Source organism: Ignavibacteriota bacterium (assembly GCA_016707525.1).
Taxonomy (GTDB): Bacteria; Bacteroidota; Ignavibacteria; order UBA10030; family UBA6906; genus JAGDMK01.
In genome coordinates, this window is the sequence record JADJHP010000007.1 from 115,343 (window position 1) to 173,013 (window position 57,671).

The 57,671-nt window shown below is 62.1% G+C and carries 52 protein-coding genes and 2 pseudogenes (2 of these 54 running past the window's edge); 25 read left to right on the forward strand and 29 right to left on the reverse strand.

Translation table 11 applies throughout. The features are described 5' to 3' along the window. The 16 genes and pseudogenes from IPI01_12475 to IPI01_12550 all read left to right on the forward strand — a co-directional run. On the forward strand, window positions 1-844 hold the 3' portion of the coding sequence (locus IPI01_12475; protein MBK7258591.1) for a pirin family protein. It extends 53 nt beyond the left edge of the window; only the last 844 of its 897 coding nucleotides appear in the window; its start codon lies off the left edge, out of view; its stop codon occupies window positions 842-844. 91 nt (window positions 845-935) lie between these two features. Then, complete coding sequence (locus IPI01_12480; protein MBK7258592.1) at window positions 936-1,385, forward strand: hypothetical protein; 450 nt, start codon at window positions 936-938, stop codon at window positions 1,383-1,385. A gap of 3 nt (window positions 1,386-1,388) precedes the next feature. Continuing rightward, window positions 1,389-1,751, forward strand: coding sequence for a hydrogenase maturation nickel metallochaperone HypA (locus IPI01_12485; GenBank protein ID MBK7258593.1), 363 nt, complete (start codon window positions 1,389-1,391; stop codon window positions 1,749-1,751). Continuing rightward, window positions 1,748-2,410 carry a hydrogenase nickel incorporation protein HypB gene (gene hypB, locus IPI01_12490; protein ID MBK7258594.1) on the forward strand — a complete coding sequence of 221 codons (663 nt, stop codon included), beginning with the start codon at window positions 1,748-1,750 and terminating at the stop codon, window positions 2,408-2,410. Before IPI01_12485 ends, hypB begins: the two co-directional genes overlap by 4 nt. A gap of 272 nt (window positions 2,411-2,682) precedes the next feature. Next, window positions 2,683-3,204 carry a bidirectional hydrogenase complex protein HoxE gene (gene hoxE, locus IPI01_12495; protein MBK7258595.1) on the forward strand — a complete coding sequence of 174 codons (522 nt, stop codon included), beginning with the start codon at window positions 2,683-2,685 and terminating at the stop codon, window positions 3,202-3,204. Next, window positions 3,201-4,851: pseudogene (locus IPI01_12500) on the forward strand (SLBB domain-containing protein). The gene hoxE and the pseudogene IPI01_12500 overlap by 4 nt, the downstream one beginning before the upstream one ends. 13 nt (window positions 4,852-4,864) lie before the next feature. Then, entirely contained in the window at window positions 4,865-5,599 is a 735-nt protein-coding gene (hoxU, locus tag IPI01_12505) for a bidirectional hydrogenase complex protein HoxU (GenBank protein MBK7258596.1), read from the forward strand. 16 nt (window positions 5,600-5,615) lie between these two features. Continuing rightward, complete coding sequence (locus tag IPI01_12510) at window positions 5,616-6,152, forward strand: oxidoreductase (GenBank protein ID MBK7258597.1); 537 nt, start codon at window positions 5,616-5,618, stop codon at window positions 6,150-6,152. Between the two features lie 13 nt (window positions 6,153-6,165). After that, entirely contained in the window at window positions 6,166-7,596 is a 1,431-nt protein-coding gene (locus tag IPI01_12515; GenBank protein MBK7258598.1) for a Ni/Fe hydrogenase subunit alpha, read from the forward strand. After that, a complete protein-coding gene (locus IPI01_12520) occupies window positions 7,593-8,030 on the forward strand; it encodes a hydrogenase maturation protease (protein MBK7258599.1) in 438 nt (145 codons plus the stop codon). The genes IPI01_12515 and IPI01_12520 overlap by 4 nt, the downstream gene beginning before the upstream one ends. Further along, window positions 8,027-10,336: a carbamoyltransferase HypF gene (gene hypF / locus IPI01_12525; GenBank protein ID MBK7258600.1), complete on the forward strand. Its 2,310-nt coding sequence runs from the start codon at window positions 8,027-8,029 to the stop codon at window positions 10,334-10,336. The genes IPI01_12520 and hypF overlap by 4 nt, the downstream gene beginning before the upstream one ends. Window positions 10,337-10,392: 56 nt before the next feature. Next, entirely contained in the window at window positions 10,393-10,635 is a 243-nt protein-coding gene (locus IPI01_12530; GenBank protein MBK7258601.1) for a HypC/HybG/HupF family hydrogenase formation chaperone, read from the forward strand. Further along, window positions 10,622-11,719 (forward strand): hydrogenase formation protein HypD, encoded by a 1,098-nt coding sequence (gene hypD / locus IPI01_12535; protein ID MBK7258602.1) that lies wholly within the window; start codon window positions 10,622-10,624, stop codon window positions 11,717-11,719. Before IPI01_12530 ends, hypD begins: the two co-directional genes overlap by 14 nt. Beyond that, window positions 11,709-12,770, forward strand: coding sequence for a hydrogenase expression/formation protein HypE (hypE, locus tag IPI01_12540; GenBank protein MBK7258603.1), 1,062 nt, complete (start codon window positions 11,709-11,711; stop codon window positions 12,768-12,770). The genes hypD and hypE overlap by 11 nt, the downstream gene beginning before the upstream one ends. 121 nt (window positions 12,771-12,891) lie before the next feature. Continuing rightward, window positions 12,892-13,959 carry a butyrate kinase gene (buk, locus tag IPI01_12545; GenBank protein MBK7258604.1) on the forward strand — a complete coding sequence of 356 codons (1,068 nt, stop codon included), beginning with the start codon at window positions 12,892-12,894 and terminating at the stop codon, window positions 13,957-13,959. 9 nt (window positions 13,960-13,968) lie between these two features. Beyond that, window positions 13,969-14,859 carry a phosphate butyryltransferase gene (locus IPI01_12550; protein MBK7258605.1) on the forward strand — a complete coding sequence of 297 codons (891 nt, stop codon included), beginning with the start codon at window positions 13,969-13,971 and terminating at the stop codon, window positions 14,857-14,859. Between the two features lie 68 nt (window positions 14,860-14,927). Here IPI01_12550 and IPI01_12555 read toward each other — a convergent pair whose 3' ends face one another. Further along, window positions 14,928-15,575 carry a sterol desaturase family protein gene (locus IPI01_12555; protein ID MBK7258606.1) on the reverse strand — a complete coding sequence of 216 codons (648 nt, stop codon included), beginning with the start codon at window positions 15,573-15,575 and terminating at the stop codon, window positions 14,928-14,930. A gap of 84 nt (window positions 15,576-15,659) precedes the next feature. Here IPI01_12555 and IPI01_12560 point away from each other — a divergent pair, with 84 nt between their 5' ends. Both IPI01_12560 and IPI01_12565 read left to right on the forward strand, forming a co-directional pair. After that, a complete protein-coding gene (locus tag IPI01_12560) occupies window positions 15,660-16,157 on the forward strand; it encodes a GNAT family N-acetyltransferase (protein ID MBK7258607.1) in 498 nt (165 codons plus the stop codon). After that, entirely contained in the window at window positions 16,157-16,999 is an 843-nt protein-coding gene (locus IPI01_12565; protein ID MBK7258608.1) for a DUF1207 domain-containing protein, read from the forward strand. The genes IPI01_12560 and IPI01_12565 overlap by 1 nt, the downstream gene beginning before the upstream one ends. Window positions 17,000-17,002: 3 nt before the next feature. On the opposite strand, the gene IPI01_12570 is transcribed toward IPI01_12565, so the two are convergent. Beyond that, window positions 17,003-19,042, reverse strand: coding sequence for a lamin tail domain-containing protein (locus tag IPI01_12570; protein MBK7258609.1), 2,040 nt, complete (start codon window positions 19,040-19,042; stop codon window positions 17,003-17,005). A gap of 302 nt (window positions 19,043-19,344) precedes the next feature. On the opposite strand from IPI01_12570, the gene IPI01_12575 reads away from it, so the two are divergent. Both IPI01_12575 and IPI01_12580 read left to right on the forward strand, forming a co-directional pair. Further along, complete coding sequence (locus tag IPI01_12575) at window positions 19,345-19,719, forward strand: response regulator (protein ID MBK7258610.1); 375 nt, start codon at window positions 19,345-19,347, stop codon at window positions 19,717-19,719. Window positions 19,720-19,728: 9 nt separating this feature from the next. After that, window positions 19,729-20,970, forward strand: a complete 1,242-nt coding sequence (locus IPI01_12580) for a methyltransferase domain-containing protein (GenBank protein MBK7258611.1) — start codon at window positions 19,729-19,731, stop codon at window positions 20,968-20,970. 168 nt (window positions 20,971-21,138) lie between these two features. On the opposite strand, the gene IPI01_12585 is transcribed toward IPI01_12580, so the two are convergent. From IPI01_12585 to IPI01_12595, 3 genes are read right to left on the reverse strand one after another with little or no spacing between them, the layout of a single operon-like run. Then, window positions 21,139-21,813, reverse strand: a complete 675-nt coding sequence (locus IPI01_12585) for a M15 family metallopeptidase (GenBank protein MBK7258612.1) — start codon at window positions 21,811-21,813, stop codon at window positions 21,139-21,141. Continuing rightward, a complete protein-coding gene (locus IPI01_12590) occupies window positions 21,810-24,596 on the reverse strand; it encodes an AAA family ATPase (GenBank protein ID MBK7258613.1) in 2,787 nt (928 codons plus the stop codon). Before IPI01_12590 ends, IPI01_12585 begins: the two co-directional genes overlap by 4 nt. 7 nt (window positions 24,597-24,603) lie before the next feature. Further along, on the reverse strand, window positions 24,604-24,948 hold the full coding sequence (locus tag IPI01_12595) for an STAS domain-containing protein (protein MBK7258614.1): 345 nt from the start codon (window positions 24,946-24,948) through the stop codon (window positions 24,604-24,606). Between the two features lie 108 nt (window positions 24,949-25,056). Between IPI01_12595 and ppk1 the strand changes: the two genes are divergently transcribed. From ppk1 to IPI01_12615, 4 genes are all read left to right on the forward strand, one after another. Further along, complete coding sequence (ppk1, locus tag IPI01_12600) at window positions 25,057-27,348, forward strand: polyphosphate kinase 1 (protein ID MBK7258615.1); 2,292 nt, start codon at window positions 25,057-25,059, stop codon at window positions 27,346-27,348. 93 nt (window positions 27,349-27,441) lie between these two features. Then, complete coding sequence (locus tag IPI01_12605) at window positions 27,442-30,681, forward strand: PD40 domain-containing protein (GenBank protein MBK7258616.1); 3,240 nt, start codon at window positions 27,442-27,444, stop codon at window positions 30,679-30,681. Between the two features lie 188 nt (window positions 30,682-30,869). Further along, window positions 30,870-32,177, forward strand: coding sequence for a citrate synthase (locus IPI01_12610; GenBank protein MBK7258617.1), 1,308 nt, complete (start codon window positions 30,870-30,872; stop codon window positions 32,175-32,177). Window positions 32,178-32,264: 87 nt separating this feature from the next. After that, window positions 32,265-33,383 (forward strand): glycosyltransferase family 4 protein, encoded by a 1,119-nt coding sequence (locus tag IPI01_12615; GenBank protein ID MBK7258618.1) that lies wholly within the window; start codon window positions 32,265-32,267, stop codon window positions 33,381-33,383. Between the two features lie 11 nt (window positions 33,384-33,394). Here IPI01_12615 and IPI01_12620 read toward each other — a convergent pair whose 3' ends face one another. From IPI01_12620 to IPI01_12635, 4 genes are read right to left on the reverse strand one after another with little or no spacing between them, the layout of a single operon-like run. Continuing rightward, window positions 33,395-34,282 carry a hypothetical protein gene (locus IPI01_12620; protein ID MBK7258619.1) on the reverse strand — a complete coding sequence of 296 codons (888 nt, stop codon included), beginning with the start codon at window positions 34,280-34,282 and terminating at the stop codon, window positions 33,395-33,397. Beyond that, window positions 34,276-35,163: a hypothetical protein gene (locus IPI01_12625; protein ID MBK7258620.1), complete on the reverse strand. Its 888-nt coding sequence runs from the start codon at window positions 35,161-35,163 to the stop codon at window positions 34,276-34,278. The genes IPI01_12620 and IPI01_12625 overlap by 7 nt, the downstream gene beginning before the upstream one ends. A 14-nt stretch (window positions 35,164-35,177) precedes the next feature. Then, on the reverse strand, window positions 35,178-35,519 hold the full coding sequence (locus IPI01_12630; protein MBK7258621.1) for a hypothetical protein: 342 nt from the start codon (window positions 35,517-35,519) through the stop codon (window positions 35,178-35,180). Between the two features lie 30 nt (window positions 35,520-35,549). Continuing rightward, entirely contained in the window at window positions 35,550-35,753 is a 204-nt protein-coding gene (locus IPI01_12635) for a heavy-metal-associated domain-containing protein (GenBank protein MBK7258622.1), read from the reverse strand. Window positions 35,754-35,868: 115 nt separating this feature from the next. Between IPI01_12635 and IPI01_12640 the strand changes: the two genes are divergently transcribed. Further along, window positions 35,869-36,456, forward strand: coding sequence for a CoA pyrophosphatase (locus IPI01_12640; GenBank protein MBK7258623.1), 588 nt, complete (start codon window positions 35,869-35,871; stop codon window positions 36,454-36,456). Window positions 36,457-36,469: 13 nt separating this feature from the next. On the opposite strand, the pseudogene IPI01_12645 reads toward IPI01_12640, so the two are convergent. The 20 genes and pseudogenes from IPI01_12645 to IPI01_12740 all read right to left on the reverse strand — a co-directional run. Further along, window positions 36,470-37,089 (reverse strand): annotated as a pseudogene (locus tag IPI01_12645) (sigma-70 family RNA polymerase sigma factor). 309 nt (window positions 37,090-37,398) lie between these two features. Then, the gene (locus tag IPI01_12650; GenBank protein MBK7258624.1) at window positions 37,399-39,222 is read right to left on the reverse strand and encodes a tetratricopeptide repeat protein; all 1,824 of its coding nucleotides are present in this window, start codon (window positions 39,220-39,222) and stop codon (window positions 37,399-37,401) included. A gap of 10 nt (window positions 39,223-39,232) precedes the next feature. Beyond that, on the reverse strand, window positions 39,233-40,150 hold the full coding sequence (locus IPI01_12655; GenBank protein MBK7258625.1) for a substrate-binding domain-containing protein: 918 nt from the start codon (window positions 40,148-40,150) through the stop codon (window positions 39,233-39,235). Then, a complete protein-coding gene (locus IPI01_12660; protein ID MBK7258626.1) occupies window positions 40,147-40,350 on the reverse strand; it encodes a hypothetical protein in 204 nt (67 codons plus the stop codon). Before IPI01_12660 ends, IPI01_12655 begins: the two co-directional genes overlap by 4 nt. Window positions 40,351-40,429: 79 nt before the next feature. Beyond that, window positions 40,430-41,170 carry an energy transducer TonB gene (locus IPI01_12665; GenBank protein ID MBK7258627.1) on the reverse strand — a complete coding sequence of 247 codons (741 nt, stop codon included), beginning with the start codon at window positions 41,168-41,170 and terminating at the stop codon, window positions 40,430-40,432. A gap of 18 nt (window positions 41,171-41,188) precedes the next feature. Beyond that, the gene (locus IPI01_12670) at window positions 41,189-41,689 is read right to left on the reverse strand and encodes a biopolymer transporter ExbD (GenBank protein MBK7258628.1); all 501 of its coding nucleotides are present in this window, start codon (window positions 41,687-41,689) and stop codon (window positions 41,189-41,191) included. Between the two features lie 10 nt (window positions 41,690-41,699). Continuing rightward, window positions 41,700-42,254, reverse strand: coding sequence for a biopolymer transporter ExbD (locus IPI01_12675; GenBank protein ID MBK7258629.1), 555 nt, complete (start codon window positions 42,252-42,254; stop codon window positions 41,700-41,702). 18 nt (window positions 42,255-42,272) lie between these two features. Further along, on the reverse strand, window positions 42,273-43,052 hold the full coding sequence (locus tag IPI01_12680) for a MotA/TolQ/ExbB proton channel family protein (protein MBK7258630.1): 780 nt from the start codon (window positions 43,050-43,052) through the stop codon (window positions 42,273-42,275). 46 nt (window positions 43,053-43,098) lie between these two features. Next, the gene (locus tag IPI01_12685; GenBank protein MBK7258631.1) at window positions 43,099-43,452 is read right to left on the reverse strand and encodes an STAS domain-containing protein; all 354 of its coding nucleotides are present in this window, start codon (window positions 43,450-43,452) and stop codon (window positions 43,099-43,101) included. Between the two features lie 328 nt (window positions 43,453-43,780). Continuing rightward, window positions 43,781-45,283 (reverse strand): calcineurin-like phosphoesterase family protein, encoded by a 1,503-nt coding sequence (locus tag IPI01_12690; GenBank protein MBK7258632.1) that lies wholly within the window; start codon window positions 45,281-45,283, stop codon window positions 43,781-43,783. A gap of 88 nt (window positions 45,284-45,371) precedes the next feature. Further along, a complete protein-coding gene (locus IPI01_12695; protein MBK7258633.1) occupies window positions 45,372-46,910 on the reverse strand; it encodes a hypothetical protein in 1,539 nt (512 codons plus the stop codon). After that, entirely contained in the window at window positions 46,900-48,213 is a 1,314-nt protein-coding gene (locus IPI01_12700) for a sigma-54-dependent Fis family transcriptional regulator (protein ID MBK7258634.1), read from the reverse strand. The genes IPI01_12695 and IPI01_12700 overlap by 11 nt, the downstream gene beginning before the upstream one ends. After that, window positions 48,210-50,120, reverse strand: a complete 1,911-nt coding sequence (locus IPI01_12705) for a HAMP domain-containing protein (protein ID MBK7258635.1) — start codon at window positions 50,118-50,120, stop codon at window positions 48,210-48,212. Before IPI01_12705 ends, IPI01_12700 begins: the two co-directional genes overlap by 4 nt. 13 nt (window positions 50,121-50,133) lie before the next feature. Then, window positions 50,134-50,862 carry a hypothetical protein gene (locus IPI01_12710; GenBank protein MBK7258636.1) on the reverse strand — a complete coding sequence of 243 codons (729 nt, stop codon included), beginning with the start codon at window positions 50,860-50,862 and terminating at the stop codon, window positions 50,134-50,136. Next, complete coding sequence (locus tag IPI01_12715) at window positions 50,859-52,172, reverse strand: HlyC/CorC family transporter (GenBank protein MBK7258637.1); 1,314 nt, start codon at window positions 52,170-52,172, stop codon at window positions 50,859-50,861. Before IPI01_12715 ends, IPI01_12710 begins: the two co-directional genes overlap by 4 nt. Window positions 52,173-52,211: 39 nt before the next feature. Further along, entirely contained in the window at window positions 52,212-54,041 is a 1,830-nt protein-coding gene (locus IPI01_12720; GenBank protein ID MBK7258638.1) for a hypothetical protein, read from the reverse strand. A gap of 27 nt (window positions 54,042-54,068) precedes the next feature. After that, a complete protein-coding gene (locus IPI01_12725; GenBank protein MBK7258639.1) occupies window positions 54,069-55,223 on the reverse strand; it encodes a DUF1624 domain-containing protein in 1,155 nt (384 codons plus the stop codon). A gap of 18 nt (window positions 55,224-55,241) precedes the next feature. Beyond that, entirely contained in the window at window positions 55,242-56,381 is a 1,140-nt protein-coding gene (locus IPI01_12730) for a DUF1624 domain-containing protein (GenBank protein MBK7258640.1), read from the reverse strand. Between the two features lie 46 nt (window positions 56,382-56,427). After that, a complete protein-coding gene (locus tag IPI01_12735) occupies window positions 56,428-56,796 on the reverse strand; it encodes a response regulator (GenBank protein ID MBK7258641.1) in 369 nt (122 codons plus the stop codon). Window positions 56,797-56,851: 55 nt separating this feature from the next. Then, window positions 56,852-57,671 carry the 3' portion of an FAD-dependent oxidoreductase gene (locus IPI01_12740; GenBank protein ID MBK7258642.1) on the reverse strand. Its footprint extends 509 nt past the window's final position, so only the last 820 of its 1,329 coding nucleotides appear in the window; the start codon falls outside the window, past its right edge; it ends in the stop codon at window positions 56,852-56,854.

The following is a 57,671-nucleotide window of genomic DNA, read 5'->3' on the forward strand; positions in this document are numbered from 1 at the left end:
CGCGGGCGTCCATCTCCGCCGCGCATTCGGCTTCGGCCGCACGGAGGATTTCGATCCGTTCCTGCTCCTGGATGACTTCCGGAATGACGACCCCGCGGCGTATCGTGCGGGCTTTCCATGGCATCCGCACCGCGGCATCGAGACCATCACGTATGTGCTCGCCGGCACGGTCGCCCATGGCGACAGCCTGGGCAATCATGGCGCACTCGGTGCGGGTGATGTGCAGTGGATGACCGCGGGCAGCGGCATCCTGCACCAGGAAATGCCCGAGGGCGACACGCAGGGGAGGATGCACGGGTTCCAGCTCTGGGCGAACCTCCCGGCAAAGAACAAAATGACCTCGCCCCGCTACCAGGACGTGCAGGCGAAGGACATCCCGACCGTCACCGACGACGACGGCACGGCGGTCCGCATCATCATCGGCGAGTTCTGGGGGAAGCGCGGACCGGTGGAGGGGATCGCTGCCGACCCGCAGTATCTCGACGTGTACGTGCCACCGGGCGTGAAGAAGACGCTGAAGGTGGATACCCGTCAGCAGGCATTCGCCTATGTGTTCGAGGGCGAAGGAGCCTTCCGCGATGCATCGGACCCGCAACCCGTCCAGACGGAATTCGCCGGCCTGCCGCAGGCACTCCCGTCCATGTCCGGCAACAGATCGTTGATCCTGTTCGGATCGGGGGATGAGGTCGTCGTGCAGGCAGGCGACAGGGGTGTGCGGTTCATTCTCGTTTCGGGCAAGCCCCTGCAGGAGCCCGTCGCGTGGCAGGGACCGATCGTAATGAATACGCAGGAGGAATTGCGTCAGGCATACGCTGAACTGAGAGCGGGAACGTTCATCAAATGACCGCCGACCGGTCACGCAGAAGCACCGCAAAGGACCCGGGAACCCCTCCCGGGTCCTTTGCGTTCAAGCGTGATTTTCCCTATGTTGATGCATGGATCAGACGCACCGGCAGATACTGACACTCCTCCTGTGCCTCCGCACATTGCCGGGGGTCGGGTTCACGCAGACGCGTGACGGATTCCTCGGGCACCACTGGGGGACGCCCGTCGCGACACTCGCACAGTCCGTGGAACTGCGCACGCCGCGGGCCGAAGGTGACGTGATCCTCTACAACACGGCCGTGACGGAGATCGATCATGTCGCCGTCCAGCACTGCGACCTCGAGTTCGTGAGCGGCCGTCTGGCAGGTGTGATCGTCACGGTACAGGGTGAAGAGAACTCGCGCGGTTTCCTGTCGCTGCTTCTGCGGGAGTACGGCGAAGGAGAAAGCGACCATCCCCGGGCACGGAGGTGGACGACGCCGAACACCCGCGTGTCGTTCGATCTCGACACCCACGGGGACGCGTACATCTACTGGTATTCAACGCTCCTCCAGAACTGAACGATGCACGAACTCTCGATCGCACAGGGCATCGTGGACATCGTCGGGCAATACGTCCCGCGTGAACGGCACGAGACGGTCCGCCTTGTCCGGATCCGTGTCGGTGACCTCGCCGGCGTCGTACCCGATTCTCTTGCCTTCTGTTTCACCGCCGTCACCGCAGGCACGCCGATGGCGGGGGCACTGCTCGAGATCGAGCACGTGCCGTACACGATACGCTGCACCGACTGTGCCAACGCATCAACCACCGAACCCGGACTCGCACTGTGTCCCCGGTGCGGGTCGACAGCCACAACGATCGTGGCCGGCACCGAGCTGCAGGTGATGACGATCGATGTGGACGAAGAGACCCCGGAGCATTCATGAGTGTGATCACGATCGAACGGAAGGTCCTCGAAAAGAACGATGAGATCGCGCGGCAGAACCGCGCGCTCTTCGCGGACCACGGCGTCTACGTCATCAACATGGTGAGTTCGCCCGGCGCCGGGAAGACGAGCATCCTGGAACGGACACTGGAGAGGCTGCGCACGACGCTGCGCATCGCCGTGATCGAAGGCGATGTGCAGACCGATCTGGATGCACGGCGTGTGGCAAAGTACAATGTTCCGGCGGTGCAGATCGTGACCCGCGGCGGGTGCCACCTGGAAGCGAACCTCATCCGCGACGCCCTCGGCAACCTCGATCTCAAAGAATGCGATCTGCTCGTCATCGAGAACGTCGGCAACCTCGTCTGCCCGTCCAACTATGACCTGGGCGAGGCGGTCAAGGTCGTGGTCGCTTCGACGACCGAAGGCGACGACAAACCGTTGAAATATCCAGCAATGTTCCGGAACGCATCGGTCCTGATCATCAACAAGATCGATCTCCTCCCCTACCTCCAGAGCGACGTGGCCGTCCTCCGTGAGAATGCATTGAAGATCAACCCTTCCTTGACCGTTTTCGAGACGTCCTGCACGACGGGGGCGGGCATGGATGCATGGTGCAACTGGCTCACCGAGAACTCCCGCCAGAAGACCGCGTCCTGACCCCTCCGCACGGTGGAAATCCGTTCCTAAGAATAGGAAAATCCATCGCGTAGCCGTTCGCAACTGCCCATTCTCCCCCGTTTGAACGGGTCAGCCGTGGCATACCTGTTGCATTGTCTATGATAGAGGCGAACGACCGGGGCAGGAGGGTTTTGGGGTCCACTGAGCGAGCACGGCATCTTTTTCGCTTCGTCCGACCTGCCTACCTTCTGCCTTGACGCACCTCCCCAAGAGCACGATCCCGAAAATCAACTTACGACAGCAACCGACACATGCCTCCAACCCAAACGACACCCAAGCCTCATCCGAGTGGTGACAACCGGTTCAAGCTGCTGGACCGGGCGATCACCAAGCACCAATCGCGCGGTGACGCGCTGATCGAGGTGCTCCATGCTGCACAGGGTATCTTCGGCTATCTCGAGAACGATCTGCTGGTCTACATCGCACGGTCGCTGAAGCTCCCGCTGAGCCGCGTCTACGGCGTGGCGACATTCTATCATTTCTTCACCCTCAAACCGAAGGGGAAACACACCTTCGTCCTGTGCACAGGAACCGCGTGCTACGTCAAGGGCGCGAACAAGCTGCAGCACGCCGCAGAGGAATGCTGCAAGGTCAAATTCGGACAGACGACACCGGACGACAAGATCTCGCTCGTGCAGGCACGCTGCGTCGGCTCATGCGGCATCGCGCCGGTGGCCGTACTCGACGACAAGGTTGCCGGCAAGCTCACCCCGGAAGGGGCGGTCGAACGGCTCATGGCCTGGAAGAACGAAAAGGACGAGGTGACCGCATGACCGTCGAAGATCTGCAGGAACTCGCCGAACAGGAACAGCAGCGTCAGGAGAAGTTCACGAACCGCCTGATGTACTGCGCCGCCGCCGGATGCGTGTCGTGCGGCAGCATCAATGTGCGTGATATGCTGAAGAAGGCGCTTGCCGAGAAGAACCTGGCCGACACCGTGGAAGTGGTCGGCACGGGATGCATGGGCCTCTGTGGTGAGGGCCCCCTCGTGAAGGTGCTGCCGGAAGGCACGCTCTACCAGCGGGTGGATGAGACCGTTGCACGCCAGATCGTGGAAGAGCACCTCGTGAAGAAGACCGCGGTCAAGGACAACGAGATCGACACCTCGCATCCGTTCTTCGCCGCCCAGCTGAAGATCGTCCTCGAGAATTGCGGCCGCATCGATGCCGAAAAGATCGAGGAATACATCGCGGTCGAAGGATATACGGCGCTCGCGAAGGTCGTGACCGAGATGCAGCCCGGCGAAGTGGTGGAAGAGGTCCGCAAGAGCGGCCTCCGCGGCCGTGGCGGCGCCGGCTACTCCACCGGTCTGAAGTGGGGCATCGTGCGCAAGGTGCAGAGCGACACGAAGTATGTGGTCTGCAACGCGGATGAAGGCGATCCGGGTGCATTCATGGACCGCAGCGTGCTGGAAGGCGATCCGCACCGCATCCTCGAAGGCATGGCCATCGCCGGCTACGCCGTGGGTGCACAGCAGGGATACATCTATGTGCGCGCGGAGTATCCGCTCGCCATCGAACGCCTCCGGCTCGCGATCAAACAAGCCGAACGCTTCGGCCTGCTCGGGAACAGGATCTTCGATTCGCAGTTCAATTTCCGTATCGACCTGCGCATCGGCGCCGGCGCATTCGTGTGCGGCGAAGAGACCGCCCTCATCCGCTCCATCGAAGGGCGCCGCGGCCGTCCGCGCCCCCGTCCCCCGTATCCCTCCGAGAAGGGACTGTGGGGCATGCCTACGCTGTTGAATAACGTCGAGACGTACGCGAACATCGCGCCCATCATCCGCAAGGGCAGCACGTGGTTCGCCGGGATCGGCACACCCAAGAGCACGGGGACGAAGGTCTTCGCACTCGCAGGCAAGATCAGGAACACCGGCCTCATCGAAGTACCGATGGGGATCTCCCTCCGGAAGGTCATCTTCGACATCGGCGGCGGCACCCCGGAAGGCACGGAGTTCAAGGCAGCACAGACCGGCGGGCCGTCGGGCGGCTGTATCCCCGGCGCAACATCTCGACACCCCGGTCGACTATGAATCATTGTCGTCCGTGGGCTCTATCATGGGCAGCGGTGGTATGATCGTCATGGATTCCACCTCCAACATGGTGGATGTGGCGAAGTACTTCATGGATTTCTGCAAGGATGAATCGTGCGGTAAGTGCATCCCGTGCCGCGTCGGGACGGTGCACATTCACGGCCTGCTCGACAAGATCTCGCAGGGCAAGGCCACAACGAATGACCTGCCGTTGCTGGAAGAACTGTGCATGATGGTCAAGGAGACCAGTCTCTGCGGCCTCGGACAGAGCGCACCGAATCCGGTGCTCTCGACACTGCGCTTCTTCCGGAACGAGTACGAAGAGCTGCTGCAACAGCCGGCAACCTTCGTACCGTCGGGTACCGACACCACATCCACAACGCACTAGCAGGACCACACCTATGGCTATCGTCACCTTAACTATCGACGGCGAGCAGCTCAGTGCCCAGGACAATGAGTCCCTGCTGGAGATCGCCCGCCAGCACAAGATCGACATCCCGACCCTCTGCCACCTGGACGGCCTGTCCGATGTGGGCGCCTGCCGTCTCTGCCTCCTCGAGATCGAAGGCTCCAACAAGCTCGCCCCGGCCTGCACCACACGGCCCATGGAGGGCATGGTCGTCCATACCAACACCGAGAAACTCAAGAAATACCGCCGCATGATCGTGGCGCTCCTCGCGTCCGAAGGCAACCATCAATGCTCGGTGTGCATGGTCAACAATCACTGCGAACTCCAGACCCTTGCCTACGAGACCGGGCTGCTGTATGTCCGCGTGCCGTACCTCTATCCGGACAAGGTCACCGATGCATCACACGAGAGCTTCATCATCGACCGCGACCGGTGCGTGCTGTGCACGCGCTGCGTCCGCGTCTGTCATGAAGTGGAAGGCGCGCACGTGTGGGACATCGCGGGACGCGGCATCGACTGTACGATCGTCGCCGACCTCAACGTCCCCTGGGGGAGCGCGGAAAGCTGTACCTCCTGTGGTAAATGTGTGCTCGTCTGTCCGACCGGCGCGCTCGTCAAGAAGGGCGAAAGCGTCGCGGAGATGGAGAAGCATACCGACTTCCTGAAGTACATCGTCACTGCCCGCCGCAAGGGCGAGTGGATCAACATCGAGAACGAAGAAGAATAACGGACCACACCACCACATGAAACCTAAAGTCGCAACGATATGGCTCGGAGGCTGCTCCGGTTGCCACATGTCGTTCCTGGACCTCGATGAACGCCTCATCGACCTGGCGGACAAGATCGAACTTGTCTACTCACCCATCGCCGATGTGAAGGAATTCCCGCGCGATGTGGATGTGACCCTCGTCGAAGGCGCCGTCGCGAGCTATGAACACGAAGAACTCGCCCGCCTCATCCGGCGGAACTCACGCTTTGTGGTATCGTTCGGCGATTGCGCGGTGACCGGCAATGTGACGGCCATGCGCAACTCGCTGGACCTGGATGACGTGCTGAACCGTGCGTACGTCGAACTCGCCGACACCACCCCCCGCGTCCCCCGGGACTACCCGACGATCGCGGAGCTGATGAAACAGGCGCGTCCGCTGCACGAATACATCACCGTGGATGCGTTCATTCACGGGTGCCCGCCCACCGCCGACCAGATCTGGTCCGCGGTCACCGAACTGCTCGCGGGCAAGAAACCGGAACTCACACACGTCTTCCTGCGGTACGGATAAGAGGAACATGACCATGCCTACAAGCACTATCACCATCAACCCCGTGACGCGTATCGAAGGACACGCGAAGATCACGATCCAGCTGGATGAACACGGCGTCGCGCAGGATGCGCGCTTCCATGTGAACGAGTTCCGCGGCTTCGAGAAGTTCTGCGAAGGGCGCGTGCTGTGGGAGATGGGCGGCATCACGTCGCGCATCTGCGGTATCTGCCCCACCAGCCACCTCGTCACCTCGGCCAAGGCCGGCGATGCCATCCTGTCCGTGACCATCCCGGAAACGGCACAGGCACTGCGCCGCATCATCACCCTCGCCCAGTGGCTGCAGTCGCATGCCCTGAGCTTCTTCCACCTGTCGTCGCCCGACTTCCTCCTCGGGTTCGATTCCGACCCGGCCAAGCGGAACATCTTCGGCCTGATCGCATCGGACAAGGAGTTCGCGCGCCGTGGCATCCGGCTGCGGAAATTCGGACAGGAGATCATCGAGGTCCTCGGCAGCCGCCGTATCCACACCCCCTGGGCTGTGGCAGGCGGCGTCCGTGAACCCCTGGAACCGGAAAAGAGGGACTACCTCCTCAACTGGATCCCGGAAGCGAGAGAGACCGCCCTCCTGGCGCTCGCAACGCTGAAGCAGATCCACGTGAAGTTCGAGAAGGATATCCCGAACTACGGCAACTTCCGTTCGCTGTTCGTCGGACTCGTCGCGCCGGACGGCGCACTGGAATACTACGACGGCACCCTGCGCGTCATGGATGGCGACGGCAATATCATCGCCGACAAGGTGAACCCGTCGGATTTCCACGACTACTTCGGCGAGGCTTCGGAAGAGTGGTCCTATCTGAAGTTCCCGTACTACAAGCCGCTCGGCTACGCCAAGGGGATGTACCGCGTGGGCCCGCTCGCCCGCGTGAACATCTGCGATTATATCGACACCCCCCTTGCCGAAGCAGAGCGGAAGGAGTTCAAGGCGCTGGGGGGCGGCGTCGGTGTGGTCAATAACTCCTTCTATTTCCACTACGCGCGCCTGATCGAGATCCTCTTCTGCGTGGAGAAGGTCGAACAACTGCTGCACGACCCGGTCACGATGGGGCACAACATCCGCGCCAAAGCCATGATCAATCAGCTCCATGGCATCGGCGCCAGCGAAGCTCCCCGCGGCACACTGTTCCATGACTATACGGTCACCGAAGACGCCCTGCTCAGCCGGGTGGACCTCGTGATCGCCACCGCCCAGAACAACCTCGCGATGAACCGGACGGTCCGGCAACTCGCGCTGCAATACCTGGACGGCGCAAAGGTCACAGAAGGACTCCTGAACAGGATCGAGGCCGGGATCCGCTGCTTCGATCCATGCCTGTCGTGCTCCACGCATGCCATCGGCATGATGCCGCTGCATGTGCAGGTGGTCGATCCGGAGAACAACGTGCTGTGTGACGTCCGCCGATGAAAACAACGCTGGTGATCGGCATCGGGAACACCATTCGCGGGGACGACGGCGCGGGCATCCGCGTCGCCGAACGCATCGCTGCACGTCACACAGAGGTTGATATCCTGTGCGTGCAGCAACTCTCCCCCGAGCATGCCGACACCATCGCGCGGTACGATCGTCTGATCGTTGTGGATGCGAGTGTCACCGCGGACGCCGTCCGGGTGACACCGCTCCACGCGGCAGAGGACATGCACATGCCACGCACCCACAACGTCACCCCGGAAGGGGTCATGGCCCTGTCATCGACACTCTATGACCGCGTGCCGGCCGAAGCACTGCTCGTCGAGATCCCGGCATCGCAGTGCGATTTCACAGAAGAACTCTCCCCCTCTACCGCGGCATTCGCCGCCACCGCCCTCGGCATCATTTCCCGGCACGTCACGGAGAACTGACCGTGACACAGCGCCTGCATGCTGTCATCCGCGGGGCTGTGCAGGGTGTGGGATTCCGCCCCTTCGTCTTCCGCCTTGCCACGGAACTCGGCCTCACCGGCTGGGTCCTGAATTCCTCGCAGGGGGTCTTCCTCGAAGCGGAAGGACCGCAGGAACGGCTCGAGGACCTCATGCTCCGCCTCGCACGCGAGGCGCCCCCGCGCGCATGGATCCAGAGCGCAGAATTCTCCTGGCGCGATCCCGCGGGGTATACGGCGTTCGAGATCCGCGCAAGCGACGGGGCAGGGCCAAAGACCACACTGGTGCTGCCCGACTGCGCAAGTTGCCCCGACTGTGTGCGCGAGATCTTCGACCCGCAGAACCGCCGCTACCGTTACGCCTTCACCAATTGCACCAACTGCGGCCCGCGCTACTCGATCATCGAGACGCTGCCGTACGACCGCCCGAACACCACCATGCGCGGGTTCACGATGTGTCCCGCCTGCCGGGCCGAGTACGACAACCCGCACGACCGGCGTTTTCATGCCCAGCCGAATGCCTGCCCCGTGTGCGGGCCACGGCTCACGCTCTGCGATGTGCACGGGACGGTGATCGCGTCGGAGGACGCTGCCCTCCGCCACGCCGTGGCCGCCCTCCGGGAAGGACGGATCATCGCGGTGAAGGGCATCGGCGGCTTCCATCTGATGGCCGATGCCGGAAACCCCGATACCGTCAGACTCCTCCGCCAACGCAAAGCCCGCGAAGAGAAGCCCTTCGCGGTGATGTGCCCGTCGATCGAGAGCGTCCGTGCACTCTGCGGCGTTGCTCCATTGGAAGAACGCCTTCTCACCTCTCCGGAGGCACCGATCGTCCTGCTGACACGGCGGCAAGAGGCCCATCCGCTCATCTGCGCCGGCGTGGCACCCGGAAACCCGACACTCGGGGTGATGCTGCCCTATGCCCCGCTGCACCACCTCCTGCTTCATGATGCGGGGATCCCCCTGATCGCAACGAGCGGCAACCGGAGCGATGAACCGATCTGCACGGATGAACATGTCGTGCGCGATCGGCTTGGCCATATCGCCGACCTGTTCCTGGTCCACAACCGCCCCATCGCCCGGCACGTGGATGATTCGATCGTCCGCCTGATGGCCGGCCGTGAACTCGTCCTCCGCCGCGCCCGGGGCTATGCCCCGCTCCCGGTGATGCTGGATGCGCCCGTGCCTGACCTCCTTGCGGTGGGTGCACATCTGAAGAGCACCGTTGCCCTTTCACGGGGGAATGCGGTCTTTGTCAGTCAGCATCTCGGCGACCTCGAAACCCCGGAAGCGTTCGACGCCTTCCGGCATGAAGCCGGCCGGTTGCAGGAACTGTTCGGCGGGAAACCCGCCGCGGTTGTTTCTGACCTCCATCCCGACTATCTTTCCAGCACGTATGCACGGTCGCGCACGGAGCCCGTCATCACGGTGCAGCACCACGAGGCACACGTCGCCGCATGTATGGCGGAGAACGGTATCACCGGCCCAGCACTCGGTGTGGCCTGGGATGGCACCGGGCTCGGCTCCGACCGGACGATCTGGGGCGGCGAATGGTTCGCAACCGGAGAGAGTGGCTTCAGGCGCGTGGCGCATCTCCGGACCTTTCCGCTCCCCGGCGGCGATCACGCCACCCGCGAACCGCGCCGCAGCGCATTCGGGCTGCTGCACACGATCTTCGGTGCAGAGACAGCGGCATTGACCGACCTTGCACCGGTGCAGTGCTGGAAGCCGGCCGAACGCACGGCGCTGATGCAGATGATCGACCGGGGGGTGAATGCGCCGCACACCTCGAGTGCCGGACGGTTGTTCGATGCGGTGAGCGCACTCATCGGCCTTCGCCTCGTGAATGCTTTCGAAGGCCAGGCGGCCATGGAACTGGAATGGCAGGCGAACGGGACGGGTGGTTCTCCCTATCCGTTCCTCTGCCGCCCCGCGCCGCAGGAGGGGCAACCGATCGTGGTCGACTGGGAACCGATGATCATTGCGTTGCTCGCCGACATCCGGCGCGGTGCTTCGGCGCCGGAGATGTCGGCACGCTTCCATGACACACTCGCAGGCATCATCGTGCAGGTGGCGGAGATGTGCGGGCTCGAGCGCGTCGTCCTCAGCGGCGGATGTTTTCAGAATAGAAGAGTGACGGAAGCCGCCATCGACGGATTGCGCGCTGCCGGCTTCCAGCCCTCCTGGCACCAGCGCATTCCACCCAACGACGGTGGCATTGCGGTAGGACAGATCGTGAGAGCTGCACAGGACAGGAAGCTGGAAGAGGGACAAAGGAACACACGGTAGCGCTTCGCAACGAATTGCCACACCATGCTTCACATGTATCGAGGAGATGAATCCCCATGTGTCTCGCCGTTCCAGGTAAAGTGCTGTCGATCAACCGCGGTGCGGAGCCCGTCATGGGCACCGTGAGCTTCGCGGGCGTGCAGAAGGAGATCTGCCTGGAATGGGTCCCGGAGGTCCAGGTGGGGAATTACGTGCTGGTGCATGTGGGATTCGCACTCAATACGATCGATGACCAGGATGCCGAGGAGACACTCCGCCTCCTCCGCGAGATGGGCGAGCTCGACGATGAAGTTCGTTGACGAATACCGCGACCGGGCCACGGTCGAGACGCTCACCGCCGCGATCCGTTCGACGGTCCACCATCCCTGGACCATCATGGAGATCTGCGGCGGGCAGACCCATGCGATCGTCAAGCACGGGATCGACCGCCTGCTGCCGCAGGAGATCACGCTCGTTCACGGCCCCGGCTGCCCGGTCTGCGTGACCTCGGTCGAACTCATCGACCGCGCCGTGGCCATCGCCTCGCGGCCGGAGGTGATCTTCACGTCCTTCGGCGATATGCTCCGTGTCCCCGGCTCATCGCGCGACCTGTTGAGCGTCAAAGCCGCGGGCGGCGACGTGCGCATCATCTACTCCCCGCTCGATGCCGTGGATCTCGCCGCGAAGAACCCCGGGCGCAAAGTGGTCTTCTTCGCCGTGGGCTTCGAGACCACCGCGCCTGCGAACGCCATGGCTGCCGTGCAGGCACGGAGGATGGGGCTCACGAACTTCTTCCTGCTCACAGCGCATGTCCTCGTCCCCCCCGCGATCGCTGCGATCCTTGGCTCCCCGGCGAACCGCGTGCAGGCATTCCTCGCGGCAGGACATGTCTGCACGGTGATGGGGTATGAGGAATACCTTCCGCTCGCCGCCAGCTTCCACACACCGATCGTCGTCACGGGCTTCGAGCCCGTGGATATCCTGCATGGGATCCTGCTGGCGGTGCGCCAACTGGAGGAGGGGCGCGCGGAGGTCGAGAACCAGTATTCGCGCGTGGTGCGGCGGGAAGGGAATGCCGGTGCCCGCAGGGTGATCGCCGATGTCTTCGAACCCTCCGACAGGACCTGGCGGGGGATCGGGACGATCCCGATGAGCGGCTATCGCCTGCGGCCCGCGTTCGCTTCCATGGATGCGGAGCACCACTTCGATGTCGGCCACCTCGAGGCCCATGAATCGCCTCTGTGCATCGCCGGCAGCGTGCTGCAGGGGATCCGCAAGCCCCACGAATGCCCGGCCTTCGGGCGCGAGTGCACACCGGAACGCCCGCTGGGCGCACCCATGGTCTCGTCCGAAGGTGCGTGTGCCGCGTACTATCGCTACGGAGCGCTGAACCATGGCCGATGACACGCCGTCCTTCGACGGGTACTCCTGTCCCCTGCCCATCGACCGCTACCCACATGTCCTCATGGCTCACGGCGGCGGCGGAAAGCTGACCCATGAGCTGATCGAACGGGTGTTCGTGCCGGCATTCCGCAACGACGACCTTGCCCCGATGCACGACGGCGCCATCCTGTCACCTGGTGCCGGGCGACTCGCCTTCACCACCGATTCCTATGTCGTGCACCCGCTGTTCTTCCCCGGTGGCTCTATCGGCGACCTTGCCGTGTGCGGCACCGTGAACGACCTGGCGATGTGCGGGGCGACGCCACGCTATCTTTCCGCTGCCTTCGTGATCGAAGAGGGCCTTGCCATGGCGGACCTGCAGCGGATCGCGGCGGACATGCGCCGGGCAGCCGACCGTGCCGGGGTAACGATCGTCACGGGCGATACCAAAGTGGTGGACCGCGGCAAGGGTGACGGCGTGTTCATCACCACGTCAGGGATCGGGGTGATCCCCACGGGCGTGGATATCCGGCCGACCAACATGAGGCCGGGGGATGTCCTGATCGTGAACGGCCCCATCGCCCGGCACGGCATCGCGATCATGTCGGTGCGCGAGGGGCTGTCGTTCGGCACGCAGATCGTCAGCGACACGGCGCCTTTGAACTCCCTCGTCACGGTGATGCTCGCGGCGTGCCCCTCCCTGCATGTGCTGCGCGATCCCACACGCGGCGGGGTGGCGAGTACCATGAATGAACTTGCCGCCCAATCCGGGACCGGCATCGAACTCGATGAGACCGCGATCCCGATCGACGATGAAGTGCGCGGCGCATGCGAGATCCTCGGGTTCGACCCGCTGTATGTCGCCAACGAGGGGAAACTGATCGCTGCCGTGCCACCCGGCGCAGCAGATGCGGTCCTCGCTGCCATGCGCGCACATCCACTCGGCGCCCGCGCCGCAGCCATCGGCAGGGTCGTCAGCGAACACCCGTCCATCGTCACCCTGCGCAGCAGCATCGGCAGCATGCGCATCGTCGATATGCTTTCAGGCGAACAACTTCCACGGATCTGCTAATGCGTATCGCACCTTCCCCTCCTCTGCCCCGCCACAGGGATCCCGGCGTGATGCTCACGCCAGGACCAACGGCGCCTTCACGTCGTCTGGCACTATCGGTCGGAACAGCACGAGGTGGATCATGACCGCCCGCGGCCCATTCACCATCCTCGTCGTGAATCCCGGATCCACTTCGACCAAGATGGCCCTGTACGAGGACGACCGGTTGCTGCACTCCCACGTCCTCCGCCACGATCCCGGTATGCTCCGGAAATTCGGAGGCATCTGGGGGCAGTACGAATTCCGGCTCCATCAGATCCGGGAATGGACCCACGCATCGGTCCAGCAACTCTCCGCCGTGGTCGGCATCGGCGGACTCTTCCGGCCGATCCCCGGCGGCACGTACCGCGTGAACAACCGTATGCTCGACGACGCGCACGGCAACCTGCAGGGGGAACACGCATCCAATCTCGGCTGTGCCATGGCCGATGCGCTTGCCCGTGAGTACGGGTGCGAGGCATTCGTCGTCGACCCCGTCTCCGTGGACGAACTCGAACCACTCGCACGCTACAGCGGGCACCCGCTCATCCAGCGATCCAGCCTCTCCCACGCGTTGAACGTCCATGCCGCTGCCCGCCTGGCAACCGATGAACTGCAGATCCCTCTGGAACGGTCCTCGCTCGTCGTGGCACATCTGGGCGGCGGCATCTCGATCGCCCCCGTCCGGGGCGGACGCATCATCGACATCAACGACGCATCCAGCGACGGGCCGTTCTCGCCGGAACGCACCGGCGGATTGCCGCTGCAACAGTTCATCACGCTCTGCTTCTCCGGCACCTACACCGAACAGGATGTCCGTACGCTGGTCCGCGGCGGGGGTGGACTGATGGCATACCTCGGCACCACGTCGGCCCTGGAGGTCGAGGAACGCATCGCCAGCGGCGATGCACGCGCGGAAGAGGTCTATCGTGCGATGGCCTATCAGATCTCCAAGGAGGTCGGCTCCATGGCCGTCGTGCTGGGGGGGAGCATCGATGCCATCGTCCTGACCGGCGGGCTGGCTACATCGGCGAAGCTTGTCGGTTGGATCACCGAACGTGTCAACTTCCTTGGCAGGGTCCTCGTGTATCCCGGTGAGGACGAGATGCGCACGCTTGCCGCCGAAACGCTGGCGGTCCTGCAGAACCGGTCCACACCACGAGACTACTGAGCGAGCACCATGATCACCTCATTTGAAGGACTCCGCACCGCCGCCCGCTCCCGTCCGGGATGCCGGGTCGTGTTCGTCGCCCCGCACAGCAGCGAGATCCTCCTCGCCGCGAAGCAGGCCACCACCGACCTTGGCGTGGAGTGCATCCTCGTGGGCGACCCGCAGAAGATCCAGGCGGATCCCTCGTCGGCCGGCATGCGGATCGTGGAGGCCCCGACACCGACGGCAGCACTGGCATCGGCACTGGCGCTGATCAATGACGGCAAGGGCGATGTGCTCATGAAGGGAAGCGTGGATACGTCCACGCTGATGAAGGCGGTCCTGGATGAAGCAACGGGTTTGCGTACCGGCCGGGTGCTGTCTGATGTGGTGGCGCTGGAGTACAACGGGAGCGGCACACAGCGGCTGGTGATGATCACCGACGGCGGCGTGGTGACCACACCCGACCTCAAGACCAAGAAGGAACTGATCATCAATGCCGTCGAGGTCGCCCATGCGCTCGGCAATCCGATGCCGAACGTGGCGGTCCTCTCGGCGACGGAGTTCGTGAATCCTTCCCTGCAATCGACGATGGACGCCGCCGTGCTGTCCAAGATGTGCGAACGCGGACAGATCACGGGATGCATCGTGGACGGCCCCCTGGCGCTGGACAACGCCCTCTCACCCGAGGCGGCCGCAGAGAAGAAGCTGACATCCCCCGTGGCAGGACACGCAGACATCCTGGTGGCACATACCATCGAGGTGGCGAACAGCCTGGCGAAGGGGGCGACCTACTTTGCAGGTCTCATGCTCGCACATGTGATCGTAGGCGCCCGGGTGCCGGTGATCATCTCATCGCGGGCGGATAAGAGCGAGGCGAGGGTGTTGTCGGTGGCGATGGGAATGCTTATGAAGAGATAAGGGAGAGGGAAGAAGCGATAGAGTCTCCACCGTGTGTTCCTTCTTCCCTCTTCCCTCTTCCTTCACTTCTAACGTCTGGCTTCCTGCGTCGTCCGCTCTTCCGTCGGGTCCAGCGTACCGAACACGACATCCCACAACGGAGAACTGACGCCGAACCCTTTGTCGGGATCATGGTAGTGGTGCAGGATGTGGTGGTGTTTCACCTTCTGCCACCAGCCGAACTTCATCGGGGCATGATGTGTGGCATAATGGACCTCGTCGTAAAAGACATACCCGAGCATGAAACCACCGAAGAACGGCCATGCGTACACCGGTCCGAGCACCAGCCAGTAGACGCCAAAAAAGGCCGAGGCAAGTGGGATGCTCAAGGAGGGCGGCATCACGAGCCGCTTGCTGTCGTTGGGGTAGTCATGGTGCACACCGTGCATCATGAAATGCAGATACTTCCCCCAGCTGCTCTTCGGCTCATAATGGAATATCCAGCGGTGCAACGTGTACTCGGTGATCGTCCAGAATGCCAGTCCGCCGATGAAGAGTTCCACCGCCGTGGCGGTCTGCAACGACGGGATCTGCGACGTAGCATGGATCGCATAGGCAACGACGGGTAAGAAGATGATGATGGGCACGCTCCAATGGACGTGCGTGAACATTTCCAATGCGTTGCTCTTGAAAAGGCGAGCGGACTCATCTTTATTAGACACGTAGAGCTTAGCCATGGGACCTCCCCGGATCTGTAGAATACTCGTGCGGCTGAAAAAAATACTGAGAAATATCGAATCTGTCAAACAGGACAACTACCGATGAGTACTGCCCCCGTGATCCGCGCGGCCACCCCGGCCGACGCCCCTGCCATTCTGTCGCTGGTCCTCGGCCTCGCGGCATATGAGAAACTCGACCCCCCCGATGTCACCGCACAGGAACGACTGATCAGGGATATGTTTTCAACACCGCCGCGCATTCAAGCGTTCCTTGCGGAGATCGATGGCACCCCCGCGGGATATGCCTTCATTTTCGAGACCTATTCGAGTTTCCTGGCACTTCCAACGCTGTACCTGGAAGACCTGTTCGTGCTTCCGGAATTCCGCAGCCGCAAGGCCGGCTATGCGCTGTTCACGCACGTCGTCGAGGAAGCCCACCGGCGGGGCTGCGGACGCATGGAATGGTCCGTCCTCACGTGGAACCGCCTGGCCATCGATTTCTACGTCCGCCTCGGCGCCAAACACCTTTCGGATTGGGCTGTGTACCGCCTGACCCGCCCGGACATGGAGACCATCCTCACCGCGAAGAGTCCGAAGTGATGGCCGCACCCTCCCGCCCCGGCACGCTGGCCTTCGTCCTGCTCTTCCTCATGATCGGACCCGGCGTGGCAGCGCTCATCGCCGGCACACCCGGAACGCCGCTGAAGTTCCGGGTGCTGCCCGAAGAACGGATCTTCCCGCGCATCCACGCGAGCGGACAGGCACATCAACTGGGCATCGCCAAGGACCTCGGCTCGCGCCAGTGGTTCGGCGACATCGGAGGCGAACGCCCGCTGTTCGAACTCTCCGGAGGGCCCGTCGACGTGCAGGCAGGTATCGGCGCAACGGTCCACGCGGGCATCCTCCGGAAACCACCGCTGCTCCAGGTCGTGACGGTGGATTTCGTCGTCGATTTCCCCATCGACTTCCGTATCACGCAGGAGCTCAGCATCCGGACGGGCTACGGACACTTCAGTGCGCACATCGCTGACGATGGGATCGAGGTACTTTCGCTGCACCCGATCAACTACGCCAAGGACTACGTGACCCTGCTGGGGTCCTACAGGTTTCCGGAACATCATGCGATGGTGTACGCAGGTGGGCGCTACGACTTCCACACATTGCCGGCCAGGGACAAGCATCTGGTGGCGCAGGTCGGCGGCGAGATCCAACCGCTCCAACTCTTCGAAGGGTGCCGGCTGTATGCTGCAGTGGACTTCCGTCTCAAGGAAGAATCAGCATGGCGCGCCATTCAGAGCTACCAGGCCGGATGCGAGCTTTCGGGCCCCGCGGCAACGGCGATACGCGTTGCGTACACCTTCAGGACCGGGAGCGATGACCGCGGACAATTCTTCGACCGGACACTGACGGCGAGCTTGTTCGGTGTGTATATCGATCTCTGACCTTTACAGCCGTCGGGCGAGAACGACCGCACAGGCCGCATTGAACATCCGCCCGCCCGCCTCATCGATGCTTTCAAGATGCACGATGTAGATGCCGATGCGCAACGGTTCCCTTCCATCGCCCATCCCATCCCACACGACCTCGCCGGTCATCGCGGCCGGCGCCGCATTCACAAGTTCGCGCACACGCCGCCCGCGGATATCATAGATCCGCACCCTGATCAACGAGGAACGCACGGGCAAACGATACCGCAGCACGGTCACGTCATCACGGCCATCCGCGTCGGGCGAGAATGGATCGGGTGCGCATACGAGCGACGCATCGGACGCCGGCGCGGTCACACGGATGCTGTTCGCCCTTCCCGGCGTGCCACCCGACGGATCCACGCATGTCCCCCAGTTCCGCGGATCCCCGCTCGCCAGGCTGGGATCATACCGCTCGAGCGACCGGCCGGCCGGGTCATCGACCGCCGCTGAGTGCCATGCGGATGCATACGACACGCTATCGATCAGCACACTGTCGGCGCTGTACAGGAGCACCGTATCCCCATCGTTGTTCAACCCCAATCCGGATGTGCTCACGGTGGTACACAACTCCTCCGTGAGGCGTGCGGATATTCCTACGCTTGAATCGCCCGCAACGACATGCATGGCACCACCGGCCACCACACAACTCCGGTCGGCCACGGGCCACCGGCGCATCGTCGATGCACCGGTGCGACGGTCGGCAATGAAGCATTCATCCACCGAGACCGGTGTTGATGACGCATTGACGATCTCGATGAACTCCGCCGTGCCTCCCACCGGCCCCGCCTGGATCTCGTTGATGCGCAGCACGCCAACCGACAGCGGCATGCGAACGTCACCAACAACAGTGTTGTTCTCCTGCCGCTGATCGTCATGCCAGAGGATCTCCGCCCGGACGCGCATACGCCCTTGCCGCGGATCAGGCCACGGGCATTCCACGATCGCTGAATCCCGTGGAGCAAGACCCCGGGTCATCATACCCGACGCGAGAACCTTCGCAGAGGGCCCATCGGCCTCGGAGAACACTTCAACGCTGCATGGTGGCGCCGCGGCACCGCCGGCGTTTCGTACCACCGCATGGAACGCCGACACGCCGGTGAGCGGATCGTGGTGCGCGCCGATCCGTACCATCCGGAGATCATGCGGACGAAGGACGATCGTGTTCTCCATGCCCGGCGTGGCCCCGGCGGACGCCAGGCATCGCCCCCAGTTGTCGGGGACATCGGACTCGCCATGAGGGTCGATACGTTCGATGGAAACGCCAGGTCCGCCTCCCCACGCACCATCATAGCGGACGCTGTCCATCGTTGTCCCACGCTCATCCTGCACCAGAACGAGATCACCCGTATTATTGAGCGAGGGGAACCCCGCCGGCTGCACGATCATTGCTCCCGCACCCGCCACAGCACGTACCGATGCGGAGTCGGCGGCAAGCACGATCAACGAACCCGCCGGAAGCACAACAGCCGCGGTGCCGACGGCGTGCACCGTTCCCGTTGGCGAGTCGCGCACACCCCAGCCTGCAATATCGACGGCATCTCTCCCTGTGTTCATGAGTTCGATCCATTCCCCTTCACCCAATGCCGGTTGGAAGTGTATCTCGTTGATCACGACCGATCCGGGGGTGACGGGTGGACGTGGACGGGTCAGCCTGACATCATCCAGGCGTATCGTCGCTGTCGTTCCTGTGGCTGCCGGCAGGATGTGCCACCTCAGGAGGAATGAGTCCGAAGCTGCAATGGCAGCGGGCAGGGAAAAATCGAGCAATTCATAGGTCGATGAAGGAAATGCGGAAGGCGCCTCGCCCACGATGACCCCGAAGGTGCGGCCCCCATCGGTTGAGGCTTCGACCACACATCGCGCGGCGAAGGTCGACGATCGCCGGAGCGAGAAACTCAGGACCGCCGGAAAGAAGGCCGGGCGGTCGAACGAACGGGAGACGAGCCACTGCTCCACCGTCGAGTTCGATCCGGAGACCGCGTGAGGCGGACTTGCGGGCGAGGAGGCGGTTGTCACGAGGTCCGGCACCCCGGCCACACGAGCAGAGGACGACGTCCAGCCCCGTGGGAGGGCCGGCGGGGTGATGGTATCGAAATTCTCCTCAAAAAGAACCGCCGCTGCATGCCTCCCCGCATCCCCTCCCCCGTGGCCGCCAGGGGATGAAGAAGTGCCAGGAGGAGAAGCAGGGGAAATTCCGGATTTTTGCGGTTTCTCATGGACGTGCGCCAGGTCACCCATACTACCCTGAAGTTTGCTATATTACGACAGAATGTCTATATAGGTACTATTCAGCGAGTGCGTCACTCAGGACGGGGACCATGGAACAGGCAAGAATACTCGTCGCCGATGATGAAGAAGGTATCCGCGAGCTGCTTCGCGAACAGTTGGATGCGGCAGGATACGCGACGGATGAAGCAACGGATGGAGCCGAAGCGATCGACAAGCTCGACCATGCCACGTACGACCTTGCGATCCTTGACATCAACATGCCGAAGAAATCCGGGCTGGATGTCTTGAAGCACATCCGCGACCGGCAGTTGAAGATGGGCGTGATCATGCTGACCGGACGCCTGGGATTTTCCGTGGGCTCGGAGAGCATGCTGCTCGGCGCCGACGAATACATCACCAAACCTTTCGACCTTGAGTACCTGGAATTGGCGATCAAGAAGGTACTGGAGAGCGGAGGGAAGTAGCATCCCTCAATGTCATCGTTCTCCTCTCTCTTTCATGCCGCCGTCCGCGCGCAGGGCAAGCACCATCCCGCACCCGTTCACGATGCGTGCCGCACCTCGCAGGGCACGATATGCCCGCTCTGCACCGCATCTGAGATCCCGTACGATGTCGAGGTCCGCCTCAAAGAACAGGCACTGAAAGAGTGGTGGCTCTCCGCGATGCCGGGGGTCCCCCTCGCACCGCTCATCCTTTCGCCTCAACCCCGGCAGTACCGCACCGTTTCCAAACGCAAGACATTCCGTCGTGGCAGACGATTGATGCTCGGGCTCATCGACCCGGATGCGGACAGCGGCGATCACGCCGTGGAGGTGCTCCGCTGTGCGATCGAACCGGCATCCCACGCGGCATTGTATGAAGCCGTGGACCGGTGGCTCGGCAAACCCGTGGCGGGGCCTCTCCTCGAATCGCTGCAGTACGTGATCGTCAAAGGCGACGACCGCGAACGGATGGTGATCCTCAACGTGCGGTCGATCGACGCAGGCGTCGTTCGTGCCTCCAACGCTCTCTCGAAGGCGCTCACCGCCGACGATCAGACCGTGCGGGGCATCTTCCTCTACGAGGATGCCTCCGACGGGCGCTACTACATGGGCACCACCGCTTCCGGCACACCGGGAAAACTCCAACGCCTGTTCGGCTCCGCAACGCTCTCGCACGTCACCGCGGGAAAGCGGTTCGTGTATCCCGTGCAGTCGTTCACCCAGGTGAATCAATCGATGCTCGACCCGATGGTGGAGCGGCTCGGTGGACTCCTGCACCTGCCGGTGGCGGGAACACTCTACGATCTGTATTGCGGGTACGGGCTCTTCGGGATCTCGTTCGCCGGCCGCGCAAAGCGCGTGATCGGTGCGGACATCGCGCCGGCAGCCATCGAAGCGGCAGCAAAGATCGCCACACATCTGAAGATCTCCAACACGCGGTTCACCCGCAGCGATCTGAATGAAGCATCGCTCGCCGCACTCATGCAGCGCGCGGAGCCCCCGGATGTGGTGATCCTGGATCCGCCCCGCAGCGGCACGGCCCCCGGCGTGATCGAGGTCGTGGCGAGCCGCCGATGCCATCGTGTGGCGCACCTGTTCTGCAATATCGAGGTCATGCCTGCGGAAGCGAAACGGTGGAAGGATGCGGGGTACCGACTCGTGGAAGCAGTACCGATGGATATGTTCCCGGGAACCGGGACCATCGAGATCGCCGGTGTCTTCATCCCCGACTGAGAGAAGAGAAGGCCCGGAGAGTGCCCCTCCACCGCGAAACTCGGATCTTGGGGAAGTGACACCGGGGTAACCTGGCATCTCGCCGCTCCCGACGCGAGTTTCCGCTGGAGGAGCATACCTCCGGAGCCCCCACCAGTGCGGCATCCGAAGGGCGAAGCGTTAGGGGAACTACGGTTTCAGCTCCTCGAACGGGATATCGAGGATCGGATAGTCACGCCACGTGCGGTGATCGAAATGCCACCACTCCCCCGGCTCGACGCGGAACCCCTCCGCCTCCATCGCGGTGCGGAGAAGAGCACGCATCTTCCGCTGCCCGCCGGTCCCGCCCGTATATGAACTCGATGCCTTCGGCGTGAAGTCATCGTACGGACTGGGCATCACCACTTCCGCACCGGTCTTCAGGTCGTAGAGCGTCAGGTCCACCGCACATCCGCGGTTATGCTTCGATCCCTTCTTCGGATTCGCCACAAAGGCGTGCTTCTCCGGCGGGGTCTCATCCCAGAACTTCTTCGTCACGGCCCATGGCCGGTAGCCATCGAACACCAGCACACCGTATCCCTTCGCCCGCAGGGCACGATGCACCCGGAGCAACGCTTCAGCCGCCGGGCGCTGCAGGAATGCCCGCGCCTGCGCGTACATCGGCCTGCCCATGAAGTTGTTCGCCGTGGCGTAACGGATATCCAGGCGGATCGTCGAATCGAGCTGCGCGATCTCCACCAGGCCCTGTGCCGCGGCCCGATCGCGTACCTGTGCCCCTCCCTGCAAAACAACGATGCCGGAGAGCAGTCCGGCAAGCACATACATCCAGAGGGTACCGCCCGTAGAACGCCGGAGGTGTGTCATATCTGCTGCTTGCCCCACTTCATGAGTGCGACCTCACACTGGACGTAGAATTCCTTCGTGTCGTAGGGGTGCAGACTGAGCGTACGGCTCCGCATCGCCGTATTGAACCACGGGAAAAAGAAACGCCGGATCGTCGCCCCGCTGTTCAAGCGGCAGTGGATCGAGGCAGCGCCGCTGCCGACCCCGAAGGTGTACGGGGGAAGGATATTCCCCAGCACGTCGCGTACCCAGGTCCTGAACGTCAGCGTGTCGGTCTCCTCCAGCCGCCCGAAAGGATCCGCCAGGCGATACAGCCAGGGCCGGAGGGCGTTGGTCTTGGAGTCCCAGATGCGAAGCTGCTCGATCTCCGAGAAATGGACCGTGATGTTCGTCCCGTCCTTGAAGATGATGCGGATGCGGTCCTCCATCAGATCGTAGAGCTTCGGCGTCCCGCGCAGGAAGGGCACCACGCCGAGATACCAGAGCGAAAGCGCATACCAGAGCAGGAGCAGGATGGCGACCCCGCTGACCACCACCTGGGAGATCAGATTCACGTTCTGGGAGGTGCCCACGACGCGGATCAGGAAGAAGATGGGCAGGATGGGAATGAGCATCGCCAGGAGCGGCAGGCTGATGGCCTTCAGCGTGCTCGCCAGATCGGGCTTCACGCTGGCCGACTGGTACAGCTTCTTCACCGCGATCTCGCGGCGTTCGAAGAAGTTCTCGGACTCCTCCCGCGAGTACATCTGCCGCACCTTGTGGCCGGAGCGGCTCAGATACTCCGCCGCCTTGTCCCACAACTCCGCCTTCTCGTAATGGAAGGCAAGCAGTTCGTAATACTCCACCAGCCGGTCCGCATACAGGAGCTCGATCGCATGGGCGATGGAGGCATGGAGCTCCTTTCTCTTGTTCACCAGCATGGTATTGTACGCCACTTCCTGGATGAGGAAGTGCTTGAAGAGATACTCGAACTCCCGCGCCTCGTCGTTCTCCAGGATGAGTTCCAGCGAGCGGAGTTCGAACAGGCTCGGCACCACATCGCCTTCGCCCCCGATCACCTGCTCGAGCAGCGGGCGGGAGAATTCCCGGCCGATGACGGACGCACCGAAGAGGACCTCCTTGATGGTGTCGTGCAGCCGGTCGATCCGCGACATGATGATGCCCTGGATCGTGCCGGGGACGCCGGCCTCGATATTGTCCGTGAGCAGCTCGGCGCGCCGCTTCCGCACCGCAACGATCTTCTTGTCCAGCAGGGTCTTGATGATCTCCTGGATGAAGAAAGGATTCCCTTCCGAACGGCGGAGCACGAATTCCTCCAGCGCATCGGGGACCGCCTCGGCATCGAGGCGGTACAGGATCAGGCGCCGCGCATCGTCGCGGTCGAGCCGGTTCAGGTCGATCAGTTCCTTCGCCTCATCGACCACACCGGCAAAGGGATACTCATCGCGGAAGGTGAGCACGAACAGGGTCGGCACCGCGGCATTATCGCGGAGCAGGACATAGTCCAGCAGCTCCTGCGAGAACCTGTCGATCCAGTGGAGGTCCTCGAGGATGAAGAGCATCGGCCGCCCCACCGCAGCGGTGGTGAGCAGCGTGCGCACGGCGTAGAAGATCCGCTGCTTGCGTACCTTATCGTCCACCATCATGATCTCTTCATAGCGGACGGAAAGGAGTGTGGCAAGATACGGCTCGTGGTCGATCAGATGGAGGTGCTCCACCGCCGCATGCAGGCGTTCACGGATGAGCGCTTCGGAAGCATCACTCCGGATACGGAGAAAATTCTTCAGGAAGACGGACCACACATAGTAGGGCGTGGAGATCTCGAAGCTCGAGCAGGCACCCTCGACGGTGGCCACGCCCTGCGCGTATGCGTGGCGTATCAGCTCCGCCTTGAGGCGTGATTTGCCGACCCCGGCCTCGCCGCGGAGTCCGAGGCGGACATGCGCATGGCCTTTGGCGATGTCCAGCCCCTTATCGATCATGCCGAGTTCACGCACCCTGCCGACGAACTGGTCCTTGCCAAGGACCGACGGTTTACGGTCGGATTCGGCCTTGAGGGCGCGGAGGCGGTACACATCCACGGTATCCGACTTCCCGCGCAGCGCCGTGGTCGTGGGCCCTTCAGCGATCACCACGTCCGCCACAAGTTTGTACGTCTCCGCGGAAAGGAAGATATCGCCACGGGGTGAGATCTCGACGAGGCGGGACGCCAGGTTCACGGTATCGCCGATGACCGAATAGTTCATCCGGAGGTCGGTGCCGACGTTCCCGGCGATGACCATGCCGGAATGCAGTCCGACGTGGAGGCCGAGCGGCCCGGGCAACTCATGTCCGCGGCGCTGATTGTAGCGCTCGATCTCCGTCATCATGTCCAGGGCACAGCGGACCGCGCGTTCCGGGTCGTTCTCGTGTGCAAGCGGAGCGCCGAAGATCGCCATGATACCGTCCCCGATGAACTTGTCGATGGTCCCTTCATACCGCAGGACCACCGACACGAGGCCGGAGAAGCAATCGTTGAGGACAGCGGAGACATCCTCGGGGTCGAGGCGTTCGGAGAGTGCGGTGAATCCGGTGACATCGGCGAACAGCACCGTCACCAGCCGCCGCTCACTCTCGATCTGGCGGCCGGCGGTCAGGATGCGTTCAGCAAGATCCCGCGGAATGTAGTTGCGGATGAGGGCGAACCCGTCGATCGTCGGCCTGATCGGCACGGGCGACACAGGTGCGGGCCCGAGCGTCGTGCCGCAATGGAGACAGAACCGAGAATTCTCCGGGATGTCTTTGGCGCAGGCAGGACATTGCATACGGGTTTCAGGTGAAGCTCTTCAGAGCCTCCTCCCGGGTATCGCGCACATCGAACACGAGGGTCAGCTTCGTGATCACGAAGATGTTCTCGATGTTCTTGTTCAACCCTGTCAGCTTGATCTGCCACCCGTTGCGGGAATAGGTGGTCTGGGCAGACACGAGGACGCCGATCGCAGTACTGTTGAGGTAGGTGACTTTGCTCAGATCGATCAGCAGCTTTTCGTACTTGCGGTCCACGAATCCGGCGATCGCCTGGCGGACCTCGACGGTCTCGTCACCGCCGACCAGCGACCCGCTCACTTCGATGAGACCGACGTTTTTGTCGGTGATTGTGGAGGATTTTACGCCCATTGCGGCTCCGTTGGTATGGTATGATCGATGCATGATACACTGTTCAGGCCACATTGTCAAGGTAGCCGCACCCACCGGTTGTTTTTTTGGGGCAAAGGTCGGATATTCATGATACCATCATCAAGCGGAGGAACTGGAGTGAATCGCGTGGCAGATGAACCGACCCCCACCGGGGACCGAGACCACGCGTCCGCACCCCCCGGCCCATCGGCAGGTGCAGGATCCGAAGGCAAGCTGCGCGGCGCAAAGACCCGGCGTAAGAAACGCCCCTCCTTGAAGGACGCGGACGGGACCGGCTCCTATATCCCCCCCGCCCTCGATCCCTCGCTCTATATTAATCGCGAACTGAGCTGGCTGGAGTTCAACCAGCGGGTGCTCGAAGAGGCCCGCGACCCCCGCCACCCGCTCCTGGAGCGCGCGAAGTTCCTCTCGATCGTCAGCTCCAACCTGGACGAGTTCTTCATGATCCGGGTCGCGGCCATCAAAGACCTGATCTCCGCCGGGGTGACCGACCTGTCGCCCGATGGCCGGGCCCCTCTCCAGCAATTGAACGCCATCCACGACCGCGTCTCCACCATGCTGGCGGAGATGTCCGCGTGCTTCTGGAACGAACTGCACCCGCAACTGGCCACATCCGGCATTCATCTTATCAGGATGCATGAGATCACCCCGGAAGAGCAGGCCGCCATGCATGCCTACTTCGCGCGTGAGGTCTTCCCTGTCCTGACGCCCCTGGCCTTCGATCCCGGACACCCGTTCCCGTACATTTCAAATCTCAGCCTGAGCCTCGCGGTCGTCGTTGCCGGTCCGCAGGGCGAAGAACGCTTCGCACGCGTGAAGGTCCCGGATGTCCTCCCCCGGCTCATCCCGCTCCCCGAACGCTCCGGCACGCCGGACGTCATGCGGTTCATCTGGATGGAAGACCTGATCGCGGATAACCTCGGGATGCTTTTCCCCGGGATGACCGTGAAGGAATCCTATGCATTCCGGGTGACGCGGAACGCGGACATCGAGATCCAGGAGGACGAAGCGGACGATCTGCTCGCGTCCATCGAGGAGTCCATACGCCTCCGGCGCTTCGGACCGGTGGTACGTGTCGGCGTAGAGAGTTCCATGCCGGCTCGCATCCGCGAGATCCTCGCCGACAATCTGGAAGCGGCGGCCACCGACGTGTACGAGATCACGCCCCCGCTCGGACTCAGCCATCTGATGCAGCTCCTCCGGGTCGCGCGGCCGGACCTGAAAGATGCCCCGCACCATCCTGCACCGCTGGGCACGGAGGATGAATCCGAGGATATGTTCGCCATCATCCGGCGCGGCGACGTCCTGCTCCATCACCCGTACGATTCCTTCCTGCCCGTCGTCCAGTTCATCCGCAACGCCGCTCTGGACCCGGCAGTGCTCGCGATCAAACAGACCCTCTATCGCATCGGCAAGGAATCCCCGCTCGTCCCGCTGCTCATCCAGGCAGCCGAAAGCGGCAAACAGGTGGCGGTCCTGGTCGAACTCAAGGCACGGTTCGATGAAGAGAACAACATCGGCTGGGCGAAGCAACTCGAACGCGCCGGCGTCCATGTGGTGTACGGGCTTGTCGGACTGAAGACGCACGCCAAGATGGCACTGATCGTCCGCAAAGAAGGCGACGGCCTCCGCCGGTATGTCCACCTCGGTACGGGGAATTACAACCCGGTGACCGCACGCATCTACACGGACAACAGCTACTTCACCTGCCGGGAACAGATCACCTCGGATGCGACCGAGGTGTTCAATTATCTCACCGGGTATTCGCGCCGCGACGGCTACAGCAAGCTCTCCGTGGCGCCGGTGAATCTGCGCGAAACCATGACACGCCTGATCGAGCGGGAGATGCAGCATGCCCGCGCGGGAAAGAACGGCCATGTGATCCTGAAGATGAATTCGCTCACCGACACGCGGATGATCGAACTGCTGTATGCCGCATCGCAGGCCGGCGTCAAGATCGAGCTGATCGTCCGCGGCATCTGTTGCCTGCGCCCGGGTGTGAAAGGGATCAGCGACAATATCCGCGTCATCAGTATCGTGGGCCGCTTCCTCGAACACAGCCGCGTCTTCTGGTTCGCCCACGACGGCCATCCCGAACTCTATCTGAGCAGCGCCGATATGATGGGGCGCAATCTGAACCGCCGCGTGGAGCTGATGTTCCCCGTGGAGGACCCCGCGCTCATCGCACGGGTGAAGCAGGAGACCCTGGACGGCGCACTCGCCGATCGTACCCGCGCACGCCAGCTCGGGGCGGACGGACTGTACACGCGCATCGCACCCGGCACCACGGGTGAAGCGGCCGACAGCCAAGTGGATCTCATCCGGTCGCGCAGCCAGCACCATCGTCCGATCCATATCGTTCCACGCGAAGCACCCTGACGTTTTCCTGTCCTTTGCGAAGCACCCTGACGTTCACCTGTCCCTGTCCTGTCCCTTTCCATCACTCCGTACCACGCACCAGGAGATATCACCATGCTCCACGGCATCCGTTGTGCCGTTCTGTTCCTCGTGCTTCCGCTCGCCGCACTGGCAGCGGAAGAAGGCCGTTTCATGCGGCACCCCGACATCCACGGCTCCACGATGGTCTTCACCTATGAAGGCGACCTCTGGACCGCACCGGCTGCCGGGGGTGTGGCAACACGCCTGACCACCCATCCGGGCACCGAATTCGCCGCCCGGTTCTCTCCCGATGGATCACAGATCGCGTTCACCGGCAACTACGACGGGAGCGCGGCCATCTACCGGATGCCGGCCGAAGGCGGGGCCCCTACACGGCTGACCTACATGCCCGGCGTCGGCAACTCCATCTGCTGGACCCCGGACGGCAAGCGCATCGTCTTCACGTCCACGTTCGAGAACGTGATCATGCGCGATCCGAACCTCTACTTCGTGGACACCGACGGGAACGCCCCCGAGCGCTTCCCCCTCGACCGCGGGGTGCGGTGCAGCTTTTCAAAGGACGGCTCGTCGATGGTGTATGTCCGCAAAGGAAGCGAGGACTACTACTGGAAACGCTACAAGGGCGGCCGGTATCCTGACATCTGGATGTATAATTTCACGACCAATGCGTTCAAACAGGTCACGACCTATGTCGGCAAGAACGCCTATCCGATGTGGATCGGCGACAAGATGTACTTCGTTTCCGACCGCGACAACGGGATCTCCAATCTGTACGTCCAGGACCTCGCCACCAACGCGGTCTCGCGCCTCACATCGTACGACGACTTCGACGTGATGTGGCCCTCCACGGATGGCACCACCATCATCTTTGTGTACAAGGGCTCTCTCCATACGTTGGACGTCGCCACCGGGAAGGTCACCCGCCGGACGGTCACCATCCCGTCCGACCGCTGGGCAACGCGCACGCGCGTGATCGACGCACGCGAGTACCTCCATGCGGCCGATGCAGCCACCGACGGCAAGGGGGTTGTGCTGGAAGCGCGCGGCGACCTCTATGCGGTGAACATCGAAAAGAAACACGCGGTGAACCTGTCGGGAACGCCCGGCATCCGTGAAATGCACCCCGCGCTCTCGCCCGACGGCAAGACCGTGGCGTTCTTCTCGGACAGCACCGGCAGCTACCAGCTCTACACGCAGCCCGCCGGCGGCGGACCCCGCACGCAGCTCACCACTGCGCTGGACCGCACGGTCTACCGGCTCGTCTGGTCGCCCGATGGCAAGAAGATCCTCTTCGGGAATAAGGACCTCGCGCTGACCGTCCTGGACATCGCCACACGCACCCTGACGAAGATCGACCAGTCGAACCAGTTGAAGAACGACGAGTTCTACTGGGAGATCGCCGACTATGGCTGGTCGCCGGACAGCAAATGGGTCACCTATTCGTTCGTGCAGTTCAACCGGAACAGCCAGATCTTCATCTACTCGCTCGAACAGAAGAAGCGCTTCGCGGTGACGGACGATTTCTTCGACAACCTTTCGCCGCGGTTCGATGCGGGCGGCAAATACCTGTACTACCTCTCGAGCCGCAACTTCAGCGTCCAGATGGATTTCTATGAGGACAACCATGTCCTCGATGCCCCGTACCAGGTGATGGCAGTCCAGCTCGCCGCGGGCGACCAGCCGCCGTTCACGGAGCCGGTCGTGGCCGAGAAGAAGACGCCGGAGCCGTTCAGGATCGACACCGACGGACTCGCCAAACGCACCACGCCGCTCCCCGTCCCGGCCGGCAACTACTTCTTCCTGCAGGCGGGCAAGGGAAAGGTGGCATGGTGCTCCGTGGACAAATTCACCGAGGACGAGTACGAAGAGATCTTCAAACCCGGCGCTTCCACGAAGTGGGAACTGCACATCTTCGATATGGAAAGCAAGAAGGAGGTCACGCTCCCGGACAAGATCCGCGAATACCGGATCTCGGCCACGGGCGAACAGCTCCTGACCAGACGGGAAAACGACCTGTACGTGATCGGGCTGGACAAGGCCTTCTCATCGAAGGGTGCGGGCGAGAAGGTCTCCACCGGTGTGCTGCCCTATACGCTGGATACACGCGCCGAGTGGACCCAGATCTTCAACGATACCTGGCGCTGGTACAATGAGTTCTTCTACGATGAAGGCATGCATGGCCGCGACTGGAAGAAACTCGGCGACACCTACCGCTCGTTCATTCCGTCACTCTCCTCGCGCGATGACCTCAATTGGGTGCTGAGCCAGATGGTGGGTGAGCTGTGCGTATCGCACACGTACATCGGCGGCGGCGACATGGGGCCTGTGGCAACGCCACGGTCACCCGTTTCCACGGGCTGGCTTGGCGCCGACCTCACGGCGGACACCAAGGCCGGCTACTACAAATTCTCCCGCATCTATGGGCCGACGACGTACAATCTGAGTCTGAAGGCCCCGCTTGCGCGTCCCGATATCCATGTGCAGGAAGGCCACTACCTCATCGCCATCAACGGCGTGGAGGTGAAGCCGCCGGCGGACTATCACCGCATGCTGCAGATGACGGCCGGTCAGAAATTCGCGATCACGGTGAACAGTACGCCGTCGGCGCAGGGAGCGCGGACGTATGAGATCGTACCGGGCCGGTACGACTCCCAGCTCCGCTACTTCCGGTGGCTGTCGGACAACGTTGACCACGTTCTGAAGGCATCCGATGGGAAGATCGGGTACATGCACATCAACGCCATGGGTTCCGGCGGGATCGGCGAGTTCGACAAGTTCTGGCGCGCCTTCAGGTACAAAGAGGGGTTGATCATCGATGTGCGCAGGAATTCGGGCGGGTGGACGGAGTACTTCATGATCGACAAGCTCGAACGCAGGATGACCTCGTACAACGTGCTGCGCAACATGGAACCCTTCCGCTATCCCGGAACGGCCTCGTCGGCCCACTACGTTGCGCTCTCGAACGAGTACAACGGATCGGACGGTGAGGCATTCATCGAGCATTTCAAGGCGGACAAGCTCGGACCGGTCATCGGTGTCCCGTCATGGGGCGGATTGGTAGGTATTTTGAACGGTCAGGCCACCGTGGACAACGGAAACGTCCAGCAATCCAATAATGCGTTCTGGGGCGAGGATGGCAAGTGGCTTGTGGAGAACCATGGAGCGGATCCTGACATCCTTCTGGACAACGACCCGGCATCGGCTTCAGCGGGCAAGGATGCCCAGCTTGACCGGGCGATCCAGGAACTTCTCAAGAAAACCAGGGAAGAACCATTCAAGTTCGCTCCACGACCGGCATATCCGAAGCGGTAGCAGCTTCTTTTAGTAGAATCGAAAGTGCTTGTTTTTTCAACACTTTCTCTTTAAGTTCCTGCGTGCTGCACGACTCGCCCCAACAGGTCCGCGTGCAGCACGCAGCCGTTTCTTGACGTACTCCTTCCCCTGAGCGCGACCTTTGTTCCTTGTCAGATGACCGTTCATTTACCTAAGGAGAACCCACAATGCAATCGCAGGGTGATGCAAAGAAGCCCACGCTCACGATCACGGACAATCGTACGGGAAAGTCGTACGAGCTGCCGATAGACAACGAGACGATCAAGGCAACGGACCTGCGCCAGATCAAAGAGCATGCCGATGATTTCGGCATCATGACGTATGATCCGGCGTTCATGAACACCGCATCGTGCAAGAGCACGATCACGTACATCGATGGCGACAAGGGCATCCTGCGCTACCGCGGATATCCGATCGAGCAACTGGCCGAACGCTGCTCGTACCTCGAGGTCGCCTATCTGCTCATCTATGGTGAGCTCCCCAACAAGACACAGCTCGCCGAATGGTCGAACAACATCACGACACACACGTTCGTCCATGAGAACATCAAGAAACTGATGGACGGCTTCCATCATGATGCACACCCCATGGGCATGCTGGTCAGCACCATCGGCGCGCTCTCGACGTTCTATCCGTCCGCCAAGCACATCACCAACAAGGCCGAACGCCAGCTCACGTTCCACCGCCTGATCGGCAAAGTGCCCACGGCAGCTGCGTACGCCTACCGCCACAGTGTCGGCATGCCGTACGTGCAGCCGGACAACGACCTCTCCTACGCCGGCAACTTCCTGAACATGATGTTCCGCATGGCGGAGCCGAAGTATCATCCGCATCCGGTGCTGGAGAAGGCCCTGGACGTGCTGTTCATCCTCCACGCCGACCACGAACAGAACTGCAGCACGAGCGCCATGCGCAGCGTGGGCAGCTCGCAGGTGGATCCGTACAGCGCGGCCGCGGCGGCATCCGCCGCTCTCTATGGCCCCCTCCACGGCGGCGCCAACGAAGCCGTGCTCCGCATGCTGGATGAGATCGGCACGAAGGAGAACATCCCCGGCTTCATCAAGGAAGTGAAGGAAGGGCACGGGCGACTGATGGGCTTCGGGCACCGCGTGTACAAGAACTACGATCCGCGCGCGAACATCATCAAGCGGCTCGCGGACCAGGTGTTCGAGGTCACGGGGCGCAACCCCAAACTCGATATCGCCCTCGAGCTCGAACGCATCGCGTTGCAGGACGAGTATTTCATCAAGCGGAAGCTGTATCCGAACGTGGACTTCTACTCCGGACTCATCTACCAGGCCATGAAGTTCCCGGTGGATATGTTCCCGGTGTTGTTCGCGATCGGACGCATGTCGGGCTGGCTCGCCCAGTGGGCGGAGATGGTGGACGATGCCGATCAGAAGATCGCCCGTCCGCGCCAGATCTATCTTGGCCACGACAAGCGCGATGTGCCGACCATAGCCCAGCGCGGGTAAGGGGCGGCAGGAAGCATCCGGCGGCATCGGAAGGGGCTCCATCCCATGCCGGTGCCGCCGCACTTTTTCAGGACCATGGCTCCATCATTGAAGATACTGCAGACCTGTTTCTCCGCCTCCTGGGGCGGACTCGAGATGCAGGCCATCGAACTCTCCCGGCAACTCCACGCCCGCGGCCATGAGGTCTGGCTCGCGGCGCCCTCGGGTTCGCGGCTCGCACAGAAAGCCGCCGGCTTTCCGTTCACCCTGCTCCCCCTGCCGGTCCGCGGCTACATCCATCCGCTGCTCGCCTGGCGGCTTGCCCGGTTCATCCGTCAGAACAGGATCGACGTCATCCATTGCCAGCACTCGCGCGATCTTGCCACGGTCATCCCTGCACAGCAACTCGCGGGCGGCACCGTGCCCACCCTCCTGAGCAAACGCATGGGTTCGTACGTCCGGAAGAAGGACTTGTTCCACCGCTATACCTACGGTCATCTCCGGTACGTCCTCGCGATCTCCGATGTCATTCAACGGAACGTCCTCGAAACGACACCGATGACCGCGGACCGCGTGCTCACGCTCCACGATGCTGTCGATCTGACCATCTTCGATCCGAAGAAGGTCGATCGAGCGGCAACACGCGGGTCGTTCGGCGTCGAAGACGAGACGCCGGTGATCGGGTTCGTGGGCCGGTTCTCTCCCGGGAAAGGACATGAGGAGATCCTCGACGCGGCGAAGATCCTGAGCGACCGCGGACTGGATTTCCGGCTTGTCATTGTGGGGGAGGCGAGCCACGGGGAAGAAGCATATGCAGCGGCGATCAAGGAGAAGGCGGCCGGACTGGATCTGGGGAACCGGGTACACTTCGCGGGGTATCGCGCCGATGTGCCGGCCGTGATGTCCGCCTTCGATCTCTTTGCCTTTCCCTCCCATGCGGAGTCCTTCGGCGTCGTGCTCATCGAGGCGATGGCGATGCGGCGGGCGGTCGTGGCGACCAACTGCGACGGCGTGGTGGATATCGTGGTGGACCGGCTCACCGGGCTCATGGTGCCGCCGCGCCAGGCCGTGCCGCTTGCCGATGCGCTCGGCAGGCTGCTGCGGGATCCCGCGATGGCCCGGCGCATGGGCGAGTCGGGACGGCAACGGGTGGAAGAACTCTTCGACCAGCGGAAGCAGATCGACCGGCTGGAGACCATCTACCGCGATGTCATTGCGGACACCTGAGCCACCGCGTTCTACTTGAGATGCAGTCCCTGCAGTACCGCGGCATCGATCCTCCCCACCGGATACATATTCAGCCGTTCATCCGCCCAGCGGGAGCGGTTGTACAACCAGTTGAGCCGGGCATTCGGGTCGCGCGCAAACACGGAGTCGGCGGCGATCGTTGCCAGGTACGCGGCGCGTAACGCTGGATCCGCATCGAGCATCGCCTTTCCTTCCTTCTCCATCACGTAGTCCTCGGCGTATTCCTTCTGCTCGAAGATCGCATTGAAGAACCCCCAGGCCACGAATGAATCGCCGCTCTTCGGCTCCAGCAGGTGCGCCGCCACATGCGATGCACGCTGCGCCGACGGTACCACAAGGCTTCCCGCCGGATAGGCGCGACGCATCGTCACCGGCTCGGCGGCATACGTCGCCGTCTGCCTTCCCTCGTACGGACGCGCGGCAAAACGAACGTTCATGAATCGGTTCGTCGTCACGGTGACGGTCTCCGGTACTGCGGTCGTCCGGTACCGCACACCATGGAGCGCGAACAGTTCGGGGACGAACCCCCATTCCGGCGGAATGATGTACGCCGCCGGCAGCGTCACGGAATCCACGGTGAGAATGTGGTCATAGAACGGGACCATGACGTCGTACGGTTCACCTGTATAGACCAGTTTCCGTCCGCCGGAGATCCCGCTCTGTTCCGTGCGCAGCCGGATCCCCTTGAACGGCATCATCGTCGAATCCTTCCCCAGCGCGAACTTCACGGGAACGGACCGGTCGGCGGCAGCGGCGCGCCGTGCATCGGCATCGCGGACCGTGCGGCGGAGTGCGGATGCGTTCCGCGCGACGGTCGCGAGCGTACCGCGAAGGAACGATGCGGTGGCTTCGACCCGGGTCCTGTACGGCTTCAGCATGTGCGTCTCGATGAGGATCGATGGACGGTTCTGCAGGGCCGCATACCCGGTGGAGAACCGTGGCGTGGACGCACCGCTTCCATCCCCTTGCTGAGGTCGGTCTCCTCGCGCGGGAACACGTACCAGAAGATGGGATGGCCGTCCCTCTCCACCCTGTCCAGCACCCGCGGCATCAGCGTTGTCTTCAGGTAGTCCACGATCCCCCGGTCGATGTTCGGGCCGAGTTCGGTGGCATAGGTGATGTCGTACTGCATGTCGATCCCGTCGGTCACATGACAATCGACATACAGGTCCGGCAGCCACCGCTGGAACAGCGTCAGCATCGCCCGCATCTCCGGCGTGTCGGCTTTCATGTAGTCGCGGTTGAGGTTCAGATTCCGGGCAGTGGTCCGCCAGCCCATCTCCGCCGGGCCATTCTGGTTGATGCGGTTGAAGGCGCTGAAACGTTCGTGGCCGTCCACGCTGAAGATCGGGACGAACAGGATGATCACGCTGTCGAGCACTTCTGTGTCCCGGTGCTGGACCAGCATCTCGCGGAGGATGGTGAACATCGCATCCTTGCCGTCGATCTCGCCGGAATGGATCCCTGCCTGAATGAGGATCACGGCCTGGTGCGTGCGCGCCGCGGCATCGGGCGTGAAGGCCTTTGCTTTCGAGACGATGAGGAGGGGGAGTGCGCGGCCCTGCGGACTGACGCCGAAGGAGGTAGAGCGCGCCCAGGGTGAGTGCGCGGCAAGGCGTTCGCAGTAGGCCACGGTCTCGTCGTACCGTGGGGTACGCGTCCCGCCGCTGCGGTCATAGGTCGTGGCCCACTCCTGCTGCGCACGGGCGCCGGTGATGGTGAGAAGGATGAGGACGACAAGAATGCGCAGAGGTGCCATAGGGACGGACGGTGTTAGTGGATCCAGATGATGAGGACACCCGGGTTGCTCCCCCCGAGATCGGGGTCGGTAAAATCCCCGACGGCCTTCCGGAGGTCCTGCGTGCGGATATCCTGCAGAGAATACTCTTCGCCGTTGATGACCGCACAGAAGTGACGGCGATGGTCCCAGGCCCAGTTTCGCGCGGTGTCGCGGATGGAACCGGGTCCGCCGGAACTACCGTAGCCGTGGATCACCTTGAGGACGCGAAGCTGCCGGCTGCGCCTGACGTGGAGCCAGGCATCGTCCAGCTGGCGTTCGACCGCGGATGATGGGCGGGGTGGATGGGCGACGTCGATCGTGTACAGGGGTGTCACTGCCTGTCCGCGGACGTCATCGGGATGCGATCACGCAACGGGCTTATAGCCGGAGGCCGTGATGGCCTGCCGGACGCGCTTCTCGGCGCGTTCGATATCATCGGTGCTGTACACCACCGCGCCGATACGGACCACCTTCACGCTGATGCCGGGCACTTCATTCAACGCCTTCTGTACCGCCATCACGCAGTGCTGGCATGTCATTCCTTCAACACGGATCTCTTGCTCGTGCATACGACCTCACTCGTTGTGGAGCGGAGCATTGTCTAATGATATAATATAAGAAACACCCTCCCCAACATGCAATCCACCCTTTTGCAGATGCCCGGCGGTATCAGTATCTTGGTCTATGCTGGCACACCCCATCACACCGACCCTGATCCGCCACGCCGTCGCCACGCATGCGCGACGCCCCGCCCTTGAGGACGGAGGTGCGGTACCGCTGATCTCCGCCGCGGTCCTCGTGCCCATCGTCCAGGAGCACCACGGCCTCTCCCTGTTGCTCACGCGGCGGACAGAGACCGTGGAGACCCACAAGGGGCAGATCGCGTTCCCCGGAGGGATGGTGGATGGGGCTGACAGGGACCGTGTGCACACGGCGGTGAGGGAGGCGGAGGAGGAACTCGGGATACCCCCGGCCTCCGTGGAAATGCTCGGTATGCTTGATGATCTGACGACGCCGACCGGCTTCTGCATCACCCCGGTGGTCGGACTCCTTTCACACCTCCCGCCGCTTCAGTTGAGTCCGGGGGAGGTGGCGGAGGCCTTCACGGTGCCGCTCGCGTTCTTCGCCGATCCCGGGAATGCCGAAATGGAGCGTCGATCCATCCGTGGCGCGGTGCGCGAAGTATGGACCTACCGGTACGGTGGCCACGTGATATGGGGAGCCACGGGAACCATCATCCATAGGTTCATGGACATCCTCGCGGCTCCCTGAGCGTTCATCCGCCTCAGGAGGCGAGGGCAAGGTCGGCAGGCAGGAAACGGTCGCCCACCGTATACCCCTTCTTCTTTGCGTAATTCTTCAGCGTGTCGAACAGCAACGCACGAGCCCGGTGCAGGCGCGACCGCACGGTACCGATGGGGATCTCCAGCACCTCCGCGATCTCTTCGTACGGCAGCTCTTCCAGGTCACGCAGGACGATCACACTCTTGAACTTTCCGGAAGCCCGGCAAGGGCACCGGCGATGTCATCGTCGAACATCTGCGTATCCAGCATGTTCCGCAGATCGTTGTCTTCCCGTCCCTGCGCCGACATCTGATAGGGCGAGATCTGCTCGTCATATTCGACGATCTCGGGGAGGCGATGGGTGCGGCGGTACTCGTTGATGTACGTGTTCTTCATGATGCGGTACAACCATGCCTTGGCATTGGTACCGGTCTCGAACTTGTCGAAGAACCGGTAGGCCTTCATATACGTATCCTGCAGCAGATCGCTGGCCTGCTCGCGGTCGCCGGAGAGATACGTCGCATAGTTGAACAGCTGATCCATGTACGGCATCATCTCCTTCTCGAAACGGCGATGCCTGACGCTGGTAGTATCTCCGTTTATCTTCAGGGTGCCCTGCATGGGTATCCTCAATGATCAGTAGTACGATTTAGACGATTTAGGTGATTTAAATGATACAACGAAGATACATGTTTTTTTGTTCCCGGTCAAGTCCCCCCGTTACCGGCCGATTCAGAAGCCGTCTAACACATTATATGACAATGTATTAGCAGGCAGACACAATAGAAAGGAGCCGGCCCCATTCCCGGACCGGCTCCATTGTCGTTGTCTCTTCCCCGGCGGGATATATCCCGCCGACTCTTGCAGCTGCATCGCAGCAGGCCCGGGCCTGTCGGTACTTCCACGACCCCGGCGTGCCGGGGCACGTGCCTATTTGCATCCGATGCGATCCATCGCCTTCTTCGCATCATCATTCCTCGGCTCAAGCTTCAAGGTCTTCCGGAATTCCCCGCACGCCTCCTCCTGCAACTCCTTGTTCCGCTTGTCGTCGCCTTCCTTGCGTGCCTGGATCAGGCCCTGGCCGAGCCAGAGATGGCCCTGGGCATTGGCAGGATCAAGTTCGATCACACGGCGGAACAGCCGTATCGCATCGGCGATCTTCTTGTCGTTGTCGCTCGGGTCCGTTGCCGTACGGTCCAGCGTCTGCAACACGGCCTGGCCCCACGTCAAGCGGAGCCCTGCATCCTCGTACCCGAGGGATGAGGCCTTACGGAAGGACTCCACGGACGACCCGAACGCCTGTTTGCGGAAGAAATACATCCCGAGCAGGTAGTGGGCTTCAGCCGCTTCCTTCTTGTACTTGTCGGTGTTCGTGCCGATCTGCTGCAGCACCGAGTCGTACTCGGCCTTCGCGTTGTCCAGCGAATCCACCTGCGCATAGTAGCGCGCCAGCCAGAGCCGTGCCTGCAGGAAATCCGGCTTCACCGCGATCGCACGGGTGAGCAGCTCGCGCGTGCGCGGATAGTTCTTCGTCTGCATGTGCGATGCGGCGCCATTCAGGTACGCGGCGAGCGAGATGGACTTCGGATCGCAGTCGATCCGCTTGTCGAACATCGCACCGGCCTTCTCGTACTCCCGCACCTTCATGTAGATGCTGCCCAGACTGAAGTACGCGTCGCAGTTCGTCGAGTCGGTCGCCACCGCCTCCAGCAACGATTGCAGCGCTTCCTGGTCGCGGCCGGTCCGGAACAGCGCGAGCCCAAACTGCCCCTGGTCCGCCGACGTGAACGCCTTCCTGCGCTTCAGGGCCTCGTACGACACGAGGGCGTCCTGGAACTGGCGCGTCTCCACCTGTGCCTGGGCAAGCGACCGCCAGACATCCACGTTGGAGGAATCCATCTTGATCGAGCGTTTCGCTTCCTTCACCGTCTCTTCGAAATCATTCGCGCCGCTCAGGGCTTTCACGAGCAGGACGGAGCCTTCCACCGACTTCGGCTGGAGGTTGGTGTACGTCCGCAGCGGGGCGATCGCGCTCTTGTACAGCTTCGCGCGCAGATAGATATTCCCCTTCTGGCGGTAGGCATCGGCGTTCGAGGAATCACGCTTGATGATCTCATCGAACTCCTTCACCGCCTCCGTATACTGGCGGTTCTTTTCGTACACATTCGCCAGCTTGATGCGGCGTGAGGTACCCGCCGGGTCGTATTCGATCGCCTTCTGGTAATTCATGATCACCATGGGGACGACATTGTGGTTGGCGAACGCATCGCCCAGCGCTTCATAGATGCTGGGGTCTTCCGGCAGATACTCCTTCGCACGCGTCAGCTCCCGGATCGCTGCATCCGTCGAGTCGGCCGCAAGAAGCGCCTTGCCATACGATGCGGCCACCGCGCCGTTCTTCGGGGCGAGTTTCACCGCGCGCTTGAACTGCACGATCGCGCCGGGGAGGTTCTTCGTCTTCACATACGCCTCGCCGAGCGACCGCACGGCATCCACGATATCATCGTCGATGCGCACGGCTTCCTCGAGATGCTTCACGGCATCGGCGACCTGTCCGCGCGCGAGCGCAATGGTGCCGAGGTGGGTATGCGTCTCGCCGGGTTTCTGGTTGGCCTTCAGGGCCTGCTCAAACGCAGCGATCGCCGCCGTCGTGTCCTTCGACGCAAGGGCAGCTCTCCCCTTCACCAGGAACTCCTGGCCGAATCCGAACTCCACCATACAGCCAAGCAACAAGAGCACAAGTGCGCGTTTCATCGTCGTTCACCTATTCCGATGTAAGTTGAATGAGTCGAACAGGCATGGTCACCGGCACCAACCCGCTATTCAGGAACACCTTCTGCCCGAATGGACCTGCGGCGAAGGAGATGAATCCGAGACTGACCGTGCGGTCGAGGTCCCGGGTGTACATCGTGACCGGCGTTGAAGCCGGATAATATCCCTGATACACGTACGCCTGATGCGGTGCGTAGGCCTTGCCCGCAGGCTGGGTGGAATCCGGGGTCACGCCGGGCCGCGAGAGTCCGATGACCTTCACGTCGCTTTCCACACCCTTCAGCCAACCCACACCCACGATGCCGGCGGCACCCGGGGTCTTCGCCACATACTCCACGATATCCGAGGAGCTCGTCATCGGGGTCGCGGACTGCGCGAACGGCTTGCCGCGCATGACCAGGCGCCGGAACACTTCATTCGTACTGGCATCCACGCTGCCGATCACCAGGTCCACCACCCCCCCGGCACGCCAGTTCGGCCAGACGGTGGTCTGACCGGTGAAGATGCTGTCCGCCTGCCCCATGCGCAGTTCCTTCACGGGGTTCGCCGGGTTGACGATCACGGCGACGGCGGATTGTGCAACGTGATACTCTTCGAACCAGGTCTTCGTCGCTGTCAACACGTTCCGCTCTTCGTCATTGAGCGGACGCGCGCAGACGATGACCTTCACACTATCGTTCACGAAATTCGCCGTCGCAGCACGTGCCTCGACGCACCGGATGTCGATACGGGCATCGGGGTACTGCTGACGGAAGTCCGCGGCGAGGACATTCATGGCGGGGAACACGGCCTCGTCGCATTCCACGGTGAGCGTGCCCGAGGTCAGCTTTGTGGAACCCGGCTCACGGCTGCATCCCGCGAGCACCAGGCCCGCGGCAACGAGTATGGCAACGATGCTATACCTGGTCATGACTTGGTCCGCCTGAAATAACTGATCAGAAACCGGTACAACCCGTACAGCGTGATCACGGCGCCAATGACATACCGCATCTCATCGGAGAACTCACCCCGGGATGGGACAAAGACCCCGGCGATGACCAGCACACCGAAGACCACGGCCGCTGCGGACAGCGTCAGGATCACGTACCGGATCACATCCATCGTCTTCATCCGACCTCCGATCGGTCCCGGTGGGGTGAGGGCGGCGGACCGCCCTCACCCTCCGTGGCCGTACATCACATCACTGCTGTTACTTGCGGTCCGCCAGCTTGAACCGGAACGGGATCGATACCCACACCGCGACCGGTCCGTTGTTCATGTAGGCGGGTGTGAACACCCACTGCTTTGCCGCTTCCACTGCCGGTTCGTTGAAGATCTCCGCGTCGCTCTTCAGAATGACAACCTGCTTCGGCTTGCCTTCTTTATCGACCCAGATCTTCACCCAGACCTTGCCTTCCAGGCCCGCACGCATCGCGAGTTCCGGATACTTCGGCTCGACCTTCTTCACCGGCTGGGGTTCCTTCTCCACCGGCACGAAATCGGCCGGCGGTGCATCCTCATCGATCCTGATGTCCTGCTCGATCTCCACGGGACCACCCGCATCCACGTCCACCACCGGCGCGACCTGATTGCTCATTTCGGTCTGGGTGGCCATGGTCTGCTCCGCGCTCACCTCGGCATCCGGCACCGGAACAGGCGCACCGACGGTCGGCTTGGCGCTTGGCGCCGCCACCGAGATCGGGGGCGGGGTGTTGGCTGCGTTGATCGAGGGCGGCGGACCGAGATCGGAGTACTTCATGATCCGGACCATCATCACCGGCGCTTCTTCTTCATTGAGGAGTCCGATCAGATAGTAGGACCCGACAAGAAGCAGATGCAGGGTCACGGCGATGCCCAACCCCGTGAACCAGTACTTCTGGTACACGGCTTTGAGTTCGACCGCCCCGTACTGAGCTCCCTTGTAGGAGGCTGTTGCAGCTGTTGCTGCCATGTTCTGTTTCCTCCTTCCCTATGATTGCACGCGCGCGATCAACGCCTTGTCGGCGTCAAGCAGCGGCGCGATGCTGAAACGCTGGATCTGTGCAAGGTTCAGCTCATCGATCATATTGACAAGCATGATGTACTTCCCTTCACGATCCACCTTCACCAGCGTCGTCAGCTTCGGGTTCCCAAGAGATTTCTCCCTGAGGAACTTGCGCAGTTCGACCGGATCGAGGCGCTTCGGCGATTCGATGCCCGTGTTCCAGAAAATGTCACCCTTCTGGTTGATCCGCAGCGTCAGAAGATTGGATTCCGCGATCTCGACCTTCACATTGTCGTCGGGCGGAAGGTTGATCTCCATCGTCTGCGGGCGCGACATACTCGTCGTGTACATAAAGAACGTCAGAAGCAGAAAGGCCACATCCACCAGCGCCGTCATGTCGATACGAACGCCGAGGCGATTGCCCTTCTTTTTGCCTTTCTTGCCCTTCTTACTTCCACCTGGGGCAGCTACTTCTCCACCTGACATGATCGGCCTCCTATTCCTGAACCGGTCTGGCGAAATCTGTTACCAGGCTGAACCGGGTGATGTTTGTTTTCTGCAGGATATCCATCACGTCTTCCGCGACACCATAATCCGAGTCACGATCACCCTTGACCACGGTGCGGAGTTTCGGATTCGCGGTACGTGCCTGGACCAGATAGTTCGCGAGCTGGCTCTTCGGGACCGGGTAGCTCAGTTCGAGGTAGTAGGTCTCCTTGTATTCCTTCGGATACTGCTTGCCTTCGACCTGGACCGATTTGTTCTTGTACTCCGAGAACAGGCGCTTGCGCAGGATCTGGGAGTCCAGCGACAACCAGATGTGTGTTGTGTCATTGCCAATGTAGGTGGCTTCTTTCGCGATGCTGATCATCATCACGTCCGATTCCGGCAGTTTGAACTCCGAATGCGAAGAGGGCAACACGATCGACACCTCTTCCACCGGTTTGAACTGCGTCGTCAGCATGAAGAACGTCAGCAGCAGAAAGGCCACGTCCACCAGCGGCGTCATATCGATCCGGACGCCCTGTCGGTGCGGCTTGAATTTCGGCATACCGTTCCGCCTCCGGCGTTAGTCGTTGGACCGCGTGTTGAGGATCTGCACCACGTTGTAGCTGGCTTCGTCGATCATGTACGTGAAATTGTCGATCTTCGTCACGAAGAAGTTGTACGCAATGATACCGATGATGGCCGCCAGCAGTCCGAGGGCCGTGTTGATCAGCGCTTCCGAGATACCGATCGACAGCTGGATGGCATCCGGTGCACCTGCCTTGGCAAGAGCGGTGAATGCACGGATCATACCGACCGTCGTGCCGAGCAGACCGGCCATGGTGGCGATCGAGGCGATCGTGGACAGCGCGATCAGGTTGCGCTCGAGCAGCGGGGTCTCCAGGCTGGTGGCTTCTTCGATCGCACGCTGGGTCTCCTGCATGCGCTTCTCCGGATCCAGCTTCTTCTCCGCCAGCACCTGCTTGTACCGCTCGAGGCCGGAACGGATGATGTTCGCAGCGGAACCACGCTGCGCATCACATTCCTTGATCGCCTCATCGATCTTGTTCGACATCAAATGACCCTGCACGGTCTTCAGGAAGGTCGGGAGCGAGCGCTTGCCGTTCGCCTTGCGCAATGAGAAGATACGCTCAAACACCAGCGTGAGGTCCATCAACGTGAGCGTGATCAGGAAGGGCACAACGATACCGCCGGTATACACGGTGCCGAGGAGGTTGTCAGGCACGGTGCGGACTTCGCCGTTCCGGAAGTTCGCCGGGTTACCCAGGATGAACTGGTAGATGAGGATGGCCACGATGGCGGTGACCACGATCACCACCGAAAGAAAGATGGACTGCTTCATTGATGTGCACTCCTTTGGTATATGGTACTGTGAGCTGTGGTACGAACTACTCGTTGCCGCCGAATGCCTTGACCGCTTCCTCACGGGTCTCTGCCACATCAAAGACCATCGTGAGCTTCGTGATCACAAAGATGTTGTTGATGTTCTTGTTGATGCCGCACAGCTTGACATGCCCTTTGTTCTTCGAGAACGTCGTGTGCGCCGACACCAGCACACCGATCGCCGTGCTGTTCAGGTACGTGACCTTGCTGAGATCGATGATGAGCTTCTTCGTGCCCTGCTCAACGAAATCAGCAACTGCACTGCGCAGTTCGTCGGTCTCTTCCCCTCCCACAAGCGATCCCTTGACCTCGACGACGCCGATCTTGCCGCTTTGTAACGTGGTGGTCTTGACAGCCATGGTACCTCCGTTTGACTGAAGGAAAAGGAGATGTGGAATGTTCTGGAAGGATGAAACGCAAATAGGGTGCCACGTATCACCCCGAATGCGCATCTGATGAATCCTTGGTAAACAAGGGTTTACAGGTGAACCCTCAACTATAGAATGATGTGGAAGATGGGCGAAACGTGCATTATGCATGGCAGGATGTACAGCAAACAGGACGATCGCCGGAAGGCTCGACACACCCTGAGCTTAGGGCATCGTGCAGAATGCACGATGCCGGGGTAAACTTGACCTCCAAAATCACCTCAAAACGCCACATCACACGGACCACAAACCGCCCTCCCTACTTACACACCGCCGTGTACACCCGCCCGAACCCGTCCGTCGCTTCGATCCTGACCTCATTCGTGGCGGGCGCAATAGCCGCCCGGAACAAATGATCGGTCTGCCATGGATCCGCCCACGGATGCTTGCGCGGGATCTCCGGCCCACGATACAATTGCGATGCAAGCGGATCGAACCCCCTCCGCTGCTCCATCTTCCCCTTCCGGATGCCGTCCTCGTACCACACCACACTCCACGCCGGATCCCAATCCCAGACATTCGCGATCACCTCCGACAACGCCGCGGGGTCCGTGCCACGGTCATACGCACGGATCTGCAGATCGGCCGCCTCACCCGTCGCCTTGTACCGCCACGTAATCTCCTCACCGTTCACTTCATACACCGCATACCCGTTCGGCGTCCCGTCCGCACACACCGGACCCGTCCACCACGCCCCGCAGACCGCACCCGCGATATGGGTCGGGATGCCGCCATCCACAACATGCTCACTCTCATGCTGATGCCCGGCAATGATGTGCGACTTGTACGGCGCAAGGACATCATAGAGCGCCTGACGGTTGTTCACCACCATGCTCTTCTCCGGCTTCTTGTTCCCCCACCGGAGATGCGTGGTGCAGTACGGCGGGATGTGCACGAACACCACCACGCGCCGCCCCTTCTCGATGACCTGCAGGTCGGCCTGCAACCAGTCGAGCTGCTCCTGCGACAGATACCCGATGTACCCGTCATCGATCCAGAACACATCGTCCAGGACCACGTAATGCACATCACCACGATTGAAGGAATAATTGGCCGGTCCGAACGTGCGGTGAAATGTCACATCAGACAGGTCATCGGTCCGGACACGGTCCGCGTCGTGATTGCCCAGGACCTGGAAGAACGGGATGCCCATCTGGTGCACCGATCTCTCATACTCGGGGAAGAGTTGCAGACTATCGAACACCAGATCGCCACACCCGACACCGAAGAGGCGCGTGCCGGACATGGCCTTCGCGGTGGCGCGGACATCCGGCACGGTCGTGGCATTCAACGACCCGATATCCTCCATATCCAGCACCTGCGGATCGGCAAGCACCAGGAATCCATGCTTGTGGTCATTCCCTGTGGCCCGGGTCAGGTCGAACACCGCCGTGGCTTCGCCGTTCGCATCCGCAACGATCGGTTGATGCATCGCCGCGGACCCGCGCGGAGAAAGCGGGATCTCGGCGGAGGATGGCAACGAGACGAACACATGCGGCCTGCGCGCATCGCTGATCAGCGTGTACGTCCCGTCGGCCGCGGTCACCGCAACGTTCCGTCCATCCGACACCGCCACGCGTCCAACACCGGCACCGCCCATGCGCACAACACCCTGCACGCGCACCGGCGCGAAGCCGGACGGAGAGCCCGGCAGGACCTGGCCAGCGATCAACCTGTCCGCCAGCGTACCGGCGACGATCGCGCCGCCAAATGTCCGGAGGAATGCCCGTCTGTTGAAGGCCATCGGTGTCTCGTTGCTCATAGCATACTCTTCCATGGTACAAGGGGGTCGTCGGTCGAAGCAGGATAATGATTTTGTGACTGAAGTTCCAGAGGAAGCTCCCCGCCGGTCACTTCCCCGGGTGATCGCCCTTCCCATGGCCGGTGATCTCCCCGATCCACGCCATGAATTGCTCCCCATCCTCGTTCGCCCCATGCCCGCCATCCCAGTACAACCAGGCATCCACAGCCTTCCCCTGGTTCTCAAGACTCACGGCCAGGTTCGCCATCACGGTCAGGGAGGTGTGATTGTCAGAAGAGCCCTGCCGCAACCACCAGTAATGCACGCACCCGCTGTGCTTCCTGCGGATGAACGTCATGGCATTCATCATCTCCACCAGCTTCTGCAGCGCGGGATCGATCCCGGCAACGCTCCCCGTGGCATGACGGAGGCTGAACTCTGTGAAATGCCGCGCGTTGACCGTCCGTGTACCGAACAGGATCGGCTCGGGCTGCGACATGGCAAGGTCGTCGAATGCAGGTACCCCCTTCATCCGGCCGACATGCGCAACGTAGTCGCGGAACGAGAACACGGGGCCATACTCGTTCCAGTCGATCCAGGTATTCTTCGCAAGGTAACTCCGCCGGTCCGCTTCACTCAACGCCCGGAGAGTGCGCTCCGCGGAAGGGATGAGATACTCGTGCAGGAGATACCGGTCGTAATTCTCCGCCGTCAGCAGCCCGAATCCGTTCCGTCCCTGCAAACCGAGCGACGGCTGATAGGATGCATACAATGCCCTGAGTTCGCGCGACAACGTCTGGTCCACGCGGCCTCCACTTCGCGGCGTCGTTCCGTACATCCATTCATAGGCGCCGTCCGCGTGCTCGAGGTCCGTGATCGGACAGTAACACGCGCTCGCGAAAATGCGATCGTCCCCCTTCGCAGCTCCGATCTCCTGAAGGTACGGTTCGTACAGTGGACTATCGCCGGAAGCCCCCAGGAGTGCAGAGAGTGCGCCACCTGCACTGACGCCGGTCGATACGATCCACTCCGTGTTGCCGGGCACGATGCCCTGATTGTGGCGCAGGTAGCGCACCGCGGCTTTCAGATCGACGATCGCGGCAGGAGCTTTGCCATAGTACGTCCCATCCGCCGCTCTGTTGTCCCGGCCACGGCACGCAACCGTGATGACGACGTAGCCTGCCGCCAGCGCAAGCTCCACATTGGACACTTTGGGCCGCACACCCGCCCGTGGCTGTGGTGCGCCCGCCGGAGGCGGGGCCGCCGACCGCGTCGATCGGTCCATTTCCTGGCGTGTGACGCTGCACGACATGTATCCGCCGACCCCAATAGAAAAGAGGATCGGGGCGTGCATCGGGTCGACCTCCACACCATCTACGCTCACCGGGGCGTAGACATTCAGGCTCTGGTACTCTTTATCCACCGGGAGGGCAACATACGGGATGTGGAGATACGCGCGGTAGGTCACCTTTCGCTCGCCGGCGGAGGTGTGCACGGTCCGCTGCTTGACGGTGAAACGGTCTTTCGGGAAGAGCAGCGGATCCTTTGTCTGGCTTCCGGCAGGCAGTGAACAGAGCACGCCCGCGAGAACGAGCGCGCTCCACATGGCCACCACTGTCCGTGGCCGCCGTATGCCGTCAGAGTCCATATTTTTTCCGCTTCCGGTAGAGCGTCGCCGGGTCGATGCCGAGGATCGTCGCCGCTTCATCCAGGTCCTTTGCGAGCCTCAGCACCTTGATGATGTGCTGCTGTTCCACTTCTTCCAGCGACATCGGCCGGGAAGCCGGGGTCGCAAGCGTCTGGAACTCTTCCGGCAGGTGGTACAACTGGACCGGCTCACCGCGTGCAAGGATCACCGCGCGTTCCATGACATTCTCCAGTTCGCGCACATTCCCCTTCCATCCGTACCCGCTGAGCGCTGCCATCACCTGCGGCGCCACGTCCGTGTTCGCACCCAGCTTGGTCAGGAAATGCTGGGCGAGGAGCGGGATGTCCTCCTGCCGCTCCCGGAGGGGCGGGAGCTTCAATTTCACGGCGTTGAGCCGGTAGTAGAGGTCCTCGCGGAACTGGCCATTCTCCACCGCTGCCTGCAGGTCGCGGTTCGTTGCAGCGAGAACGCGCACATCCACTTTGCTCGTGGCGGTCTCGCCCACCCGCTCGAATTCCTTGTGCTGCAGGAACCGGAGGAGTTTCACCTGCGTCGGCGGCGGGATCTCGCCGATCTCATCCAGGAACACCGTGCCGCCGTCGGCCGCTTCAAAGCGCCCCTGTCGGTCGCGTACGGCGCCGGTGAACGAGCCTTTCACATGGCCGAACAATTCACTCTCGAGCAGGTTCTCTGCCAGCGCCGAACAGTTCACCGTCACGAACGGGCGGTCCTTCCGCGGACTGCTGTCGTGGATCAGATGCGCCAGCAGCTCCTTGCCCGTGCCGCTCTCCCCTTCCACCAGCACCGCGATGCTGCTGTCCGCCACCTGCAACGCCAGCGCGATGAGGCTCTTCATCCGCTCGCTGCGCGTGACAAGCGACCCGGTACCGCCCCTCCGTGCAAGTTCTTCTTTGAGCTGCCGGAGTTCCGACTTCATGTGGTGATGCGACGCGACCTTGTCGATGAACAGCTGCAGCTCGGAGAACTCGAAAGGCTTCTGCAGATAATCGTACGCACCGAGCTTCATCGCCTCGACCGCCGAGTCGATGCTGCCGTGCGCCGTCATGAGCACGACGGTCATCTCGGGCGCCAGCGTGCGCGCCTCGCGCAGCAGGTCGATGCCGCTGAGCGGCTCCATCTTCAGGTCGAAGAGCCCGATGTCGAAATGGTCCACACGCATCGCCTCGAGCGCCTGCAACGGATGCAGGAACGATGTCACGTCATAGCCGGACGCGCCAAGGGCGATGCCCACGGTCTTGAGGATGTTCTGCTCGTCGTCCACGAGGAGGATCGAGGCCTTCATGTGCGCTCTCCCTGTATCTGCGCGGCCGTCACCGGCCTCCTGGTGGGCAGCACGAACGCGAACGTGCTCCCCTGTCCGACCTCACTCTCCACCCAGATCCTGCCCCCGTACATTTCCACGATCTCCTTTGCGATGGCAAGGCCCAGCCCGACGCTCCCCGGCGTGCTGCCGGCGGCGTTCCGCACCTGCACGAACTTGTCGAAGATCCGGTCAATGTGTTCGCGCGGAATGCCCACACCGGTGTCCCGCACTTCGAGGCGGATCTCCCCGGGAGCAGTGCTCCCCAGCACGGAGACCGTGCCGCCGGCGTCGGTGTACTTCAACGCGTTGGTCACCAGGTTGGTGATCACCCACGAAAGCTGCTGCTCGTCCGCGACGATCTGCGGCAGCGACGACGGCACGGAGGATTCCAGCGCCACTTTCTTCTCCTGGAACTGGATGCGCAGCGGGCGCAGCGTGGCCTCCACCACTTCATGCATGGCGAGCGGTTCGTCGCGTACCTGCACGCGGCCAGATTCAAGTTTCGACAGCTGGAGAAGCTCCCGGGCGAGTTTCGTGAGCCGGTAGCAATCCTCTTTGGCGGCGCTGACCAGTTCCTTCTGCTTCGGCGTGAGCGGCCCCAGAAGCTGCTGGTCGAGGATGTCCACGCTCATGTTGATCGAGGTCACCGGTGTGCGGAACTCATGCGACACGGTGGCGATGAAATCGGACTTCATGCGGTCCAGTTCCTTGAACTGGGTGATGTCCTGCATGAGCAGGAGGACGCCGTACAGGTCGCCGTCGGGCGTCTGCAGCACCGTCACCTTCGGACGGAAGAATGACGACAGCCCATCCCGGTCGAACTGCAGGAACGAGAGGCGGCGGTCGTCCATGATGGCCGCCTCGTCCAGCGGACTGCGCAGGAGCGTGAGCACCCGGTCATCGTTCACCATGGCGGTCACCGGCCTGCCGATCGCCGTCGCTTCCTCGAATCCGAACAGGTCCGCCACCCGCTTGTTCACATGCAGGATCGTGGACGATGCATCGATCATGATCAGGCCGTCGGTGATGCTGTCCACGATGGTCTCGGATTTCCGCTTCTCGGACAGGAGCGTGTCGATGTTGATCTGGTCGTACTGCCGGAGCCGCTCGGTCATCTTGTTGAACTCACGGCTGAGCTGCCCCACCTCATCGTCCGAGAGCACGTCGATCTTGAGATCGATGTTCCCGGCGCCGATCTGCTTCACCCGTTCGGTAAGGAGTTCCGCCGGCGTGATGAACGAGCGTATCAGCCAGGCGGTCGCGATGATGCTGAGCACGAGCATGATGATCGCCGCCATCATGGCGCCGAAGGCGGTCTTGTTCGCTATCGAATGGGTCTCCGGCATGGCGTTGTAGAGATCGTTCTGGTTGATCTCGAACAACGTGAAACACTGGTTCCGGAGCTGGTCGGAGATGGGACGGATCCGGTCGTAGTAGTACCCCTTCGCCCCCTCGAACGCCCCCTGCGCGATGCGGGCATTCATGGAGTCGCCGAGGAGGATATACTGCCGGTACGTCGCCTGAATGGAATCGCGGAGGGGCACCTGCTCGGGTAACGCACCCGCGCGCATCCCCTGCTCGAACCAATAGAAGAAGAGATCGCGGTTCTCGGTCCACTTGAGGAACAGATCGCGGGCCTCGGTCAGACTCCCCCCCGGGGTCGCCGGCTCACCTTCGCTTGCCACCAGCAACGCGTTGTCCTGCCGCTCGAGCGACTTCATCATGTTCTCGGCGGCGAGAACGTTCAGGTAGTTCTCCTGAATGATGGTGGTGACGCTGGTGGCGATGGAGTAGAAATTGTAGATGGACCAGTACGTGGCGGCAAGGTTCAACAGCACCAGAACGGCGAACGTCCAGACGATGCGCGCACGGATGCTTTTGAACATGGCCCCTGGCCTCTCAGAACATCACGCCCAGATACGGGCCGTGATGGAACGACGTGTAGGTGAACCGTTCATCGGCCATGTCCCACCGCTGCGCCCGCAGCCGGTACCCGACCACGATGCCGTCGCCGATGTGGACGGCCCGGAACAGGAACCGGGCATCGCAGTCCAGCGCCCTGGAAGAACCGCTGCCGGTGCCGAGACCTTCGAACGCGAAATGCACGATGCCGAGGGCAGTGATGCCTGCATCGAACGCCGGGCTCCGGTACTGGTACCGCAGGCCGGCGCCGACACCAATGCTGGCGATATTGAAGTTGTCGCGCTGGGGCCCGGAGGCTTCTGCTTTGGTGAAATCCGCCGAGACGCAGATCGGGATGGAGAAGGTGCTGGCCGTGCGCACGGACAACGGGAGATCGTTCGTGAGGATGGTCCCGAAGTGCACCGCCTCCTTGCTCTGCCCGTCGCGCCTGTAGCGCGTGTACCCGAAGGAAACCGTCACCGGCCCCTGATGGAAACTGAGCATCGGCATCCAGGCGCGGTACCCGATCGCGGCGGAGTCGCCGAGCGGATTGCCGTTCCCTTTGTGGAAATCACGATCGAGCACACCTGCGGCGATGAACCGTGCCTCGAGTTGCGTGAATGCGCGCGGCTCATCATACTGTGCCATGGCCACGGATCCTGCCAGCAGCAGGACGGCCACTGCCGTGGTGTGCCGGAGCGTCATCGTCCATTCCCCGATGCTCATGCGAGATCTTTCTCCTGCAGTCGTTTCTTCATCCGGACCGTCTTCACCTTGATGCCATCCACCGCCTCGATCGTCGCCTGCCAATCGCCGATCCGCACTTCCGCCCCGCGCACGGGGACGGTGCCGATGAGGTGGATCACATACCCGCTCACGGTCACCACATCACGGGAATCCGGTATGACGGTGAACATGCTCGAGAAATCCAGCAGCGGCATCGCGCCATCCACCACGAATTCCGTATCGGACACCTTGTGCACCAGGATCGATTCCACATCGAACTCGTCGCGGATCTCGCCGACGAGCTCTTCGAGTACGTTCTCGAGGGTCACCAGGCCGGCGGTCCCGCCGTACTCATCGACGGCGATCGCCATGAGCATCCGCTTCGCGAGAAAGAGATTGAGCGTGCGTTCAAGGGACATGGTCTCGGGGACGAACAACATCTCGCGCTTGATGTCGAGCAACCGGCCACCGGGGCCTGTTTCGCCCTTCAGCTTGAAGAGATCCTTCAGATGGATCATGCCCACGATGTTGTCCACATCGCGCTCGCAGAGCGGATACCGCGTGAACTGGTTTTCGAGGGCGATGGCGATATTATCTTCGATGGTTCGCATGGTCGACAGCGACACCAGCCCGGTCCGCGGGACCATCACTTCCCGCACGGTGCGGTCGCGCAACTCCATGGCACGCAGCGAGATGCTCTTGCCGGTGGAGGTGATCGTGGTCCCCTTGCTCAGCAGCAGCCGGAGTTCTTCTTCGGAATGGGCGATCTCGGTCTCCGACGCGGGCGGGATGCCGATCATCCGGAGGAAGAAATTCGCCGTGCCGTTGAGCATCCAGATGAACGGCCGGAACACGACGAAGAACAGGTGCAGCGGTGATGCGATCGCGAGCGTCACCCCCTGCGCACGCTGGATCGCGAGCGACTTCGGCGCAAGCTCGCCCAGCACGATGTGCAGGAACGTGATGATCCCGAAGCCAAGAGCGAACGAGAGCGTCGAGATGATGGTGGGATTGGAGACCCCCAGGGAGGCGAGCAACGGCTCCAGCATGTGGGCCACGAACGGTTCGCCCATCCATCCCAGGCCGAGACTGGTCAGCGTGATGCCGAGCTGCGTGGCCGACAGGTACGCATCGAGGTGGCCGATCACATCCTGGGCGATCCGCGCCCGCTTCGAGCCCCGTGCGGCGAGGGGTTCGATCTGCGTGGAGCGGACCTTGACAATGGCGAACTCAGCGGCAACAAAGAAGCCGTTGAGGAACACGAGGGCGAAAATGCCGCCCAATTGCAGGAGAATTGAGAATGCTTCCATAGATATAAAAGGTACACGAAAAGGGCAGGGAAAGCAACCTCACCTGCCCGTCGTGAATACCCTGTACCCGAGGGGCTCCAACAGCAACCGCACCTCCCCACCCTTCACCGGCACATCCCACTCCCTATTCATGAAGATCTCATGGAACCGGCATGTGGGACCGGCATTGCCCGTCAATGCGGGCATCTGCAGCCTCACCCCCCGCTCCTCCTTGGAGAAATTCAACACCACGAACACGCGCGAGGTCCCGGCCGTCCGCATGTACGCATACACATCCTTTTCCCGGTCCCCCTTCACCCGCTCGAACCCGCCATCGATGAGCGCACGGTTCGTGCGCCGGAGGGCATACAGCATCCGGTTCATGTCGCCCATGGCGCGCGGACGCGTCCAGTCGATAGCAACCTTTTCGAACAGATCCAGCGGACGATCGTTCGCCACCTCTTCACCATTATAAAGCAACGGCACACCGGGCAGAGTGTTCACGAGCACTGTGGCGACCTTCAATCCGGCTGGACCGAATTTCTTTACCGCCGGCGCCTCCCACGCGTTCTTGTCGTGGTTCGTCACGAACCGCATCCGCAACGACCCCTGCGGGAACTGCAGCCGCTCGGTGCCGAGCACCTGGTCCAGCACGGCAAGCGGACGCTTCCCGCTGAACACCGGATCGAGCGCATCATACACATTCCACGCGTACGTGAGATCGAATGCTTTCCGGTGATGCTCGGGAATGGATCCTTCGGAGAGCATCATCACGGGCTTCACCGCATCGAGCGCATCGCGCACATCCTCCCAGAAATCCGTCGGCACCATCTCGGCCACATCGCACCGGAACCCATCGATGCCGATATCGCGCACCCACCACACCAGCATCTCTTTCATATACGCACGCAACCCGGCCTTGCTGTAGTCCAGGTCCGCCACATCGTGCCAGTCGGCGTTCGGCGGGATGATCTCGCCCTTCTCGTTGCGCGTGAACCAGTCGGGATGCTCTTCCATGAGCTTGCTGTCCCACGACGTGTGATTCGCCACCATGTCGATGATGAGCTTCATGCCCGCCGCATGCACCGTGGCAAGCAACTGCTTGAAGTCGTCCATCGTGCCGAACTCGGGATTGATGCCGTAGTAATCCTGCACGGCATACGGACTCCCGAGCGTCCCCTTGCGGTTCTTCACCCCCACCGGGTGGACAGGCATGAGCCAGAGCGTGGTGATCCCGAGTTCTTTCAGTTCGGGGATCCGCCGCTCGAGTCCCTTGAACGTCCCTTCGGGGGAGAATGAGCGGAGATACACGGAATAGATCACGGCGTCGCGCACCCACGGCGCACTCACCCGCGCCTGCGTATCGGCGAACGGGCCTTTGAGGAGAGCCTCGACCCCGGAGGTCTCGACGATGGTGATGGGGCGGTAGATCCCGCCGCCACCCGAATAGTCTTTCACGAGCACGGCAATGGTGTTCTCGCCGGACTTCACCACGTTGCTCAGGTCCATCACGAACGGATCGCTGTACCCTGTATGCTCGCCGATGGACACGCCGTTCACCCACACTTCGGCGTCATCGTCCACACCTGCAAAATGAATGCTCAGCGGCTGCATCGGGGCATCCACCCGGAAGGTCCGGAAGAACCACCCCCAGCCATCGTACTTCGCAAGCCCGGGATACGCCTCCCAGAAATCCGGCGTTTGCACCTTCTGCCACTTCGAGCGGTCCAGCTCCGGACGGTACCACTTCTCCGCCGGTCCCGCATGCGTCGAGTCGGCGGTGAAGAGCCATGTGCCGTCGAGCGAGATGCGGAGCGGCGTTGCCGGCGCAGCACTCATGACGATGCCCCCCATGCAGAACAGCATGAACATGCCGATGGATCTGCGCATTGCCATACTCCTTTCATGGACAAATCCCTACTGAAGAGGTCCAACGATGAACGCGATCACAAAACTCACAACGACGCCCCACTGGATCCGCAGCTTCCACTTCGGGTCCAGGCGCCGCACGCGGTCCCATGCCATCGCCAGGGCGAACATGATGGCAAGCAGGACCAGCGTCCACACCAGCGCGACCGGCAGGGTGAACGTATGATCCGACCACCGCCGGAAATTGAACGAACCGTAGTCACCATAGATCAGCATCAGGTGCACGGTATACACAAGAAGCGATTCCCTTCCGACCATCGTGACCAGGGACCGCGGGGAGACACCCTTGCGCACCTCATACGCCATTGCCCCCGCCGCGAACAGCATCACGATGCCGAGGCGGAGCAGGACGAATGCGGGGCTGTACCTCCAGTAGTCGTACGTCGGATACACCCATGCCAGCGGGATGAGGATGAATGAGAGCACAAGAAGTACGGCGCCGGCAGTGGCGAAGGGGCGGATCGGGAACACGGGACCGCTTTCCGGCGTGGGACGGTCCTGCGACAACGTAAAGGCATGGCCGGCGATCGCCCCCACGAGGATGAACGCCATCCAGGGGAACACCGGGAAGAGCGAGAAATGGAGGCCGTTCATGTACGCGGCGAGAGGCGCGGGCATCACGGTGAGCCAGTCCACGCCCCAGACGAACGGGGTCACGAACAGGATGATCAGCGCAACACCTCCTGCCACCCGGTAGAGCAACTTCTCGGTGCGCACCAGGAACACGACCGCCTGAAGAAAGAGCAGGCTCACGGCGATGCAATGCAGGACGTCCGCCTGGAGGAAGACAAGATACTGCCGCTCGGTGAATCCTTCCAGGATCGCCTTCAGGTTGAACTTGGGCAGGTGGAGCATGTAGGCAAGGATCAGGATGAAGAGCAGCCGCCAGACCTGACGCAGCAGCGGCGTGCCCACCGTCAGATAGGAGTCCAGCTTCCGGCGCGTCGTGACCGCGAACGCCATCCCTGAAGCGAACAGGAACGTCGGCGCGACGAGCCCGTTGATGAAGTTGATCACCTCAAACCACGGTGCGTCCGCAATACCCTTCTGGATCGTGGCATTGACGACGTGGGTCTCGATCATCACGATCACGGCCCAGCCGCGGAGCAGATCGATGAACGCCAACCGGCGGGAAGGGGCCATAGCCGATCCTGATGTGGATTACCAGGGTTTGGTCAGGAAGAAATAGAGCAGGGTACTCACGGACCCCGCCTGGAACAGCTTGAGCGGATAATAGTGATGTTCCCGCAGCGTGTTGCGGGCATGGACCAGCGTGATCATGAGGAGGAGCACGCCGAGGGCGACGAGCACCGCCAGCGGGGCGTCGAGATGCTGGCCGATGATCTGCATGAGTCCGGGGTTCACTGCGGAACCGTACACCAGGAGAAGATGCACGGCATAGACGACGAGCGATGCCTGCCCGAGGGTGACGAGGTTCCGTGCGAGCACGGGCGGCAGGCTGCGGATATGGAAAAAGCCCGCGGTCAGAGATGCGATGATGCCGATACGGATGAGGAACCAGTTCGGGCTGGTCTTCCAGAAATCGTGCGGCGGATAGACCGTGACAGGCACGGCATCCAACACCAGGCCGAGGATCCCGAGCACGACGCCCACCTGAAGGATCGAACGGAGGTACAGGAACTCCTCGCCACGGCGGCGGGCAAGGGTGTACAGCGTGCCGATCAACGTGCCGGTGAACAGATATCCTGCGAACGGAAAGATCGGGAAGAGCGAGGGGATACTCTGATTGAAGTACGGCGCGAGCACGGGTCCGACCACGGGCACGAGGCTCGTCTGCCACACAAGCGGCGACGCAAGAATGATCACCGTCGCGAGCGAACCGGTCGCGACCGCGAACCTGCCCGGCGTGCGCGTGATGATCACCAGGAGCTGCAGCAGGATGATGCTCACCGCGAGGCAGTGCAGGATATCCACCTGCACCATCATCGCGAACTCGGACGGCTGCATGTTGGTGAGGATCTTGTTCAGCGAGAAGAACGGGAAGTGCAGCACATACCCGAGCGCGAGCAGCATCAGCATCTTGCTCAGGCGCTTGCGCGCGGCGCTGCCGAACGCGACGTATTCATTCCAGCGGCGCATGGCGACCACCGCGAACGCGAACCCGGAGACGAACAGGAACATGGGTGCCGTGAACCCGCGCACCGCATCGTACAGGCGGAACCATTCGGTGGCCCGTGCGGCGGGACTCAGGACGGAATCGATGCTGTGGCCGATCACCATCACGACGACGGCGAAGCCACGCATGAAATCCAGGGATTGGACGCGTTGCGTGTGATGCATCTCTTTTCTTGGATCCAGCTGAGGTACGGCTCCGGAAGGACAGCTCCTACGAACGGATCTTCTCGAGGATGATCCTCTCCAGCTCGTCAAGGTCGACGGGCTTGGTGATATATGCTGCCCCGCCCATCTCCCTGCCGAACTTCCGTGCATAGAAGTCATCGACGGCAGTAAGAAAGATGAAGGGCAGCCCGGCGTGTTCCTTCTTCACGGTCTCAAAGAGCTCGAACCCGTTGGTGACGGGCATGACCAGATCGGAGACCACGATACTGGGACTGTGGGTACGGATGGCCTGGATGGCCTCGTCCGCTCCGCCGACAGCCTCGACCCTGAATCCACGATCCATCAGTCCGGCACGGGTGGTGGCCAGGATGGAGGGTTCGTCATCTACAAGCAGAACGAGCTTGTCCTTGTGCATCCAGTTCCTTGAGGTCGAATTATCTCAATATCCCCAATTTTCATCATAAATGCAATCAGATGGCCCCTCGCATCTGCCGGGCAGCTTCTTCCCCGCTCCGGATAGCGCCTTCAATGGTCGCCGGCAGACCGGTTCCGGTCCAATCCCCTGCCAAAAACAGGTTCGAAATGGGGGTTCTGACCCCCGGGCGGTGCCGGGCGACGGCCGGGGTGAGGGAGATCGTCGCGGCTTTTTCCCTGATCGCGAGCGCGTGATACGGGGTACCCACCGTCGGCCCAAATACCTCACGCATCTCCTGAACGGCGATCGCGGTCAGTTCATCCTTCGAAAGGTCCACGGTATCGTACGCCGCACTGATCGTCACGGCGATGTGCTTCCCGCGCCGGAAGACCCAGTGGATGGTCCGCCCGATGAACCCCACCGCATCCTGTTCCATGAACTGCTCGCGGAACCAGAGGTGCAACGAGACGATCGGCGCGGACGGCGCCGCCGCTATCCGCACGATGTCCTCCGGCACTGAAGCGTGATCCGGGTACAACCCTGCAGCAGCGGTGTGCGGTACGGCAAGGATGGCGGCGCGGCAGCGGATGTCGGTGCCATCGGCAAGCCGGGCGGCGACGACGCGGCCGTTCTCCATCGCGAGCGAGCGGACATCGGCGCCGCACCGGACCACACCACCATGCTCTTCAATGAATCGCGTCGCCGGTTCCGCGAACAGCTCGCTGAGTCCGGCCTGCGGAAACACCAACGCCGCATGATGCCAGTGGCCAAGGAACGCGATGCGCAGGGCATCGAGGAACGCTCCCGCCTGTGCGGTGTCCACGCGCTCATTCATGATGGACACAGCCAGCGGGCCCCAGAACGATTCGCGCACG

Coding starts and splice junctions, on each gene's coding strand:
- IPI01_12480 (MBK7258592.1), top strand. CDS start 936: ATGGATCAGACGCACCGGCAGATACTGACACTCCTCCTGTGCCTCCGC.
- IPI01_12485 (MBK7258593.1), top strand. CDS start 1,389: ATGCACGAACTCTCGATCGCACAGGGCATCGTGGACATCGTCGGGCAA.
- hypB (MBK7258594.1), top strand. CDS start 1,748: ATGAGTGTGATCACGATCGAACGGAAGGTCCTCGAAAAGAACGATGAG.
- hoxE (MBK7258595.1), top strand. CDS start 2,683: ATGCCTCCAACCCAAACGACACCCAAGCCTCATCCGAGTGGTGACAAC.
- hoxU (MBK7258596.1), top strand. CDS start 4,865: ATGGCTATCGTCACCTTAACTATCGACGGCGAGCAGCTCAGTGCCCAG.
- IPI01_12510 (MBK7258597.1), top strand. CDS start 5,616: ATGAAACCTAAAGTCGCAACGATATGGCTCGGAGGCTGCTCCGGTTGC.
- IPI01_12515 (MBK7258598.1), top strand. CDS start 6,166: ATGCCTACAAGCACTATCACCATCAACCCCGTGACGCGTATCGAAGGA.
- IPI01_12520 (MBK7258599.1), top strand. CDS start 7,593: ATGAAAACAACGCTGGTGATCGGCATCGGGAACACCATTCGCGGGGAC.
- IPI01_12530 (MBK7258601.1), top strand. CDS start 10,393: ATGTGTCTCGCCGTTCCAGGTAAAGTGCTGTCGATCAACCGCGGTGCG.
- hypD (MBK7258602.1), top strand. CDS start 10,622: ATGAAGTTCGTTGACGAATACCGCGACCGGGCCACGGTCGAGACGCTC.
- hypE (MBK7258603.1), top strand. CDS start 11,709: ATGGCCGATGACACGCCGTCCTTCGACGGGTACTCCTGTCCCCTGCCC.
- buk (MBK7258604.1), top strand. CDS start 12,892: ATGACCGCCCGCGGCCCATTCACCATCCTCGTCGTGAATCCCGGATCC.
- IPI01_12550 (MBK7258605.1), top strand. CDS start 13,969: ATGATCACCTCATTTGAAGGACTCCGCACCGCCGCCCGCTCCCGTCCG.
- IPI01_12555 (MBK7258606.1), bottom strand. CDS start 15,575: ATGGCTAAGCTCTACGTGTCTAATAAAGATGAGTCCGCTCGCCTTTTC.
- IPI01_12560 (MBK7258607.1), top strand. CDS start 15,660: ATGAGTACTGCCCCCGTGATCCGCGCGGCCACCCCGGCCGACGCCCCT.
- IPI01_12565 (MBK7258608.1), top strand. CDS start 16,157: ATGGCCGCACCCTCCCGCCCCGGCACGCTGGCCTTCGTCCTGCTCTTC.
- IPI01_12575 (MBK7258610.1), top strand. CDS start 19,345: ATGGAACAGGCAAGAATACTCGTCGCCGATGATGAAGAAGGTATCCGC.
- IPI01_12580 (MBK7258611.1), top strand. CDS start 19,729: ATGTCATCGTTCTCCTCTCTCTTTCATGCCGCCGTCCGCGCGCAGGGC.
- IPI01_12585 (MBK7258612.1), bottom strand. CDS start 21,813: ATGACACACCTCCGGCGTTCTACGGGCGGTACCCTCTGGATGTATGTG.
- IPI01_12590 (MBK7258613.1), bottom strand. CDS start 24,596: ATGCAATGTCCTGCCTGCGCCAAAGACATCCCGGAGAATTCTCGGTTC.
- IPI01_12595 (MBK7258614.1), bottom strand. CDS start 24,948: ATGGGCGTAAAATCCTCCACAATCACCGACAAAAACGTCGGTCTCATC.
- ppk1 (MBK7258615.1), top strand. CDS start 25,057: ATGATACCATCATCAAGCGGAGGAACTGGAGTGAATCGCGTGGCAGAT.
- IPI01_12605 (MBK7258616.1), top strand. CDS start 27,442: ATGCTCCACGGCATCCGTTGTGCCGTTCTGTTCCTCGTGCTTCCGCTC.
- IPI01_12610 (MBK7258617.1), top strand. CDS start 30,870: ATGCAATCGCAGGGTGATGCAAAGAAGCCCACGCTCACGATCACGGAC.
- IPI01_12620 (MBK7258619.1), bottom strand. CDS start 34,282: ATGCTGAAGCCGTACAGGACCCGGGTCGAAGCCACCGCATCGTTCCTT.
- IPI01_12625 (MBK7258620.1), bottom strand. CDS start 35,163: ATGGCACCTCTGCGCATTCTTGTCGTCCTCATCCTTCTCACCATCACC.
- IPI01_12635 (MBK7258622.1), bottom strand. CDS start 35,753: ATGCACGAGCAAGAGATCCGTGTTGAAGGAATGACATGCCAGCACTGC.
- IPI01_12640 (MBK7258623.1), top strand. CDS start 35,869: ATGCTGGCACACCCCATCACACCGACCCTGATCCGCCACGCCGTCGCC.
- IPI01_12650 (MBK7258624.1), bottom strand. CDS start 39,222: ATGAAACGCGCACTTGTGCTCTTGTTGCTTGGCTGTATGGTGGAGTTC.
- IPI01_12655 (MBK7258625.1), bottom strand. CDS start 40,150: ATGACCAGGTATAGCATCGTTGCCATACTCGTTGCCGCGGGCCTGGTG.
- IPI01_12660 (MBK7258626.1), bottom strand. CDS start 40,350: ATGAAGACGATGGATGTGATCCGGTACGTGATCCTGACGCTGTCCGCA.
- IPI01_12665 (MBK7258627.1), bottom strand. CDS start 41,170: ATGGCAGCAACAGCTGCAACAGCCTCCTACAAGGGAGCTCAGTACGGG.
- IPI01_12670 (MBK7258628.1), bottom strand. CDS start 41,689: ATGTCAGGTGGAGAAGTAGCTGCCCCAGGTGGAAGTAAGAAGGGCAAG.
- IPI01_12675 (MBK7258629.1), bottom strand. CDS start 42,254: ATGCCGAAATTCAAGCCGCACCGACAGGGCGTCCGGATCGATATGACG.
- IPI01_12680 (MBK7258630.1), bottom strand. CDS start 43,052: ATGAAGCAGTCCATCTTTCTTTCGGTGGTGATCGTGGTCACCGCCATC.
- IPI01_12685 (MBK7258631.1), bottom strand. CDS start 43,452: ATGGCTGTCAAGACCACCACGTTACAAAGCGGCAAGATCGGCGTCGTC.
- IPI01_12690 (MBK7258632.1), bottom strand. CDS start 45,283: ATGAGCAACGAGACACCGATGGCCTTCAACAGACGGGCATTCCTCCGG.
- IPI01_12695 (MBK7258633.1), bottom strand. CDS start 46,910: ATGGACTCTGACGGCATACGGCGGCCACGGACAGTGGTGGCCATGTGG.
- IPI01_12700 (MBK7258634.1), bottom strand. CDS start 48,213: ATGAAGGCCTCGATCCTCCTCGTGGACGACGAGCAGAACATCCTCAAG.
- IPI01_12705 (MBK7258635.1), bottom strand. CDS start 50,120: ATGTTCAAAAGCATCCGTGCGCGCATCGTCTGGACGTTCGCCGTTCTG.
- IPI01_12710 (MBK7258636.1), bottom strand. CDS start 50,862: ATGAGCATCGGGGAATGGACGATGACGCTCCGGCACACCACGGCAGTG.
- IPI01_12715 (MBK7258637.1), bottom strand. CDS start 52,172: ATGGAAGCATTCTCAATTCTCCTGCAATTGGGCGGCATTTTCGCCCTC.
- IPI01_12720 (MBK7258638.1), bottom strand. CDS start 54,041: ATGCGCAGATCCATCGGCATGTTCATGCTGTTCTGCATGGGGGGCATC.
- IPI01_12725 (MBK7258639.1), bottom strand. CDS start 55,223: ATGGCCCCTTCCCGCCGGTTGGCGTTCATCGATCTGCTCCGCGGCTGG.
- IPI01_12730 (MBK7258640.1), bottom strand. CDS start 56,381: ATGCATCACACGCAACGCGTCCAATCCCTGGATTTCATGCGTGGCTTC.
- IPI01_12735 (MBK7258641.1), bottom strand. CDS start 56,796: ATGCACAAGGACAAGCTCGTTCTGCTTGTAGATGACGAACCCTCCATC.